Consider the following 56,899-nt stretch of genomic DNA (forward strand, 5'->3'; position numbering starts at 1 on the left):
CGTTTGCACATCAGCTCCAGCGCACGCTCGGCCATGCCGACGGAGCGCATGCAGTGGTGGATACGGCCTGGGCCAAGGCGACCCTGGGCAATTTCAAAGCCGCGGCCTTCACCGAGCAGTACGTTTTCATACGGTACGCGCACGTTGTCGAACAGCACTTCAGCGTGGCCGTGAGGGGCGTCGTCGTAACCGAATACCGGCAGCGGGCGCACGATCTTCACGCCGGGGGTGTCCACCGGCACCAGGATCATCGAGTGCTGCTGGTGCCGCGGTGCATCCGGGTTGCTCAGGCCCATGAAGATCAGAATCTTGCAGCGCGGGTCGCAGGCGCCGGAGGTCCACCACTTCTTGCCGTTGATCACCCACTCATCGCCCTGGCGTTCGGCGCGGGCGGCCATGTTGGTGGCGTCTGAGGAGGCCACGTCCGGCTCGGTCATGGCAAAGGCCGAGCGGATCTCGCCGCGCAGCAGCGGTTCGAGCCAGCGTTGTTTCTGTTCTGCGTTGGCGTAGCGCACCAGCACTTCCATGTTGCCGGTGTCGGGGGCGGAGCAGTTGAACGGCTCCGGTCCCAGCAAGGAGCGGCCCATGATCTCGGCCAACGGCGCGTATTCGAGGTTGGTCAGGCCGGCGCCCAGCTCGGATTCCGGCAGGAACAGGTTCCACAGGCCTTCGGCTTTTGCCTTGGCTTTCAGCTCCTCCATGATGGCGGTGGGCTGCCAGCGGTCACCTTCGCTGACCTGGCGTTCAAACACCGTCTCGGCCGGGTAAACGTAAGCGTCCATGAACGCGGTGACGCGTTCACGCAGTTCCTGAACCTTGGGCGAATAGGCGAAATCCATGAGCAGCTCCCTTCTCTGAGAGGTTGTTTAGGTCATGCAATCGATGCTAGAACAGCGTTGATAATTTACCTAGCCTATTCTCGGCGTGTATTAACATTCATCACCGATATATGATCGGCGCATGGGCACTTAACAAATCGCCACCTAACAATAAGAGCGCAACGACATGAATCTGAGCAAGGTCGACCTCAACCTCTTTATCGTCTTCGACGCGATCTACACCGAAGCCAACCTGACTCGCGCCGGGCAGATTGTCGGCATCACCCAGCCGGCGGTGTCCAACGCACTGGCGCGCCTGCGCGAGACGTTCAACGACCCGCTGTTCGTGCGCACCGCCCAAGGCATGGTGCCTACGCCGATGGCGCAGAACATCATCGGCCCGGTGCGCAACGCGTTGTCGCTGCTGCGGGTGTCGGTGCAGGAAAGCCGGATTTTCAACCCGCAACAGGCGGCCAAGACCTATCGCATCAGCATGACCGACCTTACCGAGGCGGTGATTCTGCCGTTGCTGTTCCAGCGCCTGCGCCGCCTGGCGCCGACCGTGGTGATCGAGAGTTTCCTGTCCAAACGCCGCGAAACCACCAAGGAGCTGGCCGCCGGGCGCCTGGACTTTGCCGTGGACGCGCCGCTTAACACTGACCCGCAAGTGCGCCATGTGAAGCTGATGGAAGACCGCTACGTGTGCGCCATGCGCAAGGGCCACCCGATGGCGGGCAAGGACAAATTCACCCTGGACGACTACCTGTCACTGACCCATATCCATATCTCCAGCCGCCGCAACGGCTTGGGCCATGTCGACCTGGCGTTGGGCAAAATGGGCATCCAGCGCAAGATCGCCCTGCGCTCCCAGCATTACCTGATGGCTTCGCAAGTGTTGCAGCAGACCGACATGGTCATGACCGTGCCCGAACGCTTCGCCCGCCGCCACGAACTGCACTGGTTCAACTTGCCGGTCAACGACGTGCCGCCGGTGGAAACCCACCTGTACTGGCACGAAAGCACCGACCAGGACCCGGCCAACCGCTGGATGCGTGAGCAGATGATCGAGTTGTGCCAGCAGGTGACGGCGCATGAGAAGAAGCTCGATGGCAAGCAAGCTTGAGCCTCGCAGGGGGCTTGCTTGCGCTGGGCTGCACGGCAGCCCTTGACGTTTACGTCAACGTGCCATTAGCTTAGCGCCAAGACCTTCTTGAGCGCCCCCATGAGCACGACCTACAGCATCTCCGACCTCGCCCGCGAGCTCGACATTACTACCCGCGCCATTCGTTTCTATGAAGAACAAGGCCTGCTGGCCCCTGAACGTCGGGGCCAGGAGCGCATCTACTCGGCGCGGGACAAGGTCAGCCTCAAGCTGATCCTGCGTGGCAAACGCATCGGCTTCTCCCTGGCCGAATGCCGCGAGCTGATCGAACTCTACGACCCTACCAGCGGCAACCACATCCAGCTCAACAGCATGCTGGCCAAGATCGCCGAGCGCCGCGAGCAGCTTGAGCAACAGTTGCTGGATATCGAACAGATGAAGCTGGAACTGGACACCGCCGAAGAGCGTTGCACCCAGGCCCTGGCGCAGACCATGAGCCAGGTTGGCCAATAACCAGAAGGTAGCTGCCATGTCCCTCCCCTCACACGTACGCCTGGTGGAAGTCGGCCCGCGCGACGGATTACAGAACGAAGCCCAGCCCATCAGCGTGGCCGACAAGGTCCAGTTGGTGGATGCCCTGACCGGCGCAGGCTTGCGCTATATCGAGGTTGGCAGTTTTGTGTCGCCCAAATGGGTGCCGCAGATGGCCGGCTCGGCCGAGGTGTTTGCGCAGATACAGCGCAAGCCCGGCGTGACCTACGGCGCACTCGCACCGAACCTGCGCGGGTTTGAAGATGCGCTGGCTGCAGGCGTGAAGGAAGTGGCGGTATTCGCGGCAGCGTCCGAGGCGTTTTCCCAGCGCAATATCAACTGCTCGATCAGCGAAAGCCTGGAGCGCTTTGCGCCGATCATGGCGGCGGCCAAGCAGCACGGCATCAGCGTGCGCGGCTATGTGTCGTGTGTGTTGGGTTGCCCTTACGAAGGTGACATCGCCCCGGAACAGGTCGCGGCGGTCGCGCGCGAGTTGTATGCCATGGGCTGCTATGAGGTTTCCCTGGGCGACACCATCGGCACCGGCACGGCGGGCGCCACGCGGCAGCTGTTTGAAGTGGTCGGTGCGCAGGTGCCACGGGACAAGCTGGCCGGGCACTTTCATGACACCTACGGCCAGGCGATTGCGAATATCTACGCCAGCCTGCTCGAAGGAATCACCGTGTTCGATAGCTCTATCGCAGGCCTTGGCGGCTGCCCTTACGCCAAAGGCGCTAGCGGTAACGTTGCCACCGAAGACGTGGTGTACCTGCTCAATGGCCTGGGTATCGACACCGGAGTCGACTTGCAGGCGCTGATTCGCGCGGGCCTGCAGATCAGTCAGGTGCTGGGGCGCCCAACCGGTTCGCGTGTGGCAAAGGCCCGAACAGCCGGTTGAGTAGCTTAGCCGTGACAATGTGTTACCGCACCGCTACATATCGAGTAACACGGGAACATATTTTGTCTTATTTGCCGTAGGTCATTTCCCACGAAAAAACCAAACCATTGATTTTAAACAACTTTTAAAAGTTGGCACGGCTTCTGCTATCTCTATTGCATAACAAGAATAAAAAGCACCAAACCTAATAAAAATAAGACGAAACGACTCTGACATAACAAAAACAACACGGCAGAGACGCAGCTAACAGATTTTTTTGGAGAAGATGTGCTTCGCAGGGTACGGCGTGCCGAAACCCGCAACCGGTTAGAGAAAAATAAAACTACCTCAGGTAGCTACCCACTGGTTGGATCGATTACGAAGAAGCAGATCAGCGCTCAAAAAAATACGTTTGCTCTTGACCCCGGATGGGGGTCGCCAAAAACAGCGGTAAAGGGTAACGGTTGCCAAAAACAACAATAGACCGCCCCTCAATAATAAAAAAAGAGCACGCAACGACAAATTAAAGGGGACCTTCGGGTCCCCTTTGTGCTTTCTGGCGCACGGGTTCAGACGGGTATGGGCCTATCCAGTATTGATTGGGTAACAGCCACCAGCGCACGTTTTTCCTCTATCGCCCAACGCTCTCCCACCGCAATGCGTTGCGTTGATAGAAAGTCGGCTTGCGGCATTCCCGCAGGCCCGACAATCTGCTGGCGCTCTAAACCAAAAAGCCTCATCACGTCTTCCAATGCCTCGTTTATATCCTCTAGATGCGAGACACGAGCCGCAGCATTCTCGGCCTCATCATAGGCTCTGACGCACGTTTCGAGGTCATCCAGCACCGACGATTGTTCTTGTAGCAATTGTTTTGTTTCACCGAAGTGTTGCTCAATCTCTTGGGCATAGAGACTCGTCAGGTGATTGCCCCAAAAGGTCTCTTCCACCAAGAAGCGCGCCAGCGCACCCGGCACGGCCTCCTGCTCCAGCACGGTTTCGCCAGCTTGGCGGATGAGCGGTTCACTGACCGGGTACAAGTGCGCAAACGTCAAGAGGCGCGGCTGAAGCGGTAAGTTGAGCCGATCGGCCAGGGACGTTCGATAAACCAGATCCACCTCGATACCTTCACTATAGGGCTCTCTGGGCCAATCAACGACACCTGCCGCGCTCGCAATCGCGCGTACCTGGCGCTCGGCGGCGTCTGCGGCGAGAGCCCCTGGCGCGCCCAACTCCGCTGCGGCTTGCGCGGTATCTGCAGCGGCTGTTGCCGCCAGAGCGGCTTCGGCCAAAGCGGCGGCACCGGGCAAACCTTGTTCTCCAGCCACCGTCGCAGCCATGTTCAGCGCATCCGCAGCAGCACGTGCGTGCAAGGCCGATTCGCGCCCGGCAATATCCGCGCTGACCAGTTTATCCAGCTCCACCAGACGAAAATGGCCCCTGCCCAGCTCTATCAGCCTCGGTTCTACCTGCAAAGTACCCGCGTCAAGCCTGGCTTTATGAATCCGCACCTGCAGACGGAGTTTGAACAGCACATCAGTGCGTTGGTCCGTGCAGGTCCCAGGGGCGTCGACCGCCTTGAAAATTTCCTGACGAAGTGCCTCATCGTCCGAAACATCTCTTATCAGCTCCCAGACTTGCCCAGCGAGCCCGGCACGCGCATTCGCTGCCTTGTAAGTGGCCGAACGGGTCATGTCCGCAATCAACCGAAAGAAAGCATCCGCACCAGGTTCTGACCGAAGGTCGCGCCATAGCTGCTCCAGTTGCACACGTTGAGCGGCCGGCATTTCCTCAAGCCAAATCAACAAGGCAACGCTCTCGGTGACATGCCGTGACATCGCCCTGTCGAGCAATGCCACACCACTGCGCTGTCGATAGGCTTCAATTCGATCCCGGGTTTGCTCGGACAGTGGATTCTCACCCAATGTCGTCCCCCTGTTCTGCTGCGCTGTTCGCTCAAACAGCGTTTCAGGCAGTTCCTGCAGCAGGTTGCCGCGCAAGTCCAGACGCGTTAACCAACGCAGCTCCAGCCCTCCGACGGGCAACCCGTTCAATCCGCAATTGGCCAGGTAGAGTTGATCCAACCGCGTCATAGCACTGACATCAGGTGCCAGTAGCAGAGGGTTGTTCGCCAGTGAAAGCACCCGCAAGTGGTTCAAGCGCGCCAACGCCGCCACGCTGTCAGCGGTCAACTGCAGTGGGTTGTCCGCCAGGGACAATCGGCTCAGCCCGCTCATGCTGCCAATAATCTTCGGCAGATAAGTCAGGCGATTTCCACTCAAATCCAGGTGACGCAGCCCCTTGAAGGAACCCAGAAACTCGCCGACATTATTCGAATTCGACAACCTCATGTTTCGCAGCGTCAGGCTTGCGACGTTGGGCATTTCAACCGTTAACGTCGGCAAGTCTTCGACATGCCAATTGCTGAGATCCAGGGCGTAACCTGTCGCCTCATCGGCATTATTGCGGACGAGATCGGTACGTCGCTGCCAGCACCTCTTGATCCGCTCTGCCACCTTCAACTTAAGAGGCTGAGTGCCTGCCCATTGCTTCAAGTCCTCACTCAAGCGGTCAAATTCAACCTGCATCCGGCGAACCTCCTTGAGCATGAAGGCATCACCCTGCCCCTTGACGTTCAGGTAGTCCTCTATTTGCTCCAGCGTCGAACCGGGATAGAGCTTCTGAGCTTTGAGACGGCATTGAATGGCACGCGTTGAAGGCGTTACCGCGCCGTCACCACGAGCACCTTGAGCCAATCCCATCGGCGATTGATAGCCTTGCTCGACGGCGGGCATATCGAGGGTGTCCCGCAGCTCGGCAGGGGTACGCGCCTGCTGCTGCAAGGCACGGCGAAGATTAGTCCAACGCGCTTGCGCCGGGTAAACCATCACCTCGACATCAGGCGTCGGCACCCACTCAAACAGTGACTCGTAGAACCTGTCGGTGTCATAGGCATGCCAGGTACTCCCTACGCGTCCATCGGCACGCTTGATCCAGACATGTCTGCGTTTGGCATCGAGTAGTCCGATACTGTCCAACACCGGCCCTGTGTAGGTGCCGTCACGCAACTCGATACGTACGGTGTCCGACCACCCCGGCATATTCTCCAGGGTGTGCAGGGCGAGACGCGCCATGTCTTCGCTCATGCCTACAGGGAGGTAGAGGCTTTCGTAGGCCCGCTGCAGGCGAAATGCGTCGAGGTATTCGCGCGCCTCTTGCGAAAGCTGCAAAGGCGGTCGTTGGGTGGTAATCAGTTGCTGACGCTGAACCTCATCCATATGTTCCAGCAATTGCTCGACCGCTACGTCGGGCAACGCGGGAAACGCCTCCTGGATCCAGCGTGCAGGCGCGTCTGGACTCTGAGGTACGGCGTTCAACAGCTCATCACGCTTGAGCCGGGCCGCCAGTGCCAGTCGCAGTCTTAACCTCGACAGGGTCATGCCGGGATCACGCGGGCGGCGCAACAAGTTGGTCAGTTCCCACGAGTAACTGCCTGAGGAAGGATTTTTACTGAGTCCTTCGCGCAGCCGGGCTTCCTGGACATCCTCGCCCAACAAGACCTGCAACTGTTCATCGCTCAGCTCCGCGACCACCGTATCAAGCAATTGCCCGCTGTACAGCGCCTGCCTGCTGATCGCTACCTGGGCCTTCGCTTGGGAACCCGCAGGCGCCTGATAAATCGTGGCGCCTTGTTCAGTGTCGATGACACTCAGGCCCCTGGACGGTGGCCAGATTCTTTCGTGGGTCAGCAGTTCCAGCTGCAGGTCAGGATCTGCCTGGCTGTAGACCTCGGCGTCGGGACTGCACATCTGCTCCATAAAAGCGCTGTAACGACGACCGATCTGAAAACGTCGGATGCTCTCGGCCAATAATGGTGGCGGTAGCGACAGGTCGATATACATCCTGCGCAATTGATCTTCGTGAATACCGCTGACCTGGTAAATCTGCTCTAACTGCTCGTCGCTGAGCCCGTCCACCGAAGGGCCTATACGCCGCATAAGCGTGCGCCGGTCCCAACTGAGCGGTTGCTCGAATTCGTGTACCCAGGCGCCCATACCGTTATGCACGACGCGTGGCGCATACCGTCGTAAATCGCTGGGGTGGCGGAGCGTGAATGCGCCATCCGCATTCGCCAGTGCGTAATAACGCCCGTTCTGCGCCGACAAATAACGTTTGCCGGCGTGGGTATACACACCCAGGGAATCCGGGCGCGTGCCCGGTGGTAGGACCACGGATTGTTGGTAATCGTCGACGTCTGGCCTTGCCAGGCGTGTTTTCCCCTGGGGCGAGACCACATGCACCCATCCTTTGACGTACTCAGACTCGCTGATGACCGGAATCAGCGTGTGCCCGGCACCCACAAACGCCAGGTTCAGCATGATCCCTGACGCATGCGCCCACGCCTCTTTCGTATCACCTTCCCTGATCGCGGAAACGGTCTCCTCAAGCTCACTCATCATTTGAATGGCACCGACCATCATCATCAACGGGCCTAACCCCGGCACAACGAATGACGCCAAATTGAGGACATCCAACGCGGCACTGCCAACGGCCTGCAACCATTCACGCTGGGCCCGCGTGTCTTGATCAGCGGTCGACACCACCAGTGCCTTGGCGTTATCGCGGGTCAGGGTGAGCTTCTGCTGCGCCCAGTAGTGCCAATCGACGTAGTACGTTGTTTCGAATATCCGAGGCCGGTGGTGCCCTGCATGGCTGTCTAACGTGAAGTTGTCATGGGGCTCATAGATGTCTTGAGGATCCAGGGTCTGTTTAACCGCGGTAAAAAATTTATGCTGGTACTCAACCGGAATAAATTGACTGAAAAACACCCGGTACTTGAAGACGCACAGACGCTTGGCCAAATCATCGGCCACGGCCCAGAGCGAGGTGTATTCCATCAGGGGCTTGTCTGCGTCACCCGGTATGTAAAGCAGGTAGTTCTCAACCCGCGGGGTGTCCGTGTAAAACAACATGATCTGTCTGGTTTGGACACGCTCGATGGTCGGGGTGGAACACATCATATCGAGTCCCCTCCAAGTGACGACCTTGCTCCCTAGCCGATAGGCGCCGTAATCCATGATCATCTGGAAGCTATCCGCTTCGATGTGTTTACGCGCCAGCGCTATCCGGGCCTGCACCTCCAGTTGTATTTTTTGATACGTCACCAGTTCCCTCAGCAGTGCCGTGGCCGCCGTGCCTGCCTCGGTGCCTGGAGGGTCAACGGGCGCAAGCACTGCGTTAACATGTGCCTGGTACTGCTTACCCAGATCGAGGCTGCGACACAGGGCCGCAAACCGATGGGCAGGCAGTGTCAGCGCCAGCTGTTTGACCGCAAATTCAGTGGGCAATACTGCGCTGTCAGCCTGAAAATCGAACCGGGTAATCAGCTGGCAATCGTCGCATGATCCCGCAATCCCTTCGTCAGCAGAGAAGTTACCCATCGCGGCTTCCAGCAACGTGATGCCGGAGTAGTAATAGTCTCTGGGCCCACCAACGCCTGTGGAAAACGCAAATGCCCCACCAAAATCGCTGCGTTCATCGACACGGTTGCGGTAGTAAATTTTGCGTGCGTAAAAGGTTTTCCTGACATCCAAATCAAGGTTGAGCTGAGCTTTTATCGCCTTGACCAATAACGGCTCGACAAATTCGACGCTGTCCTTGAGCCCATCAAAAACCCGATCGACCGCATTCAATGCAGCCCAACCGTCGGCATGGGCCGTGTGGAGGTTTTCACGCTCAAGGGTACTGGCGCTGAGGTAAAAGTCCGGCACATCAAGTGCAAATTCAGCCAGTTCGCGCTTACGGCGCAATGAAGAGTCGGCATACCAACCCGGGATGTGCTCCCGGATTGGCCCCACATGAATGCTCTGCGCCTCTACCAGTGCGTAGGCGGTGTCTATATCGGGCATATCCGGTCCAGTGAGTGTTCTCAAAAGACCAATTTAATGAGCTACTTTTGCGCCGGGGGCTAAGTAGTTAACGCGTCAGTTCCTTAATGCTGATCTCACGCATGCGAAACTTCTGGATCTTGCCGGTTACGGTCATCGGAAACTCTTCTACGAACTTGAAATGTTTGGGCGTCTTGAAGTGCGCAATGCGGCCCTTGCACCAGGTTTGCAGCTCCAGCTCGTTGGCGACATGGCCGGGATGGAACTTGATCCACGCCACGATCTCTTCACCGTAACGCGCATCCGGGATGCCGATGATTTGCACGTCAGCCACCGCCGGGTGGGTGAAGAAAAACTCTTCCAGCTCACGCGGATACACGTTTTCACCGCCGCGAATAATCATGTCCTTGTTACGCCCGGCGATGCACACATAGCCGTGCTCGTCCATGGTCGCCAGGTCGCCGGTGTGCATCCAGCCCGCGTCATCGATGGCGTCGCGGGTGCCGTCGGGGTTGTTCCAGTAGCCGAGCATCACGCTGTAGCCCCGAGTGCACAATTCGCCGATCTCTCCGCGTGCAACCGTATTGCCATCGATGTCGATGATCTTGTTTTCCAGTTGCGGCTGAGTGCGCCCGACGGTAGTGACACGGCGCTCGAGGTCGTCATTGGCGCCGGTCTGCAGTGACACCGGGCTGGTTTCGGTCATGCCATAGGCGATCTGCACCTCGCCCATGTGCAGCTCGCTGATGACACGGCGCATGACCTCGATGGGGCATGTAGCGCCAGCCATGATGCCGGTGCGCAGGGTCGACAGGTCGAACTCGCCCCGGCGCGGGTGATCGAGCAACGCGATGAACATCGTCGGTACCCCGTACAGCCCGGTGGCGCGCTCTTCGGCAACGGCAGTGAGCGTCAGCAGAGGGTCGAAGCCATCATTGGGGTAAATCATGGTGGTGCCATGGGTGATGCAACCAAGGTTGCCCATCACCATGCCGAAGCAGTGATACAGCGGCACCGGGATCACCAGGCGATCCTGCGCCGTGAGGCCCAGGCTTTCACCGACCATGTAACCGTTATTGAGGATGTTGTGGTGACTGAGGGTGGCCCCTTTGGGGAAGCCGGTGGTGCCGGAGGTGTACTGGATGTTGACGGCTTGATCGAAGTGCAGGCTGGCCTGGCGACTATGCAGTTGTTCGGGCGGGACGCCTGCGCCGAGGGTCGACAATTGTGACCAGGGCAGGAATCCTGCTGGCGGGCTGGGGTCGAGGCTGATCATGGCACGCAGGTCCGGCTGCAACTCTTGCAGCATGGCGTGGTAATCGGAGCCCTTGAACGACCCCGCACACACCAGCCACTGGCAACCGGATTGCTTGAGGACGTACGCCAATTCACTGCTGCGATAGGCGGGGTTGATATTCACCAGAATCACCCCGAGCTTGGCGCTGGCGATCTGGCTGATACACCACTCGGCGCAATTGGGAGCCCAGACTCCCAGGCGGTCACCGGTTTGCATGCCCAAGGCGAGGAACGCGCGTGCGTGCAGATCAACAGTCTCGGCCAATTGTCGCCAGGTGTAGCGGCGTTGCTGATGGCGCACCACCAGCGCTTCGCCATCGGGGTATTGCGAAACCGTGTTGTCGAAGGCTTGGCCGATAGTCATGGCCAGCAACGTCTTGTCCTGAGCGCCACGGCTGTAGCTCTGATTCAGTTGATCCATAACGACCCCTTTTGTCTTTTTTGTAAGGTGGACGGCGGTTGCTTGACGTAAACGTAAACTACGATTGACAGCCTCGCAACGCAAGCTTACGTTAACGTAAAGGTGAGCAACCTCCCCCGGCGCTCAACCCACACAAAAACAATGCTCACATTAAGGTGCCTGTCCATGAGTTACCCGTCCCTGAACTTCGCCCTCGGCGAAACCATCGACATGCTGCGCGATCAGGTGCAGTCCTTCGTGGCCAAGGAAATCGCTCCCCGCGCGGCACAAATCGACAGTGACAACCTGTTCCCCGCCGATATGTGGCGCAAGTTCGGTGACATGGGCTTGCTCGGTATCACCGTGCCGGAAGAGTATGGCGGCGCCGGCCTGGGTTACCTCGCGCATGTGGTCGCCATTGAAGAAATCAGCCGTGGGTCGGCCTCGGTCGGCTTGTCCTACGGCGCCCACTCCAACCTGTGCGTCAACCAGATCAACCGCAACGGCAGTCACGCGCAGAAGCTCAAGTACCTGCCCAAGCTGATCAGCGGCGAGCACGTCGGCGCGCTCGCCATGAGCGAGCCGAATGCCGGCTCCGATGTCGTCTCGATGAAACTGCGCGCCGAAAAACGCGGCGACCATTACGTGCTCAATGGCAGCAAGACCTGGATCACCAACGGCCCCGACGCCAATACCTTCGTGATCTACGCCAAGACCGACCTGGAAAAAGGCCCTCACGGCATCACCGCCTTTATCGTCGAGCGCGACTGGAAGGGCTTCAGCCGCAGCAACAAATTCGACAAGCTGGGCATGCGCGGCTCCAACACCTGCGAGCTGTTTTTCGATGACGTGCAAGTGCCGGAAGAAAACATCCTCGGCGTACTTAATGGCGGCGTCAAAGTGCTGATGAGCGGCCTGGACTACGAACGCGTGGTGCTGGCGGGTGGCCCGATCGGCATCATGCAAGCGTGCATGGACCTGATCGTGCCGTACATCCACGATCGCAAGCAGTTCGGCCAAAGCATCGGCGAATTCCAGCTGATCCAGGGCAAGGTCGCCGACATGTACACCCATCTCAACGCGGGTCGCGCCTACCTGTACGCCGTGGCCCGGGCCTGCGAGCGCGGCGAAACCACACGCAAGGATGCCGCTGGGGTGATCCTTTACACCTCCGAGCGCGCCACGCAAATGGCCCTCGACGCGATCCAGATTCTCGGCGGCAACGGCTACATCAACGAATTCCCCGCCGGGCGACTGCTGCGTGACGCCAAGCTGTACGAAATTGGCGCCGGCACCAGTGAGATTCGCCGCATGTTGATCGGTCGCGAACTCTTCAACGAAACCCGCTGACGGAGCGCGCCCATGGCCACCTTGCACACCCAGCTCAACCCGCGCTCGGCGGAATTTGCCGCCAACAGCGCGGCGATGCGCCACCAGGTCGACGCCCTGCACACCCTGCTCGCCCACGTACAACAAGGCGGCGGCGCGAAAGCCCAGGAGCGGCACACTTCACGCGGCAAGCTGCTACCTCGCGAGCGAATCAACCGTTTGCTCGATGCTGGCTCGCCGTTCCTCGAACTCAGCCAACTGGCTGCCCATCAGGTGTATGGCGAAGACGTACCCGCCGCCGGCGTGATCGCCGGGATCGGCCGCGTGGAAGGCGTCGAATGCATGATCGTCGCCAACGACGCCACGGTAAAAGGCGGCTCGTACTACCCGCTCACGGTAAAAAAACACCTGCGCGCCCAGACCATCGCCGAGCAAAACCGCCTGCCGTGCATCTACCTGGTGGATTCCGGCGGCGCCAACCTGCCCCGCCAGGACGAGGTGTTCCCCGACCGCGAACACTTCGGACGCATCTTCTTCAACCAAGCCAACATGAGCGCCCAGGGCATCCCGCAGATCGCAGTGGTGATGGGCTCGTGCACCGCCGGCGGCGCGTATGTGCCGGCGATGGCCGACGAAGCGATCATGGTGCGCCAGCAAGCCACGATATTCCTCGCCGGGCCGCCACTGGTAAAAGCGGCGACTGGCGAAGTGGTCAGCGCCGAAGACCTGGGCGGTGCCGATGTGCACTGCAAGATCTCCGGCGTAGCCGACCATTATGCCGACAGTGATGAACACGCCCTGGCCCTTGCACGGCGCAGCGTGGCCAACCTTAACTGGAGCAAACAGGGTGAGTTACTGCAACGCACGCCGGTGGCGCCGCTGTACAGCAGCGAAGAGCTTTACGGCGTGATCCCGGCCGACGCAAAGCAGCCGTTTGATGTGCGCGAAGTCATCGCGCGCCTGGTGGATGGCTCGGTGTTCGATGAGTTCAAGGCGCTGTTCGGCACCACCTTGGTGTGCGGCTTTGCCCACCTTCACGGCTACCCGATTGCGATCCTCGCCAATAACGGGATTCTGTTTGCCGAAGCGGCACAAAAAGGCGCGCACTTTATCGAACTGGCCTGCCAGCGCGGGATTCCCCTGCTGTTCCTGCAGAACATCACCGGCTTTATGGTCGGCCAAAAGTACGAAGCCGGCGGCATCGCCAAGCATGGCGCCAAGCTGGTTACCGCAGTGGCCTGCGCCAAGGTGCCGAAGTTTACGGTGATCATCGGCGGCAGCTTTGGTGCCGGGAACTATGGCATGTGCGGGCGCGCCTACGACCCGCGGTTTCTGTGGATGTGGCCAAACGCGCGCATCGGCGTAATGGGGGCAGAACAAGCGGCCGGCGTATTGGTCCAGGTCAAGCGTGAACAGGCCGAACGTGCAGGCGTCGGGTTCAGCGCCGAGGAAGAAGCCGCCATCAAGCAGCCGATCCTCGACCAGTACGAAACCCAGGGCCACCCCTACTACTCCAGCGCGCGCCTGTGGGATGACGGTGTGATTGACCCGTTGCAGACCCGCGACGTGCTGGCGCTGGCCTTGTCAGCTTCGCTGAATGCCCCCATCGAGCCGAGCCGCTTCGGCGTGTTCCGCATGTAAATGGAGCTGTACCCATGAGCGATTTCAACACCCTCGAACTGATCACCGACAGCCGTGGCTTCGCCACACTGTGGCTCAGCCGTGAAGCCAAGAACAACGCGTTCAACGCCGAGATGATCCGCGAACTGATCATCGCCCTCGACCAGGTGCAGGGTGATTCATCCCTGCGTTTTTTGGTGCTGCGCGGACGCGGCAAGCACTTCAGCGCCGGTGCTGACCTAGCCTGGATGCAACAATCTGCCGAGCTGGACTACCACACCAACCTGGACGACGCCCGCGAGCTGGCCGAACTGATGTACAACCTGGCCAAGCTGAAAATCCCGACGCTGGCGGTGGTACAAGGTGCGGCCTACGGTGGCGCACTGGGCTTGATCAGCTGCTGCGACATGGCGATTGGGGCCGATGACGCGCAGTTCTGCCTGTCGGAAGTGCGCATCGGCCTGGCGCCGGCGGTGATCAGCCCGTTCGTGGTGCAGGCCATCGGCGAGCGTGCGGCGCGGCGCTATGCCCTGACGGCCGAGCGTTTTGGCGGCCAGCAGGCACGGGATATCGGCTTGTTGGCGGAAAGTTACCCGGTGGCCGAACTGGACCAGCACGTAGAACAATGGGTCGCCAATCTACTGCTTAACAGCCCGGCCGCCATGCGCGCCAGCAAGGATTTGTTGCGTGAGGTGGGCAACGGCGCACTCACCCCGGCCCTGCGTCGTTACTGCGAAAACGCCATTGCGCGGATTCGCGTCAGCGCCGAGGGCCAAGAAGGGTTGCGGTCCTTCCTGCAAAAACGCTCGCCCAGTTGGCAAGCCCAGGAGCCCCGTTCATGAGCACACTGACCACTGTACTGGTGGCCAACCGTGGCGAAATTGCTTGCCGAGTGATGCGCACGGCCAAGGCCATGGGGCTGACCACCGTGGCCGTGCACAGCGCCACGGACCGCGATGCGCGCCATAGCCGCGAAGCGGATATTCGTGTCGACCTGGGTGGCAGCAAGGCCACCGACAGCTACCTGCAAATCGACAAGCTGATCGCCGCTGCACAGGCCAGCGGCGCCCAGGCGATTCATCCGGGGTATGGTTTCCTGTCAGAAAATGCCGGATTTGCCCGTGCAATTGAGGCGGCGGGTTTGATCTTCCTCGGCCCGCCCGCCTCTGCCATTGACGCCATGGGCAGCAAATCGGCAGCCAAGGCATTGATGGAAAAGGCCGGCGTGCCGCTGGTGCCGGGTTATCACGGGGACGCTCAGGACCTGGAAACCTTTCGCGATGCCTGTGAAAGTATCGGTTATCCGGTGTTGCTCAAGGCCACGGCCGGGGGCGGCGGCAAAGGCATGAAGGTGGTCGAGGAGGTCAGCCAACTGGCCGAAGCCTTGGCGTCGGCCCAGCGGGAAGCGCTTTCATCCTTCGGCAACGGGCAGATGCTGGTGGAAAAATACCTGCTCAAGCCGCGCCATGTGGAAATCCAGGTGTTTGCCGACCAGCACGGCCACTGCCTGTACCTCAATGAACGCGACTGCTCGATTCAGCGTCGTCACCAAAAGGTGGTGGAAGAAGCGCCGGCGCCGGGCCTGAGTGTTGCACAGCGCAAAGCCATGGGCGAAGCCGCCGTGCGCGCCGCCCAGGCGATCGGCTACGTGGGCGCAGGCACGGTGGAGTTTTTGCTGGACTCGCGCGGCGAATTTTTCTTTATGGAGATGAACACGCGGCTGCAAGTGGAGCATCCGGTGACTGAGGCGATTACCGGCCTCGACCTGGTGGCCTGGCAGATTCGTGTCGCCCAGGGTGAGCCACTGCCGATCACTCAAGCGCAGGTGCCGTTGAGGGGGCATGCGATTGAAGTGCGCTTGTATGCCGAGGACCCGGCCAATGATTTCCTGCCGGCCACCGGGCACCTTACGCTGTACCGCGAATCTGCGCCGGGACCGGGCCGCCGCGTGGACAGCGGCGTCAAACAAGGCGACAGCGTTTCACCGTTCTACGACCCGATGCTCGGCAAACTGATTGCCTGGGGTGAAGACCGTGAACAGGCGCGTCTGCGCTTGTTGAGCATGCTGGATGAGTTCGCCGTGGGCGGGCTCAAGACCAACCTCGGCTTCTTACGGCGCATCATCGGCCACCCGGCGTTTGCGGCAGCTGAATTGGATACCGGGTTTATTCCGCGCTATCAGGACCAGCTACTGCCCGTGGCCGGCGCCTTGAGTGATGAATTCTGGCAGGCAGCGGGCTCGGCATTTATGCAGAGTTTGCCGGCCGGTGACGGTCCTTGGGCGGATACGCGCGGGTTTCGCACGGGATTACCGGCCGATGTTTCGCTGCACCTGAGCTGCAATGGGCAGGATCATCTGGTAAGGCTGTGCCAGAGCCCGCCGCAGTTGCAAGGTGAACAGTTATGGACCGAACACAACGGCGTACGCCGCGCTCATCTGGCGGTGCGCAACGAAGACACCGTGTACCTGCGCTGGAACGGTGAGATGCACGCTGTCAGCCTGTTTGACCCGATTGCGGCGGTCGAGGCCAACCAATCTCATCAGGGTGGCCTAACCGCGCCGATGAATGGCAGCATCGTGCGCGTGCTGGTGGAGGTCGGGCAAACCGTGGAAGCCGGGACCCAACTGGTGGTACTGGAGGCGATGAAGATGGAGCACAGCATCCGCGCGCCGCAAACCGGCGTGGTCAAGGCGCTGTTCTGCCAGGAAGGCGAAATGGTTGCCGAAGGCAGTGCCTTGGTGGAGCTCGAAGCAGCGGACTAAAACTTCGCAGTGGCTTGCACGACGACCCCAAGAATTCGGCAATCGTCGGTGAAGCGTAATTTGGGGTAAGTCGGGTTGAGCGGTACCAGGTAAAGCTGGCCGCTCTCTTCCAATAACTGGCGAAAGGTCGCCTGGGTGCTGTCGGCCCATTGAGCGACCACCAGTTTACCGGGTTCGGCATCGATGGCCGGGTCCACCAGGATCATCATGCCTGCGCCGATGCTCAGTCCGCTCGGGGCGGTCATGGCGTCTCCTGTCACAGGCAGCCAGAAGGCTTCACCGCGGGCGTGGTAATCGGTCAATTCGAATCGCGCAGCGCCGTAGGTCGGGCGTTCTTCACGAACTTCACAGACGCCCTTCCAGTCGCTGACCGGGTAGCGAAAATACGGGTTGTAGTGTTTTTCCAACGCCGGCGCTTCATGGGCTCTCTCGCGAATTTCCAGCGCGACTTCCAGGTCGCCCAGCCCTAACTCGGCAAGTACCCGGTTCATGTCCGCCAGGCTCGGCACACGACGTTTGTTGAGCCAATGCCCAACGCCGCCCTGGGACATGCCCAAGCGTTCGGCCAGTTCGTCCTGCGTGACCTTGCGGTCTTTCATGTTGGTTTTGACCAACGCTATCCAGTTATCCATGGGGCGTGACGATACGTTGCGTATTCGCCACGACAATAAACAGTTTGTAGTAATCCATCAAATGACATAAATACGATTCGTATTAATATCAGGTGCAGGTTTTCGACATTCACTCAGAGTACCCGCCCTCATGACGACCAGCCCAAATCACCAGCCTGACGCGGCTGAAACCGACGAACTGTTGCTCATGTGCAACAGCGGCGCCGCCAAGCGCGCACTCGACTATTACTTGAAAGAGGATGTGTCGGCGCCGATCACGGACGCCACGTTTTTCGACATCAAGCCCGGCATCAGACATGAGGATGCACTGGTGCACGCTTCGGACCTGTTACGCAGTGCGGCAGCAGCAGCCTATGAATCGGCAAGCAGCCGTCAGGGCAACCAGCGGGACCTGGCGTTTTCGGTGGTGTATTTGATTGATATGGCGAAAGCGATGGTGGAGCAGACGCTGCACGTGCCTGCTGCTCAGGCCACCGCGTGACGGGCGCGAAGGAAAAATATTTCTATCGGATGGATAAAAACATTTGACTTGCAAATGATAATGATTACTATTGGACCCAGCTGATCGCGAGATCAGTCGATAGACCAAGGGACCTTAGGTCGGACTCTTGGAATATCTCCTCATCAGGCTAATCACGGTTTTTGACCCGGCTCTTTGGCCGGGTCTTTTTTTTGCCAGTTTCCCTGGCATGGCTTCAGGCTAATGAAGACTGTGTGTTGCTGAATGGTGCGCATGGTAGCAAAAGACCATCCCCAAAACCAAGCCGAACGAACGCTCTAGCCCGGATCTTTGCGAAATAGCGCTTGAGAATCAATCTCATAGATTCTAAGCTGCTGTTGCGTCAAGGATGACGCCCCCTCCCCATGCAACAATTTTGCATCAAGATTTTGCCTGACTCCTGTGTAAGATATCCGCCACAACAATCATACTCAGGCAGCCCAGACTATGACCGTGGCCTTGACCTCCATCAAGATCAGCACCGACTTCGACAGCGGCAACATCCAGGTCCTGGATGCCAGCGACGCTTACCAGCTGTTGCTGGCGATCAAACCCGATACCCGCAGCGCGCATTTCCAATGGTTCCACTTCAAGGCCGAAGGTATGCACGTGGGTCACACCCATACCTTTCGCTTGAGTAACGCCAGCCAGTCCTCCTACAAAAACGCCTGGAGCGGCTACAACGCCGTGGCGTCCTACGACCACATCAACTGGTTCCGCGTGCCCACGCGCTTTGATGGCGAAACGCTGCACATCAGTTTGGAAACCCGCGAGAAACATGCATGGATCGCCTACTTTGAACCCTACAGCCGTAAACGTCATGACTGGCTGATCGGGCAGGCTTTGAACCGCGCCGGCACCCAATTGCTCGCCATCGGCAAAAGTGCAGAAGGTCGCGACATCCAACTGCTGCGCCGCGGCAAAGGTGGCGAGGGCCGGCGTAATGTCTGGATCATCGCCCAGCAACACCCCGGCGAACACATGGCCGAATGGTTCATGGAAGGGATCATCGAGCGACTGCAACAGGACGGTGACACTGAGCTGAAAAAACTCCTGTCTGTCGCCGACCTGTACCTTATTCCGAACATGAACCCTGACGGCGCCTTCCATGGCCACTTGCGCACCAACGCCATGGGCCAGGACCTGAATCGTGCCTGGCAGAACGCCAGCCAGGAGATCAGCCCGGAAGTGCTGTTCGCCCAGCAGCAGATGGAAAAATACGGCGTCGACCTGTTCCTCGATATCCACGGCGACGAGGAAATCCCCTACGTGTTCACCGCCGGTTGCGAAGGCAACCCCGGTTACACCCCGCGTATCGAAGCGTTGGAAAAACACTTCCGCAGTCACTTGAGCGCCCTGACCCGCGACTTCCAGACCACCCACGGTTACACCCGTGACCTGCCGGGCGAGGCCAACATGACGCTGGCCTGTAATGCGGTCGGTGAAAGGTATGACTGCCTGTCACTGACCCTGGAGATGCCCTTCAAGGACAACGACGACGCGCCCAACCCGAAAACCGGTTGGTCAGGTGAACGCTCCAAACAGCTGGGCAAGGACGTATTGAGCACCGTGGCCGAAATCGTCACGGCGCTACGCTAACCGCCCTGCCCCCGGCATCAGTCCTTGGTGCCGGTCATGCTTTGCAGCACGCCGTCGCGACGAATCAGCCCATGGAACAGGGCCGCCGCCAGGTGCAACAGCACCGTCAGGAACAACAGATAGGCGAGATAGCCATGGGCTTTGCGCAACAGCGCAAACAACGGCGCGTTGGCCCCCACCAGCGCCGGCAGTTGCACCGAACTGCTGAGCATTACCGGGTCACCGGCCGCGGAAATCATCGCCCACCCCAGCAGCGGCAACACCAGCATCAATCCGTACAGCACTACGTGCGAGGCCTTGGCGGCCAGCACTTGCCACAATGGCAAATCGGCCGGAAGCGGCGGTTGCCGTGTGGAAAAGCGCACCACCAACCGTACGATCACCAACGCCAAGATCGCGATACCCAGCGGCTTGTGCAGATGAATCAGCCACTCATGGCGCTCCGACACCGACGCGGCCATACCCGCTCCGATAAACAACATGGCGATGACCATCAGTGCCATCAGCCAATGCAGCAGACGGGCCAGCGGCGCGAAAAACCGTGGTTGAACATTCATGGCTTCGACTCCAGGGGGGCGCTGTGCAAGGGGCTGACTTCACCGGCGCGGCGCAGGTACGAACTGGCATAGGCAGCCGAACGCGCTGCCAGCAGCGGGTCGTTGGAGGCTTGGATACCATTGGGCAAAATCAGCGGGTCAAAGTTGATATCGCGGCAATCACCCTCCGCTTGCGGCTGGCTGCTTTGCAGCACCAGAGTGCCGGCGTTGAGCACCTTGTGTTCGCCCACCCAGGGTTTGCTCGCATCGTCCAGCGGGTCACCGGGGTTGGCCAGCGTCATGTTCAACTGCCAGCGCAGCGGGCCCGACGTCAGGCGCTGCACCAGGTCTTTTTCCAGGAAGTCGCTGCCCGAGGGCGCGGTATCACCCGCCGCATCCTGGCTCTGCGGCACTACCCCCCAACGCACCGCCTGGCGCTTGCCGTCGGCGCTCACCAGATAAAACGCATTGATGCCGTTGTAGGTTTCAGTCGCGTAACTCGCCGATGGCTTGGCGGTCTTTACCCATGCCAGGAACGGCGCGGTTTCCGGGTGCGCGGCAAAAAACGCCGGCATACTCGCCGGGTTTGGCTTACCGGTCGCAGGGTCTGGCGCGCCGGCCTTGAGCATCTGGTAGAACGCCTCAGGCGTGCCCACCGGGAACACCGGCATGCTGTTCATCCCCGTGCGCCATTGCTGGCCGTTGGCCTGGCTGAATTGCAGCGCAAAGCTGCGAATCGGCACACTGCTGTCCGGCGCATAGGGGTTGCCGCTGGGCAAGGCAAATCGACCAATCACCGGGGTTTTAGCCGCGCTGAACACCTGCGCACTGGAGTAAGCACGCGCGTCGGCGCTGCTCTCGAAGTAACCGGCCACGCACACGCCTTTGGCATGATTGCGTCGGAAGCCCGGGTGCAAACCGTTATTGGCTTCCAGAGCATTGACCAGGTTTTTGGGGCGCAGGCGCTGTGGGTCAAGCGTGCCGTTGACGTAGGCAAACGCCCCAGCAACAACTGCAACCACAGCACCGATACCGGCGAGCCGCGCGATCAGGCTCGCGGTACTCAAGGGAGGACGGGGCGGTGATGAGTGATCTACCATGAACTGACTCCAGGGCCAGAGGCCTAAGGGTTGAAACATAAGGTCGGAGCATTAAGACGAACGCCGATCAGCTCTATTCCCGGGTTCCGGGTTTATTTTTCGGAACCGGGAATAACCCTCAACGCCGGACGTCTCTCTAGTCCCAGCGTAGCGACCAGCCAGACCCCCATGCATGAACTCGACGAACAGTTACGTGAACTCATCCCCAGAATGCGGCGTTTTGCCGTGTCACTGACGCGTAACGCCAGCAGCGCAGACGATCTGGTGCAGTCGACCCTGGAACGGGCGATCATCAGTTGGGCCGATAAACGCCTCGAAGGCGACCTTCGCGCCTGGCTGTTCTCGATCCTCTACCGGCAGTTCCTCGACACCCACCGCCGCAGTCGGCGCTATGCGCGCATGCTCGAATTCTTCACCGGCCGTGACGACGCACAGCCCTCGGTGGAGCGCACGGTGATGGCCCAATCGACCCTGCAAGCCTTCGACCGACTCAACACCGAACAACGCGCCCTGCTGCTGTGGGTGTCGGTCGAAGGCTTAAGCTACAAGGAAGTTGCCAATATCCTGGAGGTGCCTGTGGGCACCGTCATGTCGCGCCTGTCCCGGGCGCGCCAAGCCTTGCGTCAACTCAGCGATGGCGAAATTGCCAGCCCTTCCCTGCGGATACTCAAATGATCAGCCTGCCCCCCAGCGAACGCGATTTGCATGCCTACGTCGACCACCAACTGTTGGAGAGCGACCGTCGCGTGCTTGAAACCTACTTGGCGGCGCACCCCGACATCGCCGCTCAGGTACAGGCCTGGCAGCAGGATGCGCACCTGCTGCGTGCGTCACTGAGCGGGGCCTTGCAACAACCGGCCAACCCCGACCTGGACCCGGCACTGATTCGCCTACGCATCAAGCATCAGTCCCGTCGCCACTTCGCCACCGCAGCCGTGTTGCTGATCGCCGTCAGCCTCGGCGGCGTGGGGGGATGGCATGCCCGCGAAGCCACTCAACCGCCGATGTTGCCGATGGCCGATGCCATGCAGGCTTACCGCCTGTTTGCCCAGGACGGCATCATGCCCGCCGACTACAAGACTCAGGATGGCGGCACCATGCAGGCGTGGCTGGACCGTTATTTCAACCAGGCCCATCGTCTGCCGGACTTGAGCCAATCCGGTTTCAAACCGGTGAGCGGGCGCCTGCTCACCACGGACCAAGGCGCGGCAGCCATGGTGCTGTACGAAGACCCGACAGGTCGCCGCATCAGCTTCTATATCCGCCCGCCGGGCCCGGACAACGGCTTCCTGCCCCGTGGCAGCCGCAGCGCCGATGGCTTGCAAGCCGAATACTGGTCCGGCGCCGGGTACAACTATGCGATGGTCAGCCCGGTGGATCAGCCCGCCACGCAGATGTTGAAGTTCTAGAAGCCCACGTCCAGCACCACGTTGTCGAGGTAGGTGCCACCCGGCGGTGTGGCCTGGTCGGTGTAGATTTTCGCGTTGTAGTTGAATACCTGACTGCCGGTGCCCAAGCCGTTGCCCGGGTTGATCTCTGCCGAGGCGCTGGCCCGCCGCGCTGCGCCCACGCTACCCCAGCGGGTGGAGCCCGCTCCCTGGAAAATGTCATAGGCGAGAAAATTACTGCCAGAAACCATCTGCCGACGGCCGCCCACACTGAGCGGGTTCTGCCCATCGCTGAGCCCTACGGTGTAGGCACTGCCCTTGGTGCAGGCAATGCTGGCCTGCCCGGTGACCGTGGCGAAGGCACTGACCACCGGGGCACTGCCGAATGCGATCGGCGGCGTGGTGATCTGGCAGTCATTGACCACAGTCATGCTGACGTTCAGCGTGGTCGTTCCGCTGTTGATCTCGCGGCCCAGGCAGATCCCGCCAATGCCAATTCCCGAGCAATAGTTCCAGTTCCAGAAAATGCTCAGCGTCTCGCTGTACACACCCGCCGCCACGTTGCTGCCAACGGTGGTAGCGAAGTACAGCGGAACGGTTTTTGTGCCGGGCCCAAACACCAGCCCCAGGGACGCGGCAATGCCGCCACTGCCGCCAAAATCGAACGCGGTACCGCGAGTCATCGGAAACGACGCGGTGTTGTTGGCGTAGATGGTATAGCTGATGACATCACCGGTCGGCCCAACTAAACCGCCCTGCGACGAACCGGTAACGGTCGCGTAGAAATGGTCGCTGGAAGCCAATACCGACAGCACCGCCGGGGTACAGCTCAAGCCGGCGTTGGTCGTTGAGCTGGGCTGGGACGTGGTGCGCACAGTCATCGAACTTACCGTCGTGCCAAAGCTGGCCGGCACGGTGGCGACCACCGAACACACGGCCTGCACCTGCGCCGACACACCCAGGCTCGCCAATAGCAGCCACACCAACAGCCATTCCTTGACCCTCACTCGCACTCGCACACTCCTTATGTCATTGGCACACCAGTGGCCCGATCAGCGGCACTTGCTCTTGCGTGGTATCCAGCTCGAACGTTGCCTGGCAGGTCTGGCCGTCGCCCACCGTGACTTGCAAGGTGTTATGGGCCACCAGGTTTTCCAGGTACACCAGGCCGTCCCAACCCACCACCGCCAGTGCACCGCTTTGCTCATGGCGTACCTGGCTGCCCAGGGGCAAATCCTGATGCTGGGCATCGACCAGCGTGATGCTCGCCGCGAGCACCCGACGCACCGGAAACTCAAGCAAGTAGCCGCTGCCCCGGCGCACGGCAACCCGTTGCTCCACATTCGGCACTTGCACGTTGGACGGCAGGTTCAGCGGGTCGATCTCGTATTTGGCGCGGTAGTAGGCACTGGTCCACGGCACCAACAGGTGGCCGTTGCGATCGGTTTCGCCCACGACCTGATTTTCGTAGCGCACCGGCACGCCACCCACGCCATCCGTACTCACCACCACAAACGCATCGTTGACGCGGTTGGCGGCGAACACTTGGTTGTCCATCCACACCAGCGACCCGGTAGCGTCCGCCCAACGGGTTTGCGCATCGCTGCTGCCATACACACCCGCCTGCAACTGCACCGACTGCAGGCGCCACGTCAGGTCAGCCTGACGATAGGCCGGCCCATCGCCGCTGGCGTAACCCAGGTTGAAGCCCACGCCACCCTCGGCAGGTACCGCACGGCTGTAATTGACCCGCTGCTGGCTTTGCCCGGTTTTACTGCGCTCAGTGCCCAGGCTGAGACTGCCGTAGACGTCGAAGGGCACCACCACTTGGGCCTGCACCGCCCAGCTGCTGTCACCGACTTCATGGTTGGCGGACAGGTAAAAACTGCTGTTGCGCCACAGCGACTTGCTCCAGGTCATGTTCACCAGGCGGGTGCGAGAGTTGTCGGCCGCCTGCACATCAAAATAGCCCACGCCCAGGCTGCCGAACTCGTTGAGGTTAAGGCTCAACGTCGCCTGCTGGCTGCGCTTGCTGAGGCTGGCGTAGGGGGTATCGATCAGGCTCAGGTCAGCATATTGATCGCGCCGCTCCACGCGCTGATACGACAGGCTGTAACGCTGGTTGCTGTATTGGTAGCCCAGGCTCAGTTGCTGGCCTGTCCCGCCGTCATACTGGCTTTGGCTGATGGCCGTATTGAGCACGCCGAAGTTGCCGACGCGAAGGTTGCCGCCCACACCGCCCAGGGTCAGGTCATTGGAGGCTTCGGCGTGGCTTTCCAGGGTAAACGCGTCCGACAGCCCGTAACGAAAGGTGCCGCTGGCCACGCCGGGGCCGTAGCCGAAATCGCGCACGGTGTAATCGCGGCGCAGGTTACCGGCCGCCACCGAGAAGTCTGACAAGCCCTTTTGCAACAGGGTGCTGGTGACATAGAACGGCACTGTGGTTGAGACCTGCCGACCCAGCGTATCGGTGGTGACCACCACCGCCTCCCCGGCGCCGTTGATAAACGGCACGTTGGTGAGGGTGTAGGGGCCAGGCTGCAGATCGGCGCTGCTGGACTTATAACCATTGATAAACAAGTCCACCGACGACGGCACAGCCGCCTCCCCGGCAAACTGCGGCAAGGGGTAGGTGACCAGGTCCGGGCGCACTGCAAAGTCCCGCGACACTTGCACCCCGCCCAAGCGCACCGAGGTGCTCCAGGGCAAGGCACCGCTGATGACGTCGCCCGCTTCATAGGTCAACAGGCGTTCATCGTCGGAGAATCGCCAGGTGGTGTCATAACGCCGATAGCCATTGTCCAGGCTGCTGCCAACGGTCTCCCGGCCAATAGTGGTGCGGTACTGGCCGGTATTGGACAAGGTGCCCCAGGTATCGAACAGCCTGACTTCGTTGAAGATGCCGAGATAGGTGCCCGCGTCATCCGTATCGTTGAGGTAGGCGTCGTAGTTGAGCAACGCCCCGAAACTGGTCAGCGCCTGGGTACGCGGGTAATTGTCACGACTGCCGATAAACTGCTCCGGCAACCAGGCAGGCGGCACCGTGAGCATCAGGCGCTGGCCCTGGCTGTCGTAATCGGTGTGCAGGCCTGGCAGATTTTCCAGCGCCACCTCGGCGGGGACCTCACCCGGCAGTTTCATGCCGACTTCCTGCAACACCGACGCCGGCAAAAACAGCTGCCCGGCGCGCTGATTGACGGCGACCACGCGGCCGGTGTCCCTCTGGTTGACCACCAGTTCCAGGAATAACTGTGCATCGGCAACAGCCTCCATACTGCTGGGAGGGGGCGGCAACGGCGCGGCGGCGCCCGGCGGCGCAAGCACCAGCCCGCAGAGGCCACTCACCACCCACACCGATCGCCATAGACATCGAGCCCGATCGTGGCTCACCAAGGCTTTGTGTCCATCAATGGACGTCTCCATCCGTTAACATCAAGGGCTATTCCGTGCCCTACCACACTGCTTTACCGCCCCGGCGCAAGGCTCTCCAATTGCGTTGCACCATTGACTCGTACCTGCAGCGGCTGATCGGCCGGCAGTCCATCCGGCACTGGCCAGCGCATGGTCGCACCCGGCAGTACATACCCCATCAAGCCTTCCACCAGCGGACGAGGTTGGCCGCCCTGCTTGAATGTGGCATCGGTCAAGCGCGCGTGAACGGCGCCCTGGTTGCGCATTTCGACGTAGTTGCGCCCGCCCACCGTGACTTTCTTCCAGCTCAAGTCAGGTTTGCCGGCGCTCTTGGGGTCGCGATCGCGCGTACCGTCAACCTTGCTCCAAAGGCCTGGGCCATAGGCGAACAAGGGCACCGAATAACGCATCTGGAAGCGGATCGCGGCGGCGGTCTTGCCATCCGCAGGGGCCGGCGCAGGGGTGGCCGAGGGGATCTCATCGATGATGATGCGATAGGCCAGCTCCTGGCCCGGTGGCACTTGCTTGGTACGGGTCAAGCGCACCAATTGCTTCTGGCCCGGTTCGATTTTCGCCACCGGCGGGCTGCCGATCACGTCGCGCTGGTTCTGGTACTGCTCATCGAAGCCGCTCTGGGACCAGGCAAACACGCGGATTTGCAGGTTGGCGGTCTCCGTGCCGCGATTTTCCAGCCACAGTGCGCTGGCCTGTTGATCAGCCTCCAACACCGGATCAATCGGCCAGATCAGCACCGAACTGGCCGCCTGGGCCTGCCCCGCCGCTAACGCCAACAACCCGCTCAAACCTGCTGCCCACCAGTGCCGGGAAGCTGAATACATAGGTCTTACTCCTCATTGCCAATCGCTTTACCACGACAGTTGCACCTGCAACGTGTCGCTGTACGTCCCCCCAGGCTGATTACCCGGTAACTGCACTCGCCCATAAATTGGCAAGGTGATACTCGCGGCATTGCTGTAGGCCACGCTGACGCTTTGGCTGATCCCAAGGCTCTGGCTGAAGGCCGCGTCCCGAAAAAGCTGATAGGCCACCTGAGCACTGCCGCTAGTGAGCTGCATGCGGCGCCCGCTGTTGTTATGCAAACCGCCATCAACCGTCATGCTCAGCGCAACCCCCGGCGTACATTGCAGGGTCACGCCGCCGGTCAGCGCGACGGACGCCGTGCTGGTTGCCAGTGCCGAATACGTGCCGAACGCCAGGCTGCCGTAATTAGTGCCGCCCCCGACCACCAGGCAGCCGGGGGTGATGGTCGCGCTGACCTGGAACGACTGGCTCGTCACCGCCTGCAGTGACACCGGCATTCCCCAGCCTATGCACACCACCAACGCCCACGCTGCCCGGCGCATGACACTCAGAACGTCAGGGTCACGTTAACCGTGTCGGTGTAAGTACCGGCCGGCAGTCCCGCCTTACCATTGGCCTTGCCGTAAATATTCACGGCTTGAGCCACACCGGTACTGGGCGCCAGGTTGATCACCCCACCGATTGCCAGCAAATTCGAATGACCACTGTCGGTGTAGAGATCGTAGGGCACGTAATTGGCGACGCCGTCATACAGGGCCCGCGCGCCGCCTGTGGACTTGCCGTCATTGGCACCGGCAGACACCGTCAACGTCGGCGAGGTACCTGCCGAGCACAGAATCGACAACGCCCCACCACCTCCGCCCAACACCTGGCCGTCGGCTTCGGTGAACAGGCTATTGGCCGTACCGAAGTTCAAGTTACCGAAGCTCATCCCGCCGGTCGCCGCCGCGCCATTGACCTGGCAACTGCTGGTCAGCACCAGGGTCGCGCTCACGGTGCCGGCCACGGTGGCCGCCTGCGCGCCCGACACCCACACCAGCGCGATCAATGGAAAAACTGCTTTCGATACGAGTGCATGCATGATGTTCATCCTCATGATTTACCAATCCAGAGTCACCGTCAGGGTGTCTGTGTAGATGCCGGCCGGTAGGGCCCTGGTATTCGCCACCACCGAGCCGAATACCGGGATCGGTACTTGCGTGCCCTTGGTCACGACGAAATTGCGTTGTTGGCCGATGCTGTAGGCGCTTTGGCCCAGCGCATCAGCGGACAGCCGATATGCAATGGTCTGGCGCCCGTTGCTCAGGCGTCGCGTGGTGCCGTCACCGTGGGCGCCACCGTCAATCGTCACCGTGAAGCTGCTGACCACCGACGGGTTGCACGACACCGACAGCGGCGCACTGGCGCCGTCAGTCACAGCGGCGCCCAACGGGTTGCTCCACGTCGGGCCCTGGCTGCCGAAGTCGAGCAATGCGCCGCCGCCCGAAGGGCTGACCGGTGCGCTCTCAATGCCTTTGCTCACCTGGCAACTGGCAGTGATCACCAGGCGTGCGTGGATCTGCCCGCTGACAGCCGCCTGGACGTCGTCGGCCAGCAGCAACAGGCCGCCCATCGCCACAAGGGCCCAGCCCCGGCTTACCATGTGACCGTGACCTTGAGCAGGTCGGTGTAGCGACCGACGGCAGGAATGTCCTTGAGCGATTCAATGCGGCCATACAACGGCAGATCGACGCTGCCGGAATCCGGCACGCGGCCGCTCAGTGGCTCATTCACGGGCAAGGGGATACGCCGCGCGGCGTCGGCGTAGAGACGATAGGGAATGGGTTGGGTGGAAGACGTGGCGCTGGTCAGGTAGCGCACTTCGCCGGTGCCGCCATGCAGGCCACCATCCACGCGCACTTGATAAGGTGTATCAGGGTTGCATTCCAGACGCGGCTGGCGCTGGCTGATCAGGGCCGCACTCAGGGGACCGGCCGGGTCGTCCAGACGCGGGCCGCTGCCGAAATCCAGTACGCCAAGTTGCTCGATGCCAGCACTGCGGGTGGTTCCCACCAGCTGGCAACCTCGCTGCACGTCGATGCGCACCTCAACCTGAAGTTGCGCAGCGTACAACGTGTTACAGAGCATGGCGCCCATTACTGCCAATACTGCTCGTCCCTTCACAGCCCCAATTCCTTATACAGGGGTGACAACTGTGTATGAGATTAGTCATTTAACGATAAACCGCCAGTTCGCTCAGGTTTACCCGCCCGCCATGCTTTTTCGAGATAGCTGGCGGCGCCGTTCTCTATTGGTCAAATCACGGCGGGCGCCCTAAAGTAAGGGACCACAGAAATACAGAGTGAATCGCATTGGCTGTGCTTTCCTTGATTCAGCGTCTGCTCGGTAAAAAAACGGATACCCCGGACGCGTCCCCGATCCCGAGGTTTTTTCAGAAAAAGGCCGAGCAGCAGGGCTATATCCTCAGTGCCGGCCAAACCCGGGCAATCACCGCCCTCGCCCGCGAGACCCAGCACCTGCTTGCCGGGCAGCCCACCCGTAGCCTTTACCTGTATGGCCCCGTGGGGCGTGGCAAAAGCTGGCTGCTGGATGGCTTTTTCCAGGCGCTGCCGATTACCGAAAAACAGCGCGTGCACTTCCACACTTTTTTTGCCCGCCTGCACCGGGGCATGTTCAAGCACCGTGAGCATGACGACGCCCTGGCCGCCACCCTGAATGAGCTGCTGGCGGGTTGCCGGGTGTTGTGTTTCGACGAATTCCACGTCCACGACATCGGCGATGCCATGCTCATCAGTCGGTTGTTCAAGGCCTTGTTCCTGCGCGGCGTGCTGGTGCTGGTGACCTCCAACTATGCGCCCGAAGGGTTGCTGCCCAATCCGCTGTACCACGAGCGGTTCAAGCCGGTAATTGACCTGATCGCGGCGCGTATGGAGGTGCTGGAAGTCAGTTCACCCCAGGACTTTCGCAGCCTGCCCCAGGCCCATGCCGAGCAGCGTTTTACCGGCGGCCAGTATGTATGGCCGGGTACCGTCGCCCAGCGTGAAGCGCTCGGGCTGCCCGCCACACAGGGCCCGGCACACGCCCTGAGGGTCGGCAACCGGCAGCTCGTGTGCCGCAGCCATCAGGCGCGCACTATCGTGTTCACCTTCAACGACCTGTGCGAACAGCTCACGGCGGTCATGGACTACCTGCTGCTATGCGCGGACTTCGACCACTGGGTTATCGATGGCCTGCCGCAACTGGCAGAGTGTCCAATCGCTGTGCAGCAGCGTTTTATCAACCTGGTAGACGTGCTCTACGACCAGGACAAACGCCTGACCCTGATCGGCCAACAGCCGTTGACCGAATCTCTGGAAGGCCAGGCCATCGACCTCGCCCGCACCGCCAGCCGCCTGAACCAATTGCAAACCGTCTGCCCGCAACGTGCGCCCGACCCGGTATCATGAGCGCCTTTTACACCCTATTGCCGAGTGACCGCGCCGTTCATGAATACCCTCGACCAACTCAAGACTGGCCAATTGGCCGGTACCAAGCGCCTGGACCTGGCCTGCGGGCTGACCGAATTCCCGCAAGAAATCTTCGAGCTGGCCGACACCCTGGAAATCCTCAACCTCACGGGTAACGCCCTGAGCAGCCTGCCGGACGACCTGCATCGCCTGTCGCACTTGCGGGTGCTGTTCTGCTCGGACAACGCCTTTACCGAACTGCCCGAATGCCTGGGCCAGTGCGCCAAGTTGAGCATGATCGGCTTCAAGGCCAACCAGATCAGCCATGTACCCGCCGCCGCGCTGCCGCCGCAATTGCGCTGGCTGATCCTCACCGACAACTGCATCAGCCAACTTCCCAGCGAATTGGGCGAGCGGCCGTTGCTGCAAAAACTGATGCTGGCCGGCAACCATCTGGCGCACCTGCCGGAGAGCCTGGCCAACTGCAAAAACCTGGAGCTGATACGCATCGCTTCCAACCGTCTGACCCAACTGCCGGAATGGCTGCTGACGCTGCCGAGCCTGACGTGGCTGGCCTATGCCGGTAACCCGGTGGAAATGGCGGTGGACGTGGCCGCTGATGACGTGACGCCGAACATTCCCTGGTCAGAACTGGACCTGGGCGAAGTGCTGGGCGAAGGCGCCTCGGGGATCATTCGCAAAGCGTTGTGGAAGCCGCAAGCCTTGCCTGTCGCGGTAAAACTGTACAAAGGCACGATCACCAGCGACGGTTCACCGCTGCATGAAATGCAGGCCTGCATCGCTGCCGGGTTGCACCCCAACCTGATCAAGGTAGAAGGCCGCATCAAAGGTCACCCTGATAATCAAGCCGCGCTGGTCATGGACCTGATCGACCCGAGCTACCGCAACCTCGCCGCATTGCCCAGCCTGGCGTCCTGCACGCGCGATATCTACGAGCCCACGACTCGCTTCAGCGTCGATGTGGCCTTGCGCATGGCGCGTGGCATCGCCTCGGTGGCGGCGCACTTGCACCGGCACGGCATCACCCATGGCGATTTGTACGGCCACAATATTCTGTGGAATGCAGCAGGCGATTGCTTGCTCGGGGACTTTGGCGCGGCGTCGTTCCATGCCACGGCGGACACCCTGGAAACCAGGGCATTGCAGCGCATCGAAGTGCGCGCGTTTGGGGTGTTGCTTGGGGAGTTGTTGGAGCGGATCGAGACTGAGTTCAACGACGAGGGACTGGTAGAACTGCAGAAACGATGCTGCCAACCGGATGTGTTAGCGCGACCGGGCTTCGAAGAAATCGAAGCGCTGCTGAGGTCTCTGCCAAACCACTAAACCAATGTGGGAGCGGGCTTGCTCGCGAATGCGGCGTGTCAGTCAGCTGATCTGGCGACTGACACACTGCATTCGCGAGCAAGCCTGCTCCCACATTTTTACTGCATGTATTCAGCTACAAATCAGCCGGCCAGGCCGACGAACATATCCTGCACGTCATCGTGGTTGTCCAGGCCTTCCAGGAAGGCTTCGACTTCGGCCATCTGCTCATCGGTCAACCCGCTCACCGGGTTCTTCGAGATATAGCCCAGCTTGGCCGACAGCACGGTGAAACCCTGCTCCGGCAGCGCTTTTTGCACGGCATCGAGGTCGGTGGTTTCGGTGATGAACAAGGTGGTGCCTTCTTCTTCGCCGTCTTCAAAGTCCTGGGCGCCCGCTTCAATGGCGGCCATTTCCGGATCAGCGTCAGGGCTGTCCGGCGACGCCTCGATCAGGCCCACATGGTTGAAGTCCCACGCCACAGAGCCGGATGCGCCCAATTGGCCCTTGCGGAACGCTACACGGATTTCCGCCACGGTACGGTTGATGTTGTCGGTCACGCATTCGACGATCAGCGGCACCTGGTGCGGAGCGAAACCCTCGTACGTCACGCGGTGGTACTGCACGGTTTCACCCAGCAGGCCGGCGCCTTTCTTGATGGCGCGCTCCAGGGTTTCCTTGGGCATCGAGGCTTTTTTGGCCTGCTCCACCACCAGACGCAAGTGGGCGTTGGTCGCGGTGTCGGCACCGTTGCGGGCGGCGATGGTGATTTCTTTCACCAGCTTGCCGAAAATCTTGCCCTTGGCATTGGATGCCGCTTCTTTATGTTTGACTTTCCACTGTGCGCCCATGACTCACTCTCTTCCTGTCCATCGCGCCGAGACGTCTACTGGCCGGCGCTTTGGGGGCAGAGTTTATAGCGCAAAAACCCATCGTTCCACCAAAAAACCGTCAAGACGCCAACTCGAAAAACGCCTGGATCAGGCGCAATGAGCGGCGTCGCTCCAGGCAACCGAGCATGTGCCGGTTCACCAGCCCCTCGCCCTGCAAGGGAATGGCATGCACGCGCGGGTCACGGCTGACCTCCATCGACGACACCACCCCCACCCCCAGTTCAGCGGCGACGGCTTCGGTGACGGCCTCGCGGCTGTCCAGTTCCAGCAACACCCTAGGCTGCACAGCGGCGATCGCGCAAGCGCTGTCGAAGGTGCGACGGGTGATGGAGCTGGGCTCGCGCAGCACCATGATCACGTCGTGCAATTGCTCCAGGCGAATGCCCGCCGGGTCGGTCAGCCAAGGGTGCCCGGCCGGTACCAAGGCGCAGATCCGCGATTCATCAAGGGGCTGCAGATGCAAGCCACTGCGCGGCTCCACCTCGGTGAGCACCGCCACATCGGCATGCTCCGACAGCAGCGCCGCCAGGGTTTCCTGGGCATTGCCCAGACGCAGGTTGACGGTAATGCCTGGGTAGCGTGCGCGCAGCCGCGCGATCATCGGCATTACCAGGTGCGGGCCGTCCGCCGCGACTTCCAGGCGCCCGGCGAGCAATTGCCGATTGGCCTCCAGCAGGGTCTGTGCCTCGTCCACCAGGCCGAAGATCGCCCGGGTGATCGCCGCCAGGCGTGTGCCTTCCTCGGTCAATTCCACCCGGCGTGCCGTACGGCGCAACAGCGGAATCTGGTAGTGCTCTTCCAGCGCCTTGATATGCCCGGTCACCGCCGGCTGGCTGATGAATAGCCGCGCCGCCGCCCGGGTAAAACTGCCCTCACGGGCCACGGCATCGAATGCGCGCAGTTGGAACAAATTCATAGCTATCGGCCTCACTGATAGCTCGCATAACAACAAACAATTTGATTGATGACAAGCCAAACTGCAATTTAGGCGCCTTAGAGTCAACCCAATGCCCGCGAGGACCTCAGATGACCAGCACCGCGCCGATCCTGCTCACACCCGGCCCACTGACCACGTCCGCCCGCACGCGCCAGGCGATGATGGTGGATTGGGGTTCATGGGACGAGCGCTTCAACCAACTCACCGCCAGTGTGTGCGAGCAACTGCTGGCGATCCTCAACGCCAGCCACAGCCATGACTGTGTGCCGTTGCAAGGCAGCGGCACCTTCGCGATCGAAGCCGCCATCGGCACGCTGGTCCCGCGTGATGGCAAGGTACTGGTGCTGATCAACGGCGCCTACGGCAAGCGCCTGGCCAGGATTTGCGAAGTGCTCGGCCGCGATTTCAGCACCTTCGAAACCGCCGAAGATGAGCCAACCACTGCCGCCGATGTGGACCGCCTGCTGCAAGCCGACCCGGCCATTTCCCATGTAGCGCTGATCCACTGTGAAACCAGCACCGGCATTCTCAACCCGCTGCCGCAGATCGCCGACGTGGTTAAAAACCACGGCAGGCGCCTGATCATCGACGCCATGAGTTCCTTCGGCGCGCTGCCGATCGATGCCCGCGAGGTGCGGTTCGACGCGCTGATCGCAGCGTCAGGTAAATGCCTGGAAGGCGTGCCAGGCATGGGTTTTGTGTTCGCCGATAAACAGGCGCTGGCCGCCGCCCAAGGCAACTGCCACTCCCTGGCGATGGACCTGTTCGACCAACACAGCTACATGGCCAAGACCGGCCAATGGCGTTTCACGCCACCGACCCATGTGGTCGCGGCCCTGCACGAAGCCCTGCTGCAATACGTTGAGGAAGGCGGCCTGCCCGCGCGCCATCAACGTTACGCCCGCAACTGCCAGGCATTGCTCGACGGCATGGCCGAACTTGGCCTGCGCAGTTTCCTGCCCACGGCGATCCAGGCCCCGATCATCGTCACCTTCCATGCCCCACAAGACCCGCGTTACCAGTTCAAGGCGTTCTACGAGCGGGTCAAGGCCAAGGGTTTCATCCTGTATCCCGGCAAATTGACCGAAGTAGACACCTTTCGCGTGGGCTGCATCGGCCATGTCGACACGGCCGAGATGCGCGCCGCCGTCGCGGCCATCGCCCAGGCACTGCACGCCATGCACATCAACCTTTCATCTTTTGGATCTCAGCCATGAACTATCAAAACCCCACCACCTTGCAGGCCGTGATCCTCGACTGGGCCGGCACTGTGGTCGACTTCGGCTCCTTCGCCCCCACGCAGATCTTTGTCGAAGCCTTCGCCGAGTTCGACGTGCAAGTCTCCATCGACGAAGCCCGCGGCCCGATGGGCATGGGCAAGTGGGACCATATCCGCACACTCTGCGACCAGCCGCAGGTGGCCGAGCGTTACCGCAAGGCCTTCGGCCGCACGCCGACGGATGACGACGTCACTGCCATTTACCAACGCTTCATGCCGCTGCAGATCGAGAAGATCGCCGAGCACTCGGCCCTCATCCCCGGCGCCCTCGACACCCTCGCCCGGCTGCGCGTTCAAGGCATCAAGATCGGCTCCTGCTCCGGCTACCCCAAGCAAGTCATGGACAAGGTCGTCGCCCTGGCCGCTATCAATGGCTACATCGCCGACCACGTGGTTGCCACCGACGAAGTGCCCAACGGCCGTCCGTGGCCGGCCCAGGCCCTGGCCAACGTGATCGCCCTGGGTATTGACGATGTGGCGGCGTGCGTGAAGGTCGATGACACCGTGCCGGGCATCCTCGAAGGACGCCGCGCCGGAATGTGGACCGTGGCCCTGACCTGCTCGGGCAATGCCCTGGGCCTGAACTACGAACAGTTTCGTGCGCTGGACCAGGACACCCTGGCCCGCGAGCGCAAGCGTATCGAGGCGATGTTCAAAGGCTCGCGCCCGCATTACCTGATCGACACCATTACCGACCTGCCGGTGGTGATTAGCGACATCAACCAGCGCCTGACCCGCGGTGAAATGCCGCAAAGCCACTGATAGAGGTCAATACAACGGCATTCGCACCGGGCAAACCCGCCAAAACAGGCTTACAGTAATAGGACTCCGTCGCCAAAGAACGGAGGTTTGCCCTGATGAGTGAGGAAGAAAGCGATGCCGTGGAAAAATTCCGATACGCGCTACAGCACCATGTCGATTGCACTGCACTGGTTGATGGTGGTGCTGCTGGCGGTGGTTTACGCCTGCATTGAGTTTCGCGGGATCTTTCCCAAAGGCAGTGGCGGGCGGGCCCTGATTGTAGAAATGCACTACATGTTCGGCCTGACGGTGTTTGTGCTGGTCTGGCTGCGCCTGTTTGCCCGTACCTTGGGCGTTGCACCGAAGATCGTGCCGGCACCGCCACAATGGCAATCGTTGCTGGCGACACTGATGCATCTGGCGCTGTACGTATTCATGATCGGCATGCCGATTTTCGGCTGGCTGATCGTGAGTGCCCAGGGCCATTCCGTGATGTTCTACGGGATCGAGTTGCCGCCCTTGATTGGCGAAAACAAAGACCTGTCCAAGCAGATCAAAGAATGGCACGAGCTGGGAGGCACCGTCGGTTATTGGCTGATCGGCCTGCATGCCTTGGCCGGCCTGTACCACCATTACTTCATGCGCGATAACACTGTGTTTCGCATGATGCCCAAGCGCTAACCCTGCATGCTCCGGCGGCCTTGCAGGCCGCCGGTGTGCACGAAGATCAAGCGAGTGGCGGGTGCGAAGCGTCCCGCCTCGATCTGTTGCTTCAATGCCAGCAAGGCCTTGCCGGTGTAAAGCGGCTCCAGCAGCAGGCCGCATGCCTGCTCCGTGGCCTGGATAAAATTGAGCAATAACGAGTCGACCTTGGCGAAACCGCCTCGGCTCGCGTCCAGCAGTTCATAGCCATGCTGCACGATGGCCTGCACATTCTGCGCAACCCCGTGATCATCCGGTACCGCCAAGGCACCGAACACCGGATGCACGCCCGCCTCTGCCAGCGCCAACCCGGCCAGTGTTGTGCCGGTGCCCGCAGCCAACCACCATGCGTCGTAATCAGCCCAACCGAGCGTGTTCAGTTGTTCGCGCGCCTGCTCGACCAACACCCCGCAACCCATTGCACCGGCCCGTCCGCCGCCGCCCTCGGGCACGGGATAGAGATGGGGATATTGTTCACGCCACGGCAGCCAGAAACCGGCGTCATGACGCGCGCGATAACCGCCGTAGCCCAGCCAGTGCAGCTGCATGCCGAAGGCTTTCAGATCAAGGATGGTGGGGGTGTCTTGAGGATGGCCGCGCAACAGGCCGACGGTGGGGAAATCAAACCGCTTGCCGGCCGCCGCCAGCGCGTGCAGATGGTTGGAATGAGCGCCACCCAGGCTGATGAGTCCAGCGGCACCGGCCTGTTGCGCGTCGGCCAGGTGTTGGGTGAGCTTGAACCACTTGTTGCCGCTGATGAGTGGGTCGATACGGTCCAGCCGCAGCACGGCCAACTCGACCCCGTTAAGCCAATCCAGCAGCAAGGGTTCAAGTGGAGCGCGAGGAAGCCAGTCGAAAGGACCCATTAGCAAGCATCTGAATAAAAAACGGGGCGGTAGTCTATCACCGCCCCCTTGCGTCGCCTTATAGCTCGGCAGCCAGGCGCGAGCCCTGGTTGATGGCGCGCTTGGCATCCAGCTCGGCCGCCACATCGGCACCGCCGATGAGGTGCACGTTCTGGCCCGCTGCGACCAGGCCATCGTGCAATTCGCGCAGCGGATCCTGCCCGGCGCAGATGACGATATTGTCCACCGCCAGCACTTGAGGCTCACCCTCGGCGCCGATGCGGATATGCAAGCCTTGGTCATCGATCTTCAAGTAGTCGACGCTGTTGAGCATCTGCACCCGCTTGTTCTTCAGGCCCGTGCGGTGGATCCAGCCGGTGGTTTTGCCCAGGCCGTCGCCGACCTTGGAGGTCTTGCGTTGCAGCAGGAATACTTCGCGCGCCGGTGCATGGGGCTGGGGCTTGATGCCCGCCACGCCACCACGGGCTTGCAGTTGGGTGTCGATGCCCCACTCTTTCCAGAACGCTTCGCGGTCCAGGCTGGTGGACACGCCTTCATGCACCAGGAACTCGGAGACGTCGAAACCGATACCGCCGGCGCCAATCACCGCAACGCGCTTGCCCACTGGTTTGCGCTCAAGGATCACGTCCAGGTAGCTCAGCACCTTGGCGTTATCGATACCCGGGATGGCCGGGGTGCGCGGTGCAATGCCGGTGGCCAGAATGATTTCGTCATAGCCGCCCGCCGCCAGTTGCGCGACATCCACGCGGGTGTTGAGGCACAGCTCGACGTGGGTGGTCTGCAACTTGCGTTTGAAGTAGCGCAGGGTTTCAAAAAACTCTTCCTTGCCCGGTACTCGCTTGGCAATATTGAACTGGCCGCCGATCTCGTTGGCGGAGTCGAACAGCGTCACTTGATGACCGCGCTCAGCCGCCACGGTGGCCGCCGCCAGCCCGGCAGGACCGGCACCGACCACGGCAATTTTCTTGATCTGTTTCACCGGCAGGTAGTTGAGTTCGGTCTCGTAGCACGCCCGCGGGTTGACCAGGCAGGTGGTCAGTTTGCCGCCAAACGTGTGGTCCAGGCAGGCCTGGTTGCAGCCGATACAGGTGTTGATTTCATCCGCACGGCCGGCAGCGGCCTTGTTGACGAACTCCGGGTCAGCCAGGAACGGCCGCGCCATCGAGACCATATCGGCATCACCTTCGGCGAGGATCTGCTCAGCGATTTCCGGGGTGTTGATGCGGTTGGTGGTGATCAGCGGAATCTTCACCGAGCCGCGTAGCTTGGCGGTGACTTTACTGAATGCACCACGCGGCACCTTGGTCGCGATGGTCGGGATACGCGCTTCGTGCCAGCCGATACCGGTGTTGATCAGGGTCGCACCGGCCTGCTCGATGGCCTTGGCCAACTGCACGATCTCTTCCCAGGAGCTGCCGCCTTCCACCAGATCGAGCATCGACAGGCGGAAAATAATGATGAAATTCGGGCCCACGGCTTCACGCACTCGACGCACGACGTCCACCGCCAGGCGCATACGGTTTTCGTAGCTGCCGCCCCAACGGTCGGTGCGGTGGTTGGTGTGGGCGGCGAGGAACTGGTTAATGAAGTAGCCTTCGGAGCCCATGATTTCGACGCCGTCATACTCGGCGACCTGGGCCAGCAGCGAGCAGGTGACAAAATCCTGGATCTGCTTCTCGATGCCCTCTTCGTCCAGCTCCTTGGGTTTGAACGGGTTGATCGGCGCTTGAATCGCGCTGGGGGCGACCTGCTTGGGGCTGTAGGCATAACGGCCGGCGTGGAGGATCTGCATGCAGATCTTGCCGCCCGCCTCGTGCACCGCCTGGGTCACGATCTTGTGCTTTTGTGCTTCCTCGTCGGTGGTCAGTTTGGCTGCACCGGCGTAGACGCCACCTTCATCGTTCGGGCCGATACCGCCGGTGACCATCAGGCCGACGCCTCCACGGGCGCGCTCGGCAAAATAGGCGGCCATGCGTTCGAAACCACCGGGTTTTTCTTCCAGGCCAGTGTGCATCGAGCCCATCAGGGTGCGGTTGCGCAAGGTGGTAAAACCCAGGTCCAACGGGGCCAGCAAGTGCGGGTAGGCAGCAGCGGTCATGGTACAGCTCCACAACGGATCATCACGGGACGTGACGCGCTCGAACGGCGCGCCATCGGTTTATGTCCCACAGACTAAGAGGCGATGGACTACCGCTCAATGACTGAAACTGACAAGTTATTGATCCAAATGCACAGCGCCCCTTGGCAAGCCGCTGCCTGGGCCCTACCCTAGTCGGCGAACCCTGCACCCGGTCTGTTGTCTGTTGCCCCATGCGTAAACTTCTAGCCTTCACCGTCACCATGGCCCTGGTTGCCGCCGTCGCCGCGTATCTGGTCTGGACCCAGGAGCGCCCTGTGGCGCATTACCTATCGGACCTGCGCATCACCCTGGCTATCAACGAAGGCCAACCCGCCGATCGCGGTAACTTGCTGGGTATCCAGCCAGAGCTGTTTCCCGCCGATTACCAAAGCCTGGAACGCCTGCACCTGAAGCTCGCGGCCTACCTGCAAAAAGCGCGGGACAAAGGCTTGATCAATGACAAGACCATCGTCGTGCTGCCGGAACACATCGGCACGTGGCTGATGCTCAGCGGCGAGAAGAACGAGCTGTACCAGGCGGTGCATCTGAAAGATGCGATGAATTGGCTGTCGGCCAGCAACCCGTTGCAATTCGCCCGCGCCTGGATCAGCGCCACCGGCGATAACCGCATGGACGATGCCTACCTGCGCATGAAAGCACCGGCCATGGCCCGCGACTATCAGCTGCTGTTCGGCGGCCTGGCCAAAGAATTCGGGGTCACGCTGGTGGCCGGCTCTATCGCCCTGCCCAACCCGAGTGTCAGCCAGGGGCAACTGCAGGTCGGTCAGGGTGCGCTGTATAACGCCAGCCTGGTGTTTGGCGCGGACGGTTTGCCGGTAGGCCAGCCACAGCGCCAGTTCTACCCGATCTACGACGAGCGCGGCTTTATCGAACCGGGCGATGAGAACATCGTCAGCGTGGTCGACACCCCGGCCGGACGCCTGGGCATCCTGATCGGCAGCGACAGCTGGTACCCGGACAATTACCGCAAACTCAACGAGCAAGGCGCGCAACTGGTCGCAGTGCCAGCCTTTGTGACCGGCCGCGACACCTGGGAGCGCCCATGGCGCGGCTTTAAAAGCGTTTCAACGCCGCCCGAAATCAGCCTCAAGCCCGAAGAACTCAGTGAAGGCGAAGCCTGGCGCCGCCTCACCCTGATCAGCCAACAGCCAATCAGCCAGGCAAGCGCCGGAATGAGCGTATTCCTGCGCGGGCAGTTCTGGGACCTGGGCACCGCCGGGCACAGCTTCCTCAGCGGCAACGGGCACGTCATCACAGGCAACGACGCCCGTGGCGCGCGCCTGCTGAATATCTGGTTGTAGTGCCGTGAAGCCGGTGCGCCTGGGCGATCTTTCGGTGGGCTTCGTGCACACCCTGGCGGACGCCATTCAAAGCCATAGCCTGGACCCGCAACCGCTGTTGCTGCAATACGGCCTGGACCCGGCGCGCCTCGCCGAAGCGGGGGCGCGCCTGTCGATCCCGCGCTACATGCGCCTGGGCCACGCAGCCATCCAACTGACCGACGACCCCGGCCTGGGGCTGCGCATGGGCCAACTGAGTCGCCTGAGCCAGGCTGGACTGGCAGGCGTGACTGCCGCACAGGCACCGAATGTGCGAGAAGCGGCCCGCACATTGACCCGTTTTGAAGCGCTGTACGGCTCCAACTATCGCGGGCAATCGAGCTTTCACGAAGACGCCGAAGGCGCCTGGCTGCGTTTCTATTCCATCAGCCCTTACAATGCCTACAACCGTTTTGTGGTGGATTCGATCATCGCCGGCTGGCTGCAGCAATTGTCGAGTGTGGCGCAGCAACCGGTGCAGGCACAGCGTATAGACATCGAGTTTGAAGCCCCGGCGTACAGCGAACAGTACGGTGTACTCGGTGACAGCCCGGTCCACTTCGGCGCCGACGCCAATCAACTGCGCCTCAACCAGCAGACCCTGGCCTTGCGTAACCCACAGCACTGCCCCAGTACCTGGCACCTGTTGTTGAAGTTATGTGAACACGAATTGGAGCAATTGACCCGCACCCGCAGCCTGCGTGAGCGCATTACCCGGTTGCTCGGGCCGATGCTCAATGGCGGCCGGGAGCCCGACCTGGAAGAAGTGGCGGCACGCTTGAAGCTGCCTACCTGGACACTGCGGCGCAAACTGGCCGAAGAAGGCACTCAGTTTCGCGCGATTCTCAACGATACCCGCCGCGACTTGGCCATGACCTACATTCGCGATACGGAACTGGCGTTCGGCGAGATCGCCTATTTGCTCGGTTTTGCCTCAGCCCAGGCCTTTCAACGGGCGTTCAGGCGGTGGAACAACCAGACCCCAGGGGAATTTCGCCGCAGTCAGCGGCATTCCGCCTGAAGTCGGTCTTACAGCTCGGTTGCGTCATCGACCGGATCCAGCGGATCCAATTCAAACGCGTGGTACTCCAGCAGTTCTTCTTGGTAATCGTCCATGGCGGACTCCTTGTTGGTTTAAAGCGGCTGTCAATAAATGACCTGCACAGCCAGCCTAAAGTGCCGTGATGACGAAAAAATGTCGGCGCCGTGACGTTCCTGCACTTCAAGATAAAACGCAGCAGCGCTGAGCGGATTTAGCATCAGGGCTTTGAGGCGGGCACCCGCACTTCATCGCGCTGGCGGCGTTGAGCCGCTGGCGTATGAATGATCGGTCGCGAAGGAGCGCGTGGAGGCTTGAGCCGCTACGGGATGAACGTCGAAGAGACGAACCCCGCAGCGGTCAACGTTACTGCGAAGGGGTTGGCAGGGGCGGAATCGCCTCTGTTGGCGCCGGCAGTTTTGGATTGGTCGCCGCAGGTGCAGGATCAGCTGCAGGCGTTGGGGCCGGTTCCGCTGTCGGGGCAATCGGTGCCGCCTCGGGTGGCGTGGCAACCGGCTCCGAAACGGCAGGCGCTGCCGGTACTTCCTTTGGCGCCTCGACTTTTTCAGCAACCGGCGCCGCTTTCGGTTCCGGCACGCCCAGCTCCGCCTTCGGCGTCTCTGGAATGTGCGCGGCCTTCTTCACTTCTTGCGGCAGGAATACATCCACGAGCGAGAAGTAACGCTCATAAAACTTCGGCGCCGAAACCGTCTCGCTCGCCACCTTCACCATCGAGTCATCGGTGGAGCCAATCGGCATCGACACCGAGCCCAACACACCCACGCCGAGGCTTGCGGAGTTGTTGACCTTCTTCAACGCGTAGCGGTCCTGCAAGGCGTTGGCAAACATCGTCGAGTGGTTATTACCTTTGCCATCATTGGCGCACACCACATTGAAACTAATCTGCAGGTGGGTCTCGCCAGTCTGCTGGAAACTCTTGTTACCCACGACCAACTTAGGATCGCTGCTGGTGATGATGTAGCCCTGGCTCAATAGCGCGCGCCGTGCGGCCTCGCAGGCTGCCACGTCACTGACCGGGTAATCCCGGGAGAACGTGCCGGAATCGTCGAAATTCTCATGTTCATAAATGGCGGTCTTGGGTGACGAGCAGCCCGCGGCGCCCGCCAGCACCAGCGCCAGCCCGAGGCTACGCAAGTGAAATGATGTCGACATTGAAAATCCTGAGGAAAACAGTCAGGGCGGTATTGTGCAACAGAACGGGGTCCTGGCGCGCGCATTCCTGTCGGTAAAACGTCACAGCCTTACAGGACGGGGCCTGCTGCATAAAAAAGCCCCCGATCCTTGCAGACCGGGGGCTCTTTATTCAGACCAACATCAGAACTTCTTGATGTCAGCCTTGGTTTCCAACTGCTTGCGGTACGCAGCAAAGTCTTGCTGGCCGATACGGGAAGCGAGGAAGCGGCGGTATTGCGCCTTTTCTTCGTCCGTAGGCGCAGCCGCTTCGTTAACAGCATTCAAGCGCACGATCATCAGGCTACCGTCAGCCAGGGTAACCGTGGTGAAGGTCGGCTTGTCCTTGCTCGCAGGCTTGGGCATGCGGAACAGGGCTTGCAACACCGCAGGGTCAATCGCTTCCTGGCTACGGGTAGCCGCTGCAGTGACTTTCCATGCCTGACCATCAATCGCCTGATTCAGTGGGGTCTTGCCATCACGCAGGCTGGCGATCAACTCGTCGGCATGGGCTTTGGCTGCTGCACTGGCACGCTCTTTGGTCATCTGTGTGCGGATCGCCGCAGAGACGCTTTCCAGAGGCAGTTGCGTAGGTTTCAAGTGCTCTTTGGCCCGCAGCACGATGATGGTTTCCGGGTCCAGCTCGATGGCGGTGCTGTTGGCACCCTCATCCAACACTTCCGGGCTGAACGCAGCAGTCACCACGGCGCGGTTGGCCGCGACACCTTCGCCACCTTCACGGCCAAACGGCGCGGAGGTGTGCACGGTCAGCTTCAGGTCGGACGCCGGCTGGGCCAGGTCGGACGCTTCGAATGCCGCATCTTCCAATTGCTTGGAGGCGTCGACAAAGCGCTGTTCAACCTGTTGGGTCTTGAGCTCGCGGGTCAGCTTGTCTTTCAGGCTGGCAAACGATGGCACTTGCGGTGCTTCTACACCCAGCAGCTTGATCAGGTGCCAACCGAATGTGGTGCGCACCGGTGCCGACACCTGGTCCTTGTTCAAGGCATACAGGGCCGTTTCGAAGTCAGGATCGTAGACGCCAGGGCCGGCAAAACCGAGGTCGCCGCCATTGTTGGCCGAACCTGGATCCTGGGAGAACTCCTTGGCCAGGGCTTCGAACTTCTCACCCTTGGCCAGGCGTGCCTGGATTTCTTCGATCTTCGCCTTGGCTTGAGCGTCGGTAGTCTTGTCGTTCACTTCAATCAGAATATGCGCGGCACGACGCTGTTCAGCGAGGTTGGCGGTTTCTTTCTGATAGGCAGCCTGCAGCTCATCATCCTTCACGGTGACCTGGTCGAAGAAGGAAGACTTCTTCAGTTCCAGATAGTCGATGACCACCTGGTCCGGGGTCATGAACTCTTTGGCGTGCTGGTCGTAGTGAGCCTTGACCTCGTCGTCGGTGAGTTTCACCGCCGCAGGGTCAGCCTTGATGTTGACGGTAGCGAAATCGCGGGTCTGCTTTTCCAGACGGGCAAATGCCAGCACTTCGGCATCGGTAACGAAACCGCTGCCGGCAATACCTGCGCGAACCTGGCCGATCAGCATTTCCTGGCTCAACATCTGACGGAATTGCATACGGCTGTAGCCCAGCTGACGGATCACTTGGTCAAAGCGTTCAGGGCTGAACTTGCCGTCCACCTGGAATTCCGGCGTCTGCAGGATCACTTGATCCAGGGCAGCTTCAGAGAAGCCGAACTTGGAATCAGCTGCGCCTTGCAGCAACAGCTTGCGATCAATCAGCCCTTTGAGGGCCGCTTCGCGCAGCAGTTTTTCGTCCAGCAGAGAAGCATCAAAATCCTTGCCCAGCTGTTGCATCAGCTGGCGACGTTGCATGTCGACGGCCTGGCTCAGTTCGGTTTGGGTGATCTCTTCACCGTTGACCTTGGCCACGTCCTGCTTGTTATTGGTCGAAGCCTGGAAAATGGCCTCGATACCGGTGAACGCCATCAATGCGACGATGATCCCGATAATGGTTTTGGCAATCCAGCCTTGTGAATTGTCCCTGATATTCTGCAGCATGCGTCCCCCAGAAACGGTTGATCTTCAAAAATTAGGCAACCGTGGAGCGTGGGTAGAGTCCGGATAGAAGAAAGGCGCATCCGAGGATGCGCCTTCTCGTAACTGGCGGAGCGGACGGGGGTTTGAACCCACACCCCCGGCGTGGCGACCCGATGGATACTTGGGTCAGCTGCCGCTCCGCTGCCAGGTCAGACCTGCGTCCGACCCGGGTAGGTAAGGCTTGAGCGAAACTTAGTTAACAGCTTCTTTCAGGGCTTTACCGGCTTTGAAACCTGGTTTCTTGGCGGCAGCGATTTGCAGTGCTTTGCCAGTCTGTGGGTTACGGCCAGTGCGAGCTGGGCGATCAGTCACAGAGAAAGTACCGAAGCCTACCAGTACCACGGAGTCGCCGGCCTTCAGAGCGCCAGTGACGGATTCGATTACTGCGTCCAGCGCACGGCCAGCAGCAGCTTTCGGGATATCAGCGGATGCGGCGATAGCATCAATCAGTTCCGACTTGTTCACTCTAAGTCCCCTTATATATCTATTGAGTATGGTTCTAAGTTTTTTGGTGAAAGCAAAAACCAGTGCTGAATGGCCTACAGACACTTAAGAGCCGCTTTATAACAAGGGCTCTAAAAAGCTGTCAAGGAAGCCCCCAGGCTTAACGGCATTAATGTGTACTAATTCTTTCCTTGGAATCAGACTCGCGTTTTTCATCCTTCGCGACAATCTCCGGAGCCACATCTGGCAAGGGCTCCGGCGCGTATTGCAGCGCAATTTGCAGGACTTCGTCAATCCATTTAACCGGTTTAATCTGAAGATCCTGCTTGATGTTGTCAGGAATTTCCTTCAAGTCGCGAACATTCTCTTCAGGAATGATCACCGTCTTGATACCGCCTCGGTGTGCAGCAAGCAATTTCTCTTTCAGACCACCGATGGCCAATACCTGACCACGCAGGGTAATTTCCCCTGTCATGGCGACATCGGCTCGTACCGGTATGCCCGTCAATGCCGACACCAGTGCCGTGCACATGCCTACACCGGCGCTAGGGCCGTCCTTCGGGGTAGCCCCTTCCGGCATGTGGATGTGAGTGTCGTGCTTCTCGTGGAAGTCCAGGGGAATCCCCAGGCTCTTCGCGCGGCTGCGCACCACGGTCTGCGCGGCAGTGATGGATTCGACCATCACATCACCCAACGAACCGGTCTTGATAAGCTGACCTTTACCCGGGATCACCGCGGCTTCGATGGTCAGCAATTCGCCGCCCACCTGGGTCCACGCCAGGCCAGTCACCTGCCCTACCTGATCCTGCTGCTCAGCCAGGCCGTAACGGAATTTTTTCACGCCCAGGAAGTGTTCCAGGGAGTCGGCAACCACCTTCACAGAGAAGCGTTTTTCCAGCGCGTGCTCTTTGACTGCCTTGCGGCAGATCTTCGCAATTTGACGCTCAAGGCCGCGCACACCGGCCTCGCGGGTGTAGTAGCGAACGATGTCGCGGATCGACTCGACGTCGAATTCGATCTCGCCTTTTTTCAGGCCGTTGGCCGAAATCTGCTTGGGCGCGAGGTATTTGACGGCGATGTTGATCTTCTCGTCTTCGGTGTAACCCGGCAGACGAATCACCTCCATCCGGTCCAGCAAAGCCGGCGGGATGTTCATGGAGTTGGAGGTGCACAGGAACATTACGTCGGACAGGTCGTAGTCGACTTCCAGGTAATGGTCGTTGAAATTGTGGTTCTGCTCCGGGTCGAGCACTTCGAGCAAAGCCGACGCCGGATCGCCACGCATATCGCTGCCCATTTTGTCGATTTCATCGAGCAGGAACAGCGGGTTGCGCACCCCAACCTTTGTCATCTTTTGAATCAATCTTCCTGGCATCGAACCGATGTAAGTACGGCGATGACCACGAATTTCCGCCTCATCACGCACACCACCGAGGGCCATGCGCACGAATTTGCGGTTGGTGGCGTTGGCAATCGACTCCGCCAAGGAGGTTTTACCCACACCTGGAGGACCGACCAGGCACAACACCGGACCACGAATTTTCTTCACGCGCTTTTGCACGGCGAGGTATTCGAGGATGCGCTCTTTGACTTCTTCGAGGCCGTAGTGGTCGGCGTCGAGGATGTCCTCGGCGCGGGCCAGGTCCAGGCGCACTTTGGTCTGGGCCTTCCACGGCACCTGCACCAGCCAGTCGATGTAGGAACGAACCACAGTGGCTTCGGCCGACATTGGCGACATTTGCTTGAGCTTGTTCAGCTCAGCGTTGGCTTTGGTCAGGGCGTCTTTCGGCAGGCCGGCGGCATCGATGCGCTTTTTCAGCTCTTCGATTTCGTTGTGGCCCTCCTCGCTGTCGCCGAGTTCTTTCTGGATGGCCTTCATCTGCTCATTCAGGTAGTACTCGCGCTGACTGCGCTCCATCTGTTTCTTCACACGACCACGGATGCGTTTTTCGACCTGCAGCAGATCGATTTCGCCATCCAGCAGCGCCAGCACGTGCTCAACACGGGCCGACAGGTCGATGATTTCGAGGATGTCCTGCTTCTGCTCGATTTTCAGCGCCATATGCGCAGCCATGGTGTCGACCAGGCGGCTTGGCTCATCAATGCTGTTGAGGGAAGACAGGACTTCAGCGGGGACTTTTTTGCCCAACTGCACATACTGCTCGAACTGCGAGAGCAGGCTGCGCACAAATACTTCGGATTCGCGCTCAGGGGCCTCGACTTCGTCGATCAGCGCCACTTCGGCGCGCAGGTGGCCATCCACCTCCATGAAGCGCTCGACCGCACCGCGCTGCTCACCTTCCACCAGCACCTTGACGGTGCCATCAGGCAACTTGAGCAATTGCAATACGGTCGCAATGGTACCGACGCGATACAGGGCGTCTTCGCCTGGATCATCATCAGCAGGATTCTTCTGGGCCAACAGCAAAATTTGCTTGTCGCCCGTCATCGCGGCCTCGAGGGCTTCGATAGACTTCTCGCGCCCCACGAACAGCGGGATAACCATGTGCGGATAGACGACGACATCACGCAACGGCAGGAGAGGCAATTCAATGGTTGTCTTCATGATTTCGCCTCTATGACAGTTGAAAAATTAGCTTGAAACCAAGATGGGGGCTGCATGCAAAAAAAACAAGCTCAATGCCAGCAGTTAAACGCATGAATAAACGGGAATTAAAAAAACAACGCGTCAAAATCGCCCCAAAATAAATAAGGGGCCCCGAAAGGCCCCTTGCTTGTACTGCGACGGCTAAACGCTTACGCGTCTGGTGCAGCCTTGGCAGCCGGCTCACTGTTTTCGTAGATATACAGTGGCTTGGACTTGCCTTCGATAACGCTTTCGTCGATCACCACTTTACTCACCTCAGACTGCGAGGGGATTTCGTACATGGTGTCGAGCAACACGCCTTCGAGGATCGAGCGCAAACCACGTGCACCGGTCTTGCGCTCCAGTGCCCGCTTGGCCACTGATTTGAGTGCGTCGGTACGGAACTCGAGGTCTACACCTTCCATTTCGAACAACTTGGCATATTGCTTGGTCAGGGCGTTTTTCGGCTCGGTGAGGATCTGAATCAGAGCAGCCTCATCCAACTCGTCCAACGTGGCCAGGACGGGCAGACGGCCAACGAATTCCGGGATCAGACCGAACTTGACCAGATCGTCAGGCTCGACTTCACGCAGGGACTCGCCCACCTTCTTGCCTTCTTCCTTGCTGCGTACTTCCGCACCAAAACCGATGCCGCCACGCGTGGAACGCTGCTGAATAACCTTCTCCAGACCGGAGAACGCACCGCCACAGATGAACAGGATGTTGCGCGTATCAACCTGAAGGAATTCCTGCTGCGGGTGCTTGCGGCCGCCTTGTGGCGGTACGGAAGCTACCGTGCCTTCGATCAGTTTCAACAGGGCCTGCTGCACGCCTTCACCGGAAACGTCCCGGGTGATCGACGGGTTGTCCGACTTGCGCGAAATCTTGTCGATTTCGTCGATATAGACAATACCCATCTGGGCCTTCTCTACGTCGTAGTCGCACTTCTGCAGCAATTTCTGAATGATGTTCTCGACGTCTTCACCCACGTAGCCAGCCTCGGTGAGGGTGGTGGCGTCGGCGATGGTGAACGGAACGTTCAGCAGGCGAGCGAGGGTTTCCGCAAGCAAGGTTTTACCCGAGCCAGTAGGACCGATCAGCAAGATGTTGCTCTTGCCGAGTTCGACCTCGTCGCCTTTCTTGTCACGCTGATTCAAGCGCTTGTAGTGGTTGTACACCGCTACGGCCAGAACCTTCTTTGCACGCTCTTGACCAATCACATATTGGTCAAGGATGCCGCTGATTTCTTTAGGCGAAGGCAATTTATGCGCGCTGCTCTCGGCCTGGGCTTCCTGCACCTCCTCGCGGATGATGTCATTGCACAGGTCGACGCACTCGTCGCAGATAAACACCGAGGGGCCGGCAATCAATTTGCGCACTTCATGCTGGCTTTTGCCGCAGAAGGAGCAATAGAGCAGCTTGCCGTTGTCCTCGCCGTTGCGGGTGTCAGTCATTCGTTCGATCCAAATCCGATAGGCTTGCAACACAAGATGAAGGCTTATGCGGGCTTTTTCAAGCCCGCCGGTGGTCGGACACGCCGACCAGCCCTATTTTGAGCTGCTTATATTAAGCGGGGCGCTTTTCGATCACCGCATCGATCAACCCATACGCGCGCGCAGCTTCCGCGCTCATAAAGTTGTCGCGATTGGTGTCACGCTCGATTTCTTCCAGGGTGTGCCCGCTGTGCTTGGCCATCAATGTATTGAGGCGCTCACGAATAAACAGGATTTCCTTGGCGTGAATTTCGATGTCCGACGCCTGGCCCTGGAAACCACCCAATGGCTGGTGAATCATCACGCGCGAGTTCGGCAGGCAGAAGCGCTTGCCCTCGGCACCTGCGGTCAGCAGGAACGCGCCCATGCTGCAGGCCTGGCCGATGCACGTGGTCGACACGTTTGGCTTGATGAACTGCATGGTGTCGTAGATCGACATGCCAGCCGTCACCGAGCCGCCCGGGGAGTTAATGTAAAGATGGATGTCCTTGTCCGGGTTTTCCGCTTCAAGGAACAGCAGCTGCGCGCAGATCAGGTTGGCCATGTAGTCCTCTACAGGGCCGACCAGAAAAATCACTCGTTCCTTGAGCAGGCGCGAGTAGATGTCATAGGCGCGTTCGCCACGAGCAGATTGCTCGACAACCATCGGGACCAGGCCGCCAGCGGCCTGGATATCAGAGTTCTGCTGAATATAGGAATTACGGAACATGCTCTGCAGTTACTCCCAAATAGTCATGTCTTGAAAACGCATAAGCCAGCGCGAGGCTGGCTTATGGTTGTATTTCGAACGAGTTGGACAATCAGTCGGCTTGTGCTGCTTCCGCCGGTTTGACTGCTTCTTCGTAAGAGACCGCTTTGTCGGTCACCTTAGCCTTCTGCAGAACAGTATCCACAACTTGTTCTTCCAGCACAACCGAACGTACTTCGTTCAGCTGCTGGTCGTTCTTGTAGTACCAAGCTACAACCTGCTCAGGCTCCTGGTAGGCCGAAGCCATTTCCTGGATCATTTCGCGAACGCGATCTTCGTCAGGCTTGAGGTCGAACTGCTTGACCACTTCGGCCACGACCAGACCCAGCACAACGCGGCGCTTGGCTTGTTCTTCGAACAGCTCGGCCGGCAGTTGGTCAGGCTTGATGTTGCCACCGAACTGCTGGACCGCTTGAACGCGCAGGCGATCCACTTCGTTGGACAGCAGGGCCTTAGGCACTTCGATCGGGTTGGCAGCCAGCAGGCCGTCCATTACCTGGTTCTTGACCTTGGACTTGATAGCCTGGCGCAGCTCGCGCTCCATGTTCTTGCGAACTTCGGTGCGGAAGCCTTCGATTCCGGTTTCCTTGATACCGAACTGAGCGAAGAACTCTTCGTTCAGCTCTGGCAGCTTAGGCTCGGACACGCTGTTGACAGTCACGGTGAACTCGGCGGCTTTGCCGGCCAGGTCCAGGTTCTGGTAGTCAGCAGGGAACGTCAGGTTCAGAACGCGCTCTTCGCCGGCTTTTGCGCCAACCAGGCCGTCTTCGAAACCAGGGATCATGCGGTTGGAACCCAGCACCAGCTGAGTGCCCTTGGCGGAGCCGCCAGCGAATGCTTCGCCGTCAACCTTGCCAACGAAATCGATGTTCAGTTGGTCTTCGTTCTGGGCGGCGCGATCGGCCACTTCGAAACGAGTGTTCTGCTTGCGCAGAATTTCCAGCATGTTGTCCAGGTCGGCATCAGCCACGTCAGCGCTCAGGCGCTCAACAGCGATTTCTTCGAAACCGGCAACGGTGAACTCCGGGAACACTTCGAATACGGCAACGTATTCCAGGTCTTTACCGGCTTCCAGGGACTTAGGCTCGATCGAAGGCGAGCCAGCCGGGTTCAGCTTGTGCTCAACAACAGCTTCGTAGAAAGAAGCCTGGATCACGTCACCCACAGCTTCCTGACGCGCATCGGCACCAAAACGACGCTTGATTTCGCTCATTGGCACTTTGCCTGGACGGAAACCAGCGATCTTGGCCTTTTGGGCAGTCTGCTGCAGACGCTTGTTGACCGCAGTCTCAATACGCTCTGCCGGCACGGTGATGCTCAGGCGGCGCTCGATAGCAGTAGTATTTTCAACAGAAACTTGCATGGATATTCCTCGTTGCACAGACGTTAGCCGGCCGTTTCCGACCCCAGAATCAAGGGCATGCATTCTAGTGGGTCAAACTCAAGAAGTCACCCTACTGAAAACGGGTAGAAAAACAGCAGGCCATTTATAGGTTCAAGTGCACGCATGCACCTCATCCCGTTAGCAAATACAGCTCAACACGCCAGGGCTCTGCATCAACCCTTCTATATATAGAAGCGTCGGAACGCACTCCCCTGGCGACCGACCTTGCAAACAAGACCGGAGGGCACGGCGGCAGCATCGAGAAACACAAATACGACGAAACGCCCCGCCCTGAAACTCAAAACACTTAAACAAAAACGGCACAGCCCTTTTTCAGGTACTGCGCCGTTATCGCTATTAAATAGCTGTACTGACCCTGGTATAGCCTCGGATCAGTTCTACACGCTCAAAACCGGCAACGATTCTAACGCCAAGGCATTGAGAATGCTTGTTTTTTCTTGGCGTCAAGTTGACTCGCACAACCAATGGGAAATTGCTGACGCAAAAAAAAGCGCCAGATCATTGATCTGGCGCTTTTTCTGAATATGGGGTGGACGAAGGGGATCGAACCCTCGACAACGGGAGTCACAATCCCGTGCTCTACCAACTGAGCTACGCCCACCATATTGCATTAACAAAGAACTCACACATCTTCTTTGTTGAGCCCTACCGCGCCTGACGGCCCGGCAACGCTTGAATTGGTGCGGATGAAGAGACTCGAACTCTTACGCCTCGCGGCGCTGGAACCTAAATCCAGTGTGTCTACCAATTCCACCACATCCGCGCTTGAAGCTCTTAAAGCAAAGGCGCCAGATGATTAATCTGGCGCCTTTCTAAATATGGGGTGGACGAAGGGGATCGAACCCTCGACAACGGGAGTCACAATCCCGTGCTCTACCAACTGAGCTACGCCCACCATATAGCGCTACTTGTGCCAAAGCTGCCTAATGGCGCACCCGGCAGGACTCGAACCTGCGACCATCCGCTTAGAAGGCGGATGCTCTATCCAGCTGAGCTACGGGCGCCTTATTAATCTGTACTCTTGGAGGATTACAAACTAAGTGCTTCCAGCCTTACAGAACAGCAATTCTGCTCGACCTTCTTAAGCAGTGCTAGGCTGTGCCCGACAAGTGCGACGAATAGTATAGAGGGCCTTGAAACCCGTCAAATCTTTTTTGAAAAAAATTCATTTTATTTAAGGGGTTAGGCCAATTTGCAGACCAAGCGCCTTTGCCCTCACGTCCTGGCGTGCGAGAATACGCGCACTTTTCTTCCCCCTCTCGATGGTTAATCACGCGTAATGACTGCACAACTTATCGACGGCAAATCAATCGCCGCCAGCCTGCGCCAGCAGATCGCCAAACGCGTCACCGAGCGTAGCCAGCAAGGCCTGCGCACGCCTGGCCTCGCGGTGATCCTGGTCGGCAGCGATCCTGCCTCTCAGGTTTATGTCTCGCACAAGCGTAAAGACTGTGAAGAAGTCGGCTTTATCTCCAAAGCCTACGACTTGCCGGAAGACACCACCCAGCAGGCCCTTACCGACCTGATCGACAGCCTCAACGAAAACCCGAGCATCGACGGCATCCTGCTCCAACTGCCGCTGCCCGAGCATCTGGACGCCTCCCAACTGCTGGAGCGCATTCGCCCGGACAAGGACGTCGACGGTTTCCACCCCTATAACGTCGGCCGTCTGGCCCAGCGTATCCCGCTGCTGCGCCCCTGCACGCCGAAAGGCATCATGACGCTGCTGGAAAGCACCGGTGTCGATCTGTACGGCCTCGATGCCGTGGTGGTCGGCGCGTCCAACATCGTCGGTCGCCCGATGGCCATGGAACTGCTACTGGCTGGCTGCACCGTGACCGTCACCCACCGCTTCACCAAGGACCTCGCCGGCCACGTTGGCCGTGCCGATCTGGTAGTGGTTGCCGCCGGCAAGCCGGGCCTGGTCAAGGGTGAGTGGATCAAGGAAGGCGCCATCGTTATCGACGTGGGCATCAACCGCCAGGAAGACGGCAAGCTGGTAGGCGATGTGGTGTACGAAACCGCCCTGCCCCGCGCGGGCTGGATCACCCCAGTACCCGGGGGTGTCGGCCCGATGACCCGTGCGTGCCTGCTGGAAAATACGCTGTATGCGGCAGAAACGCTGCACGGCTAATAACCCGCCGTACTGAAAAAGCCCTGCCTTATAGCAGGGCTTTTTAATGCCCGCATAAAACCCGTTTTTTGTTAGTTTTTAAGCACTTTCGTCTGGTTCTCGAAGAACATTCGACAGTTTCTGATCCATACTCCTAAAATGTAACGGCATTTGTCATAAAACCCGTTCCCAAACGGTATTTCCTTACTTTTTAGCGAGTTCATCCGCGTGAAAATTCGTCTCTCTATTGTCAGCCTATTTTTCGCATTTACAGGCACCTTCGCGCACGCAGCCGAAACCACCTTGGCCCCGCGTGATACCTCCAAACTGCAAATCGCTTCCGGCAGCGCCATGCTGGTCGACTTGCAGACCAACAAAGTCATCTATTCCAGCAACCCCGATGTCGTGGTGCCCATTGCTTCCGTGAGCAAGCTGATGACCGGCCTGATCGTGCTGGAAGCCAAGCAAAACATGGATGAGTACATCGATATCAACATCAAAGACACGCCGGAAATGAAAGGCGTGTTCTCCCGGGTGAAAATCGGCAGCGAAATGCCCCGCAAGGAAATGCTGCTGATCGCCCTGATGTCCTCGGAAAACCGTGCTGCTGCGAGCCTGGCGCACCACTACCCGGGCGGCTATCCGGCCTTTATCGCCGCAATGAACGCCAAAGCCAAGGCGCTGGGCATGACCAGCACTCACTACGTCGAGCCTACCGGCCTGTCGATTCACAACGTGTCCACCGCCCGTGACCTGAGCAAGCTGTTGGCCGCCGCGCGCAAGTACCCGCTGCTCAGCCAACTGAGCACCACCAAAGAAAAGACCGTGTCATTCCGCAAACCCAACTACACCCTGGGTTTCTCCAACACCGACCACCTGATCAACCGTGCCAAATGGGATATCAAACTGACCAAGACCGGCTTCACCAACCAGGCCGGCCACTGCCTGGTACTGGTAACCAGCATGGGTAACCGCCCGGTGTCGTTGGTAATCCTTGATGCTTTCGGCAAGTTCACCCACTTCGCCGATGCCACGCGTATCCGCAATTGGGTTGAGACCGGCAGCAGCGGTTCGGTGCCGGACGTCGCCTTGCGCTATAAGGCTGACAAGAACCTGAAGAATCGCCCGAACGCTGCCGAAGTCCGTCGCTGAACCACGCAGTTCGAAGAGGGGAGCTGGCTTGTGTGGGAGCTGGCTTGCCTGCGATGGCGGCAACGCGGTGCAACAGATAACCGAGTTGCCTGCATCGCGGGCAAGCGCGCTCGCACATTTTTGAACCTTGGGTACGTTACTTCCTTTCTGCCAGCACCTTGAGTGCCTGCGCCGCCGACTGCTCCTGACCGGCCTGTGCCGTAGCATTGGCAGCCTCTCGCCAGCGCTGCGCATCTACATTTGCCGGCAACTGGCTCGGACGCTGGGTCAGGATGCCCCAGTGACCGGCACTCTTCCACGCCGACTCAAAATCGCTGAAGCTCATCAACAAACGTCGATCCTTGCCCGAGCGCAGCAGCACGGTGCTCTTCTGCTGATTGAATCCCACCACCACGACGTACCGCGCGCCGGACCAAAAGCTTGAGTCGATCCGCGCCATCACCGGGTAACCCGCGGCCACCTGTTCCAGTACCGCCGTGAGCCTGGTATCCAGCGGGTACACCATCAGCCCGTATTCGCGCGCGAGTACCTGCATGTTGCGCTCAAGATCAGCTTCACCGCCCGGCAAGTGCAGCGGTTTATCCAGCAAGCCGGGTGTCATGACAATGCCTTGTTGCGACAGCATGCTGGCTAACGCCGATGGACCGCTCAGGTAAGCCTCACTGCGAAAGGCCGGCACCCCGGTGAGTTCGACACGCTCCGGCAAGCCCGCCAGTTTCGACGGGTGCGCGGAGCAGGCGGCAAGCCCGAAGGCGCATGCCAGGAGCAAAGAGGTTTTAACGTTCGAACGTAACCGCAATTTTTTACTCTCTTGATCAACGGCCGGTGAGGGCCCTGATCATAGCCCAATCGCGTTTAGGTAACAGAGAGGGGGTGCGGATATAGCAAACAAGTTGGATGGACTCGACCATTGGTCAATAGCAGGCAACCGCCAGCTAGCTAGACTGTCCATTGAGAAGACTGTGTGTGCCCCCAGTGGGGCGAAAGGAGGCCCGAATGAGCCTTGCAACAACGATTTTCCTGTTGGTCTGCGGTTGGCTGGCGGTGGCCAGCGCCATGTTGTGGGGCGTGATGCGCGTGACTCGCCGGCATCATCACCCCCACGTCAACCCTGCTGCACCGGCCAAGCCCCACAAGGCGGCAGTGCACCACGCTTAGCCAGGCATGCAACTGAAGTCTTGAGTCGCCGCGACTTCCTTGCCGTGACCGTCCTTGAGGACGGCACGTACGGTGGTGCCCAGGCTCGACTCCACCAAAGTGTAGTGCTCACCTGCCTTGAAGTTCTTGTACTCGACCCGGCCCTGGCAGTCTTGCTGGTTGTCGTCGCCCGCCTCCTCTTCAAATAACGTCACGTCCAGACGGTGGTCGCCCGGGGTCACTTCAAAGTAGCGGCCGTCATCCACACGTTTGCCATCGACGCGCTCGGCCATCAGGTCGTTCGGTGCTTCTTCTTTCAAACCAATCCACGCTTCGCTCGGGTCAGCCTTGGGCATCGGGCCGGCACAGGCCGACAACAACAAAACAGCACCGAGGGCGGGAATCAACAGCAGGGGTTTAAGTGTTTTAAATGACATGGCAGGGCTCCAAAAAACAACGTTGTGCGGATCTGAAAAGTGTCGAGTCCGATGGATGACAAGCTTGGAGACCCACCCTTTGTAGAACAAATGAATACATATGAAACGATCTTCAGCCGTTAACTAAATGTTCCTTCACTTGGCTGAAAGGTGCGTGTTAGGTGGGTCGGGCAAGACTGCCGGGGTTTGCAATCCTGTTCTCCGGAGGTTCACGCATGCTCGGGCTGGTAAAGACCGCACTGCAAAAGCCGTACACGTTTATCGTGTTGGCCATATTCATCTGCATCGTCGGGCCGATGGCGGCCCTCAGAACCCCTACGGATGTTTTCCCCGACATCGGCATCCCTGTGGTCGCCGTGGTCTGGCAGTACAACGGCCTGTCACCGGACGCCATGGCCGGTCGGGTGATCTACACCTATGAACGCTCCCTGAGCACCACCGTTAACGACATCGAACACATCGAATCGCAATCGCTGCCCGGCATGGGCATCGTGAAGATCTTCTTCCAGCCCGGCGTGGATATCCGCACCGCCAACGCCCAAGTGACGGCGGTTTCACAAACCGTGCTCAAGCAGATGCCGCCGGGCATCACGCCGCCGCTGATTCTCAACTACAGCGCCTCCACGGTGCCCATCCTGCAGATGGCGTTCTCCAGCCCCAGCCTCTCGGAAGCCAAGATCCGCGACCTGGTGCAGAACAATATCCGCCTGCCCTTGAGTGCCCTGCCCGGCCTGGCCATGCCCACGCCAATGGGCGGCAAGCAACGCCAGATCACCCTCGACCTCGACCCCCAGGCTCTGGCCGCAAAAGGCTTGTCGGCGCAGGACGTGGGTAACGCCC

General features: G+C 59.9%; 49 protein-coding genes and 4 tRNA genes (2 of these 53 running past the window's edge). 23 read left to right on the forward strand and 30 right to left on the reverse strand.

The features are described 5' to 3' along the window. A protein-coding gene (locus ACDZ94_RS21075; protein ID WP_064452973.1) for an acyl-CoA dehydrogenase crosses the window boundary here: on the reverse strand, positions 1-839 show its 5' portion. It extends 391 nt beyond the left edge of the window; the window shows 839 of its 1,230 coding nt (coding positions 1-839); its start codon is at positions 837-839; its stop codon lies beyond the left edge, outside the window. A 166-nt stretch (positions 840-1,005) separates the two neighbouring features. Here ACDZ94_RS21075 and ACDZ94_RS21080 point away from each other — a divergent pair, with 166 nt between their 5' ends. The 3 genes from ACDZ94_RS21080 (at position 1,006) to ACDZ94_RS21090 (ending at position 3,349) form a co-directional block, all read left to right on the forward strand. Beyond that, on the forward strand, positions 1,006-1,941 hold the full coding sequence (locus ACDZ94_RS21080) for a LysR family transcriptional regulator (protein WP_017136514.1): 936 nt from the start codon (positions 1,006-1,008) through the stop codon (positions 1,939-1,941). 99 nt (positions 1,942-2,040) lie between these two features. Then, positions 2,041-2,433, forward strand: a complete 393-nt coding sequence (locus ACDZ94_RS21085; RefSeq protein ID WP_053256917.1) for a MerR family transcriptional regulator — start codon at positions 2,041-2,043, stop codon at positions 2,431-2,433. A gap of 16 nt (positions 2,434-2,449) precedes the next feature. Next, positions 2,450-3,349 (forward strand): hydroxymethylglutaryl-CoA lyase, encoded by a 900-nt coding sequence (locus ACDZ94_RS21090; RefSeq protein WP_262665315.1) that lies wholly within the window; start codon positions 2,450-2,452, stop codon positions 3,347-3,349. A 548-nt stretch (positions 3,350-3,897) separates the two neighbouring features. Here the strand turns inward: ACDZ94_RS21090 and ACDZ94_RS21095 are convergent. Continuing rightward, positions 3,898-9,234, reverse strand: a complete 5,337-nt coding sequence (locus ACDZ94_RS21095) for an NEL-type E3 ubiquitin ligase domain-containing protein (RefSeq protein ID WP_432750757.1) — start codon at positions 9,232-9,234, stop codon at positions 3,898-3,900. A gap of 67 nt (positions 9,235-9,301) precedes the next feature. Continuing rightward, on the reverse strand, positions 9,302-10,921 hold the full coding sequence (locus tag ACDZ94_RS21100; RefSeq protein ID WP_432751528.1) for an AMP-binding protein: 1,620 nt from the start codon (positions 10,919-10,921) through the stop codon (positions 9,302-9,304). Between the two features lie 174 nt (positions 10,922-11,095). Between ACDZ94_RS21100 and ACDZ94_RS21105 the strand changes: the two genes are divergently transcribed. The 4 genes from ACDZ94_RS21105 to ACDZ94_RS21120 are packed head-to-tail and all read left to right on the forward strand — an operon-like array spanning position 11,096 to position 16,622. Beyond that, positions 11,096-12,259 carry an isovaleryl-CoA dehydrogenase gene (locus ACDZ94_RS21105; protein ID WP_064452976.1) on the forward strand — a complete coding sequence of 388 codons (1,164 nt, stop codon included), beginning with the start codon at positions 11,096-11,098 and terminating at the stop codon, positions 12,257-12,259. 12 nt (positions 12,260-12,271) lie between these two features. Further along, the gene (locus ACDZ94_RS21110) at positions 12,272-13,879 is read left to right on the forward strand and encodes a carboxyl transferase domain-containing protein (RefSeq protein WP_221295121.1); all 1,608 of its coding nucleotides are present in this window, start codon (positions 12,272-12,274) and stop codon (positions 13,877-13,879) included. A 14-nt stretch (positions 13,880-13,893) separates the two neighbouring features. Continuing rightward, positions 13,894-14,700 carry a gamma-carboxygeranoyl-CoA hydratase gene (locus ACDZ94_RS21115; RefSeq protein ID WP_221295122.1) on the forward strand — a complete coding sequence of 269 codons (807 nt, stop codon included), beginning with the start codon at positions 13,894-13,896 and terminating at the stop codon, positions 14,698-14,700. Next, complete coding sequence (locus tag ACDZ94_RS21120) at positions 14,697-16,622, forward strand: acetyl/propionyl/methylcrotonyl-CoA carboxylase subunit alpha (RefSeq protein WP_432750758.1); 1,926 nt, start codon at positions 14,697-14,699, stop codon at positions 16,620-16,622. Before ACDZ94_RS21115 ends, ACDZ94_RS21120 begins: the two co-directional genes overlap by 4 nt. Here the strand turns inward: ACDZ94_RS21120 and ACDZ94_RS21125 are convergent. Then, positions 16,619-17,254 (reverse strand): LexA family protein, encoded by a 636-nt coding sequence (locus ACDZ94_RS21125; RefSeq protein WP_262665323.1) that lies wholly within the window; start codon positions 17,252-17,254, stop codon positions 16,619-16,621. The two genes, ACDZ94_RS21120 and ACDZ94_RS21125, sit on opposite strands and share 4 nt — an antisense overlap. 130 nt (positions 17,255-17,384) lie before the next feature. Here ACDZ94_RS21125 and ACDZ94_RS21130 point away from each other — a divergent pair, with 130 nt between their 5' ends. Beyond that, entirely contained in the window at positions 17,385-17,735 is a 351-nt protein-coding gene (locus ACDZ94_RS21130; protein WP_432750759.1) for a DUF6124 family protein, read from the forward strand. A 465-nt stretch (positions 17,736-18,200) separates the two neighbouring features. After that, entirely contained in the window at positions 18,201-19,352 is a 1,152-nt protein-coding gene (locus tag ACDZ94_RS21135) for a M14 family metallopeptidase (protein ID WP_432750760.1), read from the forward strand. Positions 19,353-19,369: 17 nt separating this feature from the next. Here ACDZ94_RS21135 and ACDZ94_RS21140 read toward each other — a convergent pair whose 3' ends face one another. After that, complete coding sequence (locus ACDZ94_RS21140; protein ID WP_064452983.1) at positions 19,370-19,909, reverse strand: cytochrome b; 540 nt, start codon at positions 19,907-19,909, stop codon at positions 19,370-19,372. Next, positions 19,906-20,988, reverse strand: a complete 1,083-nt coding sequence (locus tag ACDZ94_RS21145) for a catalase family peroxidase (RefSeq protein WP_407016704.1) — start codon at positions 20,986-20,988, stop codon at positions 19,906-19,908. Before ACDZ94_RS21145 ends, ACDZ94_RS21140 begins: the two co-directional genes overlap by 4 nt. 168 nt (positions 20,989-21,156) lie before the next feature. Between ACDZ94_RS21145 and ACDZ94_RS21150 the strand changes: the two genes are divergently transcribed. Together ACDZ94_RS21150 and ACDZ94_RS21155 are read left to right on the forward strand one after the other, a co-directional pair. Next, entirely contained in the window at positions 21,157-21,663 is a 507-nt protein-coding gene (locus ACDZ94_RS21150; protein ID WP_064452985.1) for a sigma-70 family RNA polymerase sigma factor, read from the forward strand. Next, positions 21,660-22,397, forward strand: coding sequence for an anti-sigma factor family protein (locus tag ACDZ94_RS21155; protein WP_064452986.1), 738 nt, complete (start codon positions 21,660-21,662; stop codon positions 22,395-22,397). Before ACDZ94_RS21150 ends, ACDZ94_RS21155 begins: the two co-directional genes overlap by 4 nt. On the opposite strand, the gene ACDZ94_RS21160 is transcribed toward ACDZ94_RS21155, so the two are convergent. The 7 genes from ACDZ94_RS21160 to ACDZ94_RS21190 are packed head-to-tail and all read right to left on the reverse strand — an operon-like array spanning position 22,394 to position 28,745. Then, a complete protein-coding gene (locus ACDZ94_RS21160; protein ID WP_156526326.1) occupies positions 22,394-23,383 on the reverse strand; it encodes a Csu type fimbrial protein in 990 nt (329 codons plus the stop codon). The genes ACDZ94_RS21155 and ACDZ94_RS21160 overlap by 4 nt on opposite strands. Positions 23,384-23,405: 22 nt before the next feature. Then, a complete protein-coding gene (locus ACDZ94_RS21165; protein ID WP_432750761.1) occupies positions 23,406-25,799 on the reverse strand; it encodes a fimbria/pilus outer membrane usher protein in 2,394 nt (797 codons plus the stop codon). Between the two features lie 41 nt (positions 25,800-25,840). Then, positions 25,841-26,626, reverse strand: coding sequence for a fimbrial biogenesis chaperone (locus tag ACDZ94_RS21170; protein ID WP_064452989.1), 786 nt, complete (start codon positions 26,624-26,626; stop codon positions 25,841-25,843). Positions 26,627-26,653: 27 nt separating this feature from the next. Further along, on the reverse strand, positions 26,654-27,151 hold the full coding sequence (locus ACDZ94_RS21175) for a Csu type fimbrial protein (RefSeq protein WP_128587894.1): 498 nt from the start codon (positions 27,149-27,151) through the stop codon (positions 26,654-26,656). Between the two features lie 5 nt (positions 27,152-27,156). Continuing rightward, positions 27,157-27,690, reverse strand: coding sequence for a Csu type fimbrial protein (locus ACDZ94_RS21180; RefSeq protein WP_064454965.1), 534 nt, complete (start codon positions 27,688-27,690; stop codon positions 27,157-27,159). 18 nt (positions 27,691-27,708) lie between these two features. After that, positions 27,709-28,251 (reverse strand): Csu type fimbrial protein, encoded by a 543-nt coding sequence (locus ACDZ94_RS21185; protein ID WP_221295130.1) that lies wholly within the window; start codon positions 28,249-28,251, stop codon positions 27,709-27,711. Continuing rightward, complete coding sequence (locus ACDZ94_RS21190) at positions 28,245-28,745, reverse strand: Csu type fimbrial protein (protein WP_064452992.1); 501 nt, start codon at positions 28,743-28,745, stop codon at positions 28,245-28,247. Before ACDZ94_RS21190 ends, ACDZ94_RS21185 begins: the two co-directional genes overlap by 7 nt. A 215-nt stretch (positions 28,746-28,960) precedes the next feature. Here ACDZ94_RS21190 and zapE point away from each other — a divergent pair, with 215 nt between their 5' ends. Continuing rightward, entirely contained in the window at positions 28,961-30,055 is a 1,095-nt protein-coding gene (gene zapE / locus ACDZ94_RS21195; protein WP_432750762.1) for a cell division protein ZapE, read from the forward strand. 39 nt (positions 30,056-30,094) lie between these two features. After that, positions 30,095-31,399, forward strand: coding sequence for a protein kinase (locus ACDZ94_RS21200; protein ID WP_064454966.1), 1,305 nt, complete (start codon positions 30,095-30,097; stop codon positions 31,397-31,399). A gap of 122 nt (positions 31,400-31,521) precedes the next feature. On the opposite strand, the gene ACDZ94_RS21205 is transcribed toward ACDZ94_RS21200, so the two are convergent. Together ACDZ94_RS21205 and ACDZ94_RS21210 are read right to left on the reverse strand one after the other, a co-directional pair. Continuing rightward, entirely contained in the window at positions 31,522-32,229 is a 708-nt protein-coding gene (locus ACDZ94_RS21205; RefSeq protein WP_064452994.1) for a YebC/PmpR family DNA-binding transcriptional regulator, read from the reverse strand. A 100-nt stretch (positions 32,230-32,329) separates the two neighbouring features. Beyond that, positions 32,330-33,187 carry a LysR substrate-binding domain-containing protein gene (locus tag ACDZ94_RS21210; RefSeq protein WP_064452995.1) on the reverse strand — a complete coding sequence of 286 codons (858 nt, stop codon included), beginning with the start codon at positions 33,185-33,187 and terminating at the stop codon, positions 32,330-32,332. A gap of 110 nt (positions 33,188-33,297) precedes the next feature. Here ACDZ94_RS21210 and ACDZ94_RS21215 point away from each other — a divergent pair, with 110 nt between their 5' ends. The 3 genes from ACDZ94_RS21215 to ACDZ94_RS21225 all read left to right on the forward strand — a co-directional run bounded on the left by ACDZ94_RS21215 (position 33,298) and on the right by ACDZ94_RS21225 (position 35,909). Continuing rightward, on the forward strand, positions 33,298-34,425 hold the full coding sequence (locus ACDZ94_RS21215) for a 2-aminoethylphosphonate--pyruvate transaminase (RefSeq protein ID WP_432750763.1): 1,128 nt from the start codon (positions 33,298-33,300) through the stop codon (positions 34,423-34,425). Further along, entirely contained in the window at positions 34,422-35,249 is an 828-nt protein-coding gene (gene phnX, locus ACDZ94_RS21220) for a phosphonoacetaldehyde hydrolase (protein WP_432750764.1), read from the forward strand. Before ACDZ94_RS21215 ends, phnX begins: the two co-directional genes overlap by 4 nt. 114 nt (positions 35,250-35,363) lie before the next feature. Further along, positions 35,364-35,909, forward strand: coding sequence for a cytochrome b (locus tag ACDZ94_RS21225; RefSeq protein ID WP_064452998.1), 546 nt, complete (start codon positions 35,364-35,366; stop codon positions 35,907-35,909). On the opposite strand, the gene ACDZ94_RS21230 is transcribed toward ACDZ94_RS21225, so the two are convergent. Next, complete coding sequence (locus ACDZ94_RS21230; protein ID WP_432750765.1) at positions 35,906-36,796, reverse strand: 1-aminocyclopropane-1-carboxylate deaminase/D-cysteine desulfhydrase; 891 nt, start codon at positions 36,794-36,796, stop codon at positions 35,906-35,908. The genes ACDZ94_RS21225 and ACDZ94_RS21230 overlap by 4 nt on opposite strands. A gap of 58 nt (positions 36,797-36,854) precedes the next feature. Beyond that, a complete protein-coding gene (locus ACDZ94_RS21235) occupies positions 36,855-38,894 on the reverse strand; it encodes an NADPH-dependent 2,4-dienoyl-CoA reductase (protein WP_262665342.1) in 2,040 nt (679 codons plus the stop codon). Between the two features lie 212 nt (positions 38,895-39,106). On the opposite strand from ACDZ94_RS21235, the gene ACDZ94_RS21240 reads away from it, so the two are divergent. Both ACDZ94_RS21240 and ACDZ94_RS21245 read left to right on the forward strand, forming a co-directional pair. Beyond that, complete coding sequence (locus ACDZ94_RS21240) at positions 39,107-40,237, forward strand: carbon-nitrogen hydrolase family protein (RefSeq protein ID WP_432750766.1); 1,131 nt, start codon at positions 39,107-39,109, stop codon at positions 40,235-40,237. Between the two features lie 4 nt (positions 40,238-40,241). Then, on the forward strand, positions 40,242-41,276 hold the full coding sequence (locus tag ACDZ94_RS21245; protein WP_432750767.1) for an AraC family transcriptional regulator: 1,035 nt from the start codon (positions 40,242-40,244) through the stop codon (positions 41,274-41,276). Positions 41,277-41,660: 384 nt separating this feature from the next. Here the strand turns inward: ACDZ94_RS21245 and ACDZ94_RS21250 are convergent, their stop codons facing one another. The 7 genes from ACDZ94_RS21250 to tig form a co-directional block, all read right to left on the reverse strand. Next, positions 41,661-42,467, reverse strand: a complete 807-nt coding sequence (locus tag ACDZ94_RS21250) for a DUF2242 domain-containing protein (RefSeq protein WP_432750768.1) — start codon at positions 42,465-42,467, stop codon at positions 41,661-41,663. Positions 42,468-42,629: 162 nt separating this feature from the next. Further along, positions 42,630-44,504 (reverse strand): SurA N-terminal domain-containing protein, encoded by a 1,875-nt coding sequence (locus ACDZ94_RS21255; protein ID WP_262665343.1) that lies wholly within the window; start codon positions 44,502-44,504, stop codon positions 42,630-42,632. A gap of 231 nt (positions 44,505-44,735) precedes the next feature. Next, positions 44,736-45,008: an HU family DNA-binding protein gene (locus ACDZ94_RS21260; RefSeq protein WP_003174819.1), complete on the reverse strand. Its 273-nt coding sequence runs from the start codon at positions 45,006-45,008 to the stop codon at positions 44,736-44,738. Positions 45,009-45,156: 148 nt separating this feature from the next. After that, positions 45,157-47,553, reverse strand: a complete 2,397-nt coding sequence (gene lon, locus ACDZ94_RS21265; RefSeq protein WP_064453005.1) for an endopeptidase La — start codon at positions 47,551-47,553, stop codon at positions 45,157-45,159. 191 nt (positions 47,554-47,744) lie between these two features. Beyond that, on the reverse strand, positions 47,745-49,028 hold the full coding sequence (gene clpX / locus ACDZ94_RS21270) for an ATP-dependent Clp protease ATP-binding subunit ClpX (protein WP_017136464.1): 1,284 nt from the start codon (positions 49,026-49,028) through the stop codon (positions 47,745-47,747). A 112-nt stretch (positions 49,029-49,140) separates the two neighbouring features. After that, positions 49,141-49,776, reverse strand: coding sequence for an ATP-dependent Clp endopeptidase proteolytic subunit ClpP (gene clpP, locus ACDZ94_RS21275; RefSeq protein WP_003238276.1), 636 nt, complete (start codon positions 49,774-49,776; stop codon positions 49,141-49,143). 91 nt (positions 49,777-49,867) lie between these two features. Further along, a complete protein-coding gene (gene tig / locus ACDZ94_RS21280) occupies positions 49,868-51,178 on the reverse strand; it encodes a trigger factor (protein ID WP_064453006.1) in 1,311 nt (436 codons plus the stop codon). A 246-nt stretch (positions 51,179-51,424) separates the two neighbouring features. On the opposite strand from tig, the gene ACDZ94_RS21285 reads away from it, so the two are divergent. Continuing rightward, complete coding sequence (locus tag ACDZ94_RS21285; protein ID WP_156526289.1) at positions 51,425-51,742, forward strand: hypothetical protein; 318 nt, start codon at positions 51,425-51,427, stop codon at positions 51,740-51,742. A gap of 3 nt (positions 51,743-51,745) precedes the next feature. Here the strand turns inward: ACDZ94_RS21285 and ACDZ94_RS21290 are convergent. From ACDZ94_RS21290 to ACDZ94_RS21305, 4 genes are all read right to left on the reverse strand, one after another. Then, positions 51,746-51,821: transfer RNA gene (locus tag ACDZ94_RS21290), tRNA-His, on the reverse strand. A gap of 77 nt (positions 51,822-51,898) precedes the next feature. Beyond that, positions 51,899-51,983: transfer RNA gene (locus ACDZ94_RS21295), tRNA-Leu, on the reverse strand. Between the two features lie 56 nt (positions 51,984-52,039). Further along, positions 52,040-52,115 (reverse strand) — tRNA-His (locus ACDZ94_RS21300). Positions 52,116-52,147: 32 nt separating this feature from the next. Beyond that, positions 52,148-52,224, reverse strand: a tRNA-Arg gene (locus tag ACDZ94_RS21305). A 275-nt stretch (positions 52,225-52,499) separates the two neighbouring features. On the opposite strand from ACDZ94_RS21305, the gene folD reads away from it, so the two are divergent. Together folD and pbpG are read left to right on the forward strand one after the other, a co-directional pair. Beyond that, positions 52,500-53,354 (forward strand): bifunctional methylenetetrahydrofolate dehydrogenase/methenyltetrahydrofolate cyclohydrolase FolD, encoded by an 855-nt coding sequence (folD, locus tag ACDZ94_RS21310; RefSeq protein WP_064453007.1) that lies wholly within the window; start codon positions 52,500-52,502, stop codon positions 53,352-53,354. 207 nt (positions 53,355-53,561) lie between these two features. Beyond that, the gene (gene pbpG, locus ACDZ94_RS21315; protein ID WP_064453008.1) at positions 53,562-54,485 is read left to right on the forward strand and encodes a D-alanyl-D-alanine endopeptidase; all 924 of its coding nucleotides are present in this window, start codon (positions 53,562-53,564) and stop codon (positions 54,483-54,485) included. A gap of 136 nt (positions 54,486-54,621) precedes the next feature. Here the strand turns inward: pbpG and ACDZ94_RS21320 are convergent, their stop codons facing one another. After that, positions 54,622-55,284, reverse strand: a complete 663-nt coding sequence (locus ACDZ94_RS21320) for a peptidase C39 family protein (RefSeq protein ID WP_432750769.1) — start codon at positions 55,282-55,284, stop codon at positions 54,622-54,624. 197 nt (positions 55,285-55,481) lie between these two features. Here ACDZ94_RS21320 and ACDZ94_RS21325 point away from each other — a divergent pair, with 197 nt between their 5' ends. Continuing rightward, a complete protein-coding gene (locus ACDZ94_RS21325) occupies positions 55,482-55,643 on the forward strand; it encodes a hypothetical protein (RefSeq protein ID WP_167353706.1) in 162 nt (53 codons plus the stop codon). On the opposite strand, the gene ACDZ94_RS21330 is transcribed toward ACDZ94_RS21325, so the two are convergent. Then, entirely contained in the window at positions 55,640-56,059 is a 420-nt protein-coding gene (locus ACDZ94_RS21330) for a hypothetical protein (RefSeq protein ID WP_064453010.1), read from the reverse strand. The two genes, ACDZ94_RS21325 and ACDZ94_RS21330, sit on opposite strands and share 4 nt — an antisense overlap. Before the next feature lie 215 nt (positions 56,060-56,274). Here ACDZ94_RS21330 and ACDZ94_RS21335 point away from each other — a divergent pair, with 215 nt between their 5' ends. Further along, positions 56,275-56,899, forward strand: partial view of an efflux RND transporter permease subunit gene (locus ACDZ94_RS21335; RefSeq protein ID WP_432750770.1) — the 5' portion only. It continues 2,597 nt past the right edge of the window; 625 of the gene's 3,222 nt are visible here — the first part of the coding sequence; its start codon is at positions 56,275-56,277; the stop codon falls past the right edge of the window.

Origin of the sequence: Pseudomonas sp. UBT (assembly GCF_050915955.1) — a bacterium.
GTDB lineage: Bacteria > Pseudomonadota > Gammaproteobacteria > Pseudomonadales > Pseudomonadaceae > Aquipseudomonas > Aquipseudomonas antarctica_A.

What these genes read in the sequence shown, in the direction of transcription:
- ACDZ94_RS21105 (WP_064452976.1), top strand. Translation starts at nt 11,096, where the DNA reads ATGAGTTACCCGTCCCTGAACTTCGCCCTCGGCGAAACCATCGACATG.
- ACDZ94_RS21240 (WP_432750766.1), top strand. Translation starts at nt 39,107, where the DNA reads ATGCGTAAACTTCTAGCCTTCACCGTCACCATGGCCCTGGTTGCCGCC.
- ACDZ94_RS21250 (WP_432750768.1), bottom strand. Translation starts at nt 42,467, where the DNA reads ATGTCGACATCATTTCACTTGCGTAGCCTCGGGCTGGCGCTGGTGCTG.
- ACDZ94_RS21135 (WP_432750760.1), top strand. Translation starts at nt 18,201, where the DNA reads ATGACCGTGGCCTTGACCTCCATCAAGATCAGCACCGACTTCGACAGC.
- ACDZ94_RS21225 (WP_064452998.1), top strand. Translation starts at nt 35,364, where the DNA reads ATGCCGTGGAAAAATTCCGATACGCGCTACAGCACCATGTCGATTGCA.
- ACDZ94_RS21145 (WP_407016704.1), bottom strand. Translation starts at nt 20,988, where the DNA reads ATGGTAGATCACTCATCACCGCCCCGTCCTCCCTTGAGTACCGCGAGC.
- ACDZ94_RS21175 (WP_128587894.1), bottom strand. Translation starts at nt 27,151, where the DNA reads ATGCGCCGGGCAGCGTGGGCGTTGGTGGTGTGCATAGGCTGGGGAATG.
- ACDZ94_RS21215 (WP_432750763.1), top strand. Translation starts at nt 33,298, where the DNA reads ATGACCAGCACCGCGCCGATCCTGCTCACACCCGGCCCACTGACCACG.
- ACDZ94_RS21095 (WP_432750757.1), bottom strand. Translation starts at nt 9,234, where the DNA reads ATGCCCGATATAGACACCGCCTACGCACTGGTAGAGGCGCAGAGCATT.
- ACDZ94_RS21235 (WP_262665342.1), bottom strand. Translation starts at nt 38,894, where the DNA reads ATGACCGCTGCTGCCTACCCGCACTTGCTGGCCCCGTTGGACCTGGGT.
- ACDZ94_RS21170 (WP_064452989.1), bottom strand. Translation starts at nt 26,626, where the DNA reads ATGTATTCAGCTTCCCGGCACTGGTGGGCAGCAGGTTTGAGCGGGTTG.
- ACDZ94_RS21165 (WP_432750761.1), bottom strand. Translation starts at nt 25,799, where the DNA reads ATGGAGACGTCCATTGATGGACACAAAGCCTTGGTGAGCCACGATCGG.
- ACDZ94_RS21115 (WP_221295122.1), top strand. Translation starts at nt 13,894, where the DNA reads ATGAGCGATTTCAACACCCTCGAACTGATCACCGACAGCCGTGGCTTC.
- clpX (WP_017136464.1), bottom strand. Translation starts at nt 49,028, where the DNA reads ATGACTGACACCCGCAACGGCGAGGACAACGGCAAGCTGCTCTATTGC.
- ACDZ94_RS21200 (WP_064454966.1), top strand. Translation starts at nt 30,095, where the DNA reads ATGAATACCCTCGACCAACTCAAGACTGGCCAATTGGCCGGTACCAAG.
- ACDZ94_RS21210 (WP_064452995.1), bottom strand. Translation starts at nt 33,187, where the DNA reads ATGAATTTGTTCCAACTGCGCGCATTCGATGCCGTGGCCCGTGAGGGC.
- ACDZ94_RS21080 (WP_017136514.1), top strand. Translation starts at nt 1,006, where the DNA reads ATGAATCTGAGCAAGGTCGACCTCAACCTCTTTATCGTCTTCGACGCG.
- ACDZ94_RS21205 (WP_064452994.1), bottom strand. Translation starts at nt 32,229, where the DNA reads ATGGGCGCACAGTGGAAAGTCAAACATAAAGAAGCGGCATCCAATGCC.
- ACDZ94_RS21190 (WP_064452992.1), bottom strand. Translation starts at nt 28,745, where the DNA reads ATGGGCGCCATGCTCTGTAACACGTTGTACGCTGCGCAACTTCAGGTT.
- ACDZ94_RS21155 (WP_064452986.1), top strand. Translation starts at nt 21,660, where the DNA reads ATGATCAGCCTGCCCCCCAGCGAACGCGATTTGCATGCCTACGTCGAC.
- ACDZ94_RS21325 (WP_167353706.1), top strand. Translation starts at nt 55,482, where the DNA reads ATGAGCCTTGCAACAACGATTTTCCTGTTGGTCTGCGGTTGGCTGGCG.
- ACDZ94_RS21110 (WP_221295121.1), top strand. Translation starts at nt 12,272, where the DNA reads ATGGCCACCTTGCACACCCAGCTCAACCCGCGCTCGGCGGAATTTGCC.
- ACDZ94_RS21120 (WP_432750758.1), top strand. Translation starts at nt 14,697, where the DNA reads ATGAGCACACTGACCACTGTACTGGTGGCCAACCGTGGCGAAATTGCT.
- clpP (WP_003238276.1), bottom strand. Translation starts at nt 49,776, where the DNA reads ATGTTCCGTAATTCCTATATTCAGCAGAACTCTGATATCCAGGCCGCT.
- ACDZ94_RS21255 (WP_262665343.1), bottom strand. Translation starts at nt 44,504, where the DNA reads ATGCTGCAGAATATCAGGGACAATTCACAAGGCTGGATTGCCAAAACC.
- folD (WP_064453007.1), top strand. Translation starts at nt 52,500, where the DNA reads ATGACTGCACAACTTATCGACGGCAAATCAATCGCCGCCAGCCTGCGC.
- lon (WP_064453005.1), bottom strand. Translation starts at nt 47,553, where the DNA reads ATGAAGACAACCATTGAATTGCCTCTCCTGCCGTTGCGTGATGTCGTC.
- ACDZ94_RS21130 (WP_432750759.1), top strand. Translation starts at nt 17,385, where the DNA reads ATGACGACCAGCCCAAATCACCAGCCTGACGCGGCTGAAACCGACGAA.
- ACDZ94_RS21085 (WP_053256917.1), top strand. Translation starts at nt 2,041, where the DNA reads ATGAGCACGACCTACAGCATCTCCGACCTCGCCCGCGAGCTCGACATT.
- ACDZ94_RS21125 (WP_262665323.1), bottom strand. Translation starts at nt 17,254, where the DNA reads ATGGATAACTGGATAGCGTTGGTCAAAACCAACATGAAAGACCGCAAG.
- ACDZ94_RS21150 (WP_064452985.1), top strand. Translation starts at nt 21,157, where the DNA reads ATGCATGAACTCGACGAACAGTTACGTGAACTCATCCCCAGAATGCGG.
- phnX (WP_432750764.1), top strand. Translation starts at nt 34,422, where the DNA reads ATGAACTATCAAAACCCCACCACCTTGCAGGCCGTGATCCTCGACTGG.
- ACDZ94_RS21090 (WP_262665315.1), top strand. Translation starts at nt 2,450, where the DNA reads ATGTCCCTCCCCTCACACGTACGCCTGGTGGAAGTCGGCCCGCGCGAC.
- ACDZ94_RS21180 (WP_064454965.1), bottom strand. Translation starts at nt 27,690, where the DNA reads ATGCATGCACTCGTATCGAAAGCAGTTTTTCCATTGATCGCGCTGGTG.
- ACDZ94_RS21230 (WP_432750765.1), bottom strand. Translation starts at nt 36,796, where the DNA reads ATGGGTCCTTTCGACTGGCTTCCTCGCGCTCCACTTGAACCCTTGCTG.
- ACDZ94_RS21140 (WP_064452983.1), bottom strand. Translation starts at nt 19,909, where the DNA reads ATGAATGTTCAACCACGGTTTTTCGCGCCGCTGGCCCGTCTGCTGCAT.
- ACDZ94_RS21185 (WP_221295130.1), bottom strand. Translation starts at nt 28,251, where the DNA reads ATGGTAAGCCGGGGCTGGGCCCTTGTGGCGATGGGCGGCCTGTTGCTG.
- tig (WP_064453006.1), bottom strand. Translation starts at nt 51,178, where the DNA reads ATGCAAGTTTCTGTTGAAAATACTACTGCTATCGAGCGCCGCCTGAGC.
- ACDZ94_RS21330 (WP_064453010.1), bottom strand. Translation starts at nt 56,059, where the DNA reads ATGTCATTTAAAACACTTAAACCCCTGCTGTTGATTCCCGCCCTCGGT.